Source organism: Pseudoalteromonas sp. Angola-7, assembly GCF_028599255.1.
Classification (GTDB): Bacteria; Pseudomonadota; Gammaproteobacteria; order Enterobacterales; family Alteromonadaceae; genus Pseudoalteromonas; species Pseudoalteromonas atlantica.
In genome coordinates, this window is the sequence record NZ_JAQREL010000005.1 from 173,015 (window position 1) to 230,685 (window position 57,671).

Consider the following 57,671-nt stretch of genomic DNA (forward strand, 5'->3'; position numbering starts at 1 on the left):
GGCTACGCTTAATAAAGTAAGTAAATTAGAAACGCCTGGCTTTTCAGTACGGTCAAAGTAAATACGCGCTTGCTCGTCTGAATCGGTTACTGCTTTTTTAAGCTTTTTCTCAATCTTTTTAGGCTCATCTAATAGCATGATGTAGCCATTAGGGTTTTCGTCAGACTTAGACATTTTTTTGAGCGGATCTTGAAGGCTCATTACGCGTGCGCCAAATTCGGGAATATATGGCTCTGGTACCTTAAATACGTCACCGTATAAATTATTAAAGCGTGTCGCTATATCACGCGTTAACTCTAAGTGCTGCTTTTGGTCATCCCCTACCGGTACTTGGTCAGCTTGATATAATAAAATATCCGCTGCTTGCAATACTGGGTACGAGAATAAACCGACGTTTACATTGTTAGCATGCTTAGATGACTTGTCTTTAAACTGAGTCATGCGGTTAAGCTCGCCCATTTGTGCGTAACAATTTAGCACCCATGCTAACTGCGCGTGTTCTGGCACTTGCGACTGTACAAATAAGGCCGATTTTTCAGGGTCTATGCCACATGCCGCATATAACGCTATACCATCTAATACACGAGAGCGAAGAAGTTCAGGCTCTTGGCGAACAGTAATCGCGTGTAAATCAACAAGCATAAAGAAACTTTCGTGGTCTTCCTGTAGCTTTAGCCACTGGTTAATAGCGCCAACATAGTTGCCTATTGTCATACCACCGGTTGGCTGAATGCCACTTAAAACTACTGGTTTACTCATGATTTTCCTTTACTGTTTAGTTAATTAAAAATTTTAACGCTGTGTTAGTGTTGGTATTATATCTAAGAAGTTATCGCATAGGTACTGTGGATTATAATCCTCAAGATTTTCGCCTTGGTTATAACCATAATCCACCGCTATTACATCAATTTTAGCGGCATGTGCTGCCAATATATCGCTTTTTGAATCGCCAATCATAATAGCCTTACTCGGCTCAACATTCAGCTTTTTACATGCATACAGTAAAGGCGCTGGTGAAGGCTTTTTAGCCATATCGTCTCCACACACTATCACTTCAAAGTGACTGGTAAGGGAAAGCTTATCAAGTAGTAGCTCGGTAAATAGGCGCGCCTTATTAGTAACAAGTGCTATTGGCATGCCCCGCAAAGCACTGAGCCCTGTTTCTACATGCTGATACAACACACTATACTTGCCCACTAGCTGCTCATAATGTTGGTAAAATAAGGCAATGGCTTTTGCACTAAGCGCTTCATCTAAATGTTCGCTAATTTGCATATCACCGCTGAGTGCACGCTTTACTAAGGTTTCGATGCCGTTGCCTATCCAGCTTTCAACCAAGCTTTGGCTAACAATAGGAAACGCTAAATCACTCAGTGTTAAGTTTACTGCTAGGTATAAATCGTAAACGCTATCAACAAGTGTGCCGTCAAGGTCGAACAAAGCTACATCATATTTCATTACTTTACGTTTCCTAACTGCTCACGCATTTGATCAATAACAACCTTGTAATCAGGCTCATTAAAAATAGCAGACCCTGCTACAAACATATCGGCACCAGCTTGCGCTGCTGCGGCTATGTTATCAACCTTAATACCACCATCTACTTCTAGGCGAATATCACGACCCGACTCAACTATACGCTGCTTTGCTTGAGCTAGTTTTTCAAGGGTGTGGGGAATAAAGCTTTGGCCGCCAAAGCCTGGGTTTACCGACATTAATAAAATAGTATCTAGCTTATCAATAACGTGATCAAGGTAGCTAAGGCTAGTGGCAGGGTTAAATACTAAGCCTGCTTTACAACCATGGTCTTTAATGAGCTGTATGGTGCGGTCTATATGCTCGCTGGCCTCAGGGTGAAAAGTAATTATTGATGCGCCGGCCTCTGCAAACAAAGGGATTATACTATCGACTGGTTTTACCATTAGGTGCACATCTATAGGTGCTGTTACACCGTAATCTCTAAGCGCTTTACACACCATAGGCCCAATAGTGAGATTAGGCACGTAGTGATTATCCATGACATCAAAATGTACTACATCAGCGCCTGCAGCGAGTACTTTATCCACATCTTCGCCTAATTTTGCAAAATCGGCTGACAAAATAGAAGGCGCAATTAAGTATTTTTGTTCAGGGTTTAACATAGTAATCCGTCAATCAGTAAAGTATGCCTTAATGTACCGTAAATGCTAAGGTTTCCCAAGTAATACACTGTAAATTAGGCATAACTAAAAATATCGATTTAAATATATAAGTATTTATTTATAAAAAGCTTTAGGGCGTGTTGAGCTTTAGTGGTTGAGTTTTAGGCAGCATGTTTAATTTTTGGTAAGGCCATGAGTAGGATACACAAGCCATGCTTACATGATACAAGTTATTAGTTTACGTAAGAGCAGTTATTGTGCCCACTCGATTACAACCCTCGGGTCGCGATTTAAAAACTCTTAGCTTGAGAACACACTTTAACTCGCAAGTTTCAACAGGCCTTAGCTATTACAGATAAATATTAGTTTGTTATTTATACAGCTTTTGTTATTATTAAAGGAGTAACTTAATTTTAGGCTAATATTATGCGTGCATTTAAAACAGGGATCTTAATTGCGTCGGCATTGTTATTTATTGGAGCATTTAGTTTTGCGCCAAGTTCTGAGCAAGATTTAAGCTTAGTTAGCAATTGTCAGCATCAGGCAAGTAGTAAAAACACTTCAAACACCTTAACGTGTGCGAAAGTAGAAGAAGACTCATCGTGGTTTTCGTGGCTAACAGGCGATAGCCGCAGTGCGCAGTTTCATTATTTAGATTTATTAGAGCTATTAACTAGCTCAGAAGACGCTAAGAATACGCCTTCAATAAAACCTCTATTTTAAATAATGCTGCACTTTATTAGCGCGTTGCAAAGTGTGCTAGCAGCATTTTTTGGTGTGCAATCAGAGCACAAACGCCAAGCCGACTTCCAACAACACTCCCCTCTTTTTATTATTGCTTTAGCTGTGCTGTTTTTTGTTATTTTTGTAGTGACAATTTACGCAGTGGTTGCTTGGGTGCTAAATACATAGCCATTAGTTCGTCGACCTTGTTGCGTGATCCACCTTTAGGGCTGATAGTACGTTTTACCTGAATTTTACCAAGTGTAGCTTGGCTATAAATTTTTCGCGTCCACACGGTATCGTGGTTAGATATAAGCACTGGGGTATTGTTTTCAAACGCAGCTTGCTCGGCTAAGTTTGCCAAGTTTGCTTGATCGTCTAAATTAAACCCGCCTTTAGCATAAGAGGTAAACGACGCTGTTTTACTTAACGGCACATAAGGCGGATCGCAATAAATAACCGCATTGTTTGGCACAAGCTTAAACACATCATCGTAGCTTAGGCAGGTAAATGTGGCTTTTTGTGCTTTTTCGGCAAAAAAGTACATTTCTTTTTCTGGAAAATAAGGCTTTTTATATTTACCAAATGGCACGTTAAAAATGCCTTTGAGATTATACCTACACAGCCCATTGTAACCATGGCGATTCATGTATAAAAAGAGCATTGCGCGCTCATATACATCATTGCTTTTATTAAACTGTACACGGTATTCGTAGTAAGCGTCTGGGTGGTTATTTAAATCAACAAATAGTTTTTTAGAGTCACTTATAAACTCATCAGGCGAGCGCTTGAGCTCTTTGTATAAGTTAATTAAATCAGCATTGATGTCATTGAGTAAATAGTGTTTAAAATTACTATTTAAAAATACCGAGCCTGCACCTACAAAAGGTTCTACCAAGGTTTCAGCGTGTTTGCTGGCTTGAGATAAACGTGCATTAATATCTTCAACTAGGCTGTATTTACCGCCAGCCCATTTAAGGAAGGCTCTACTCTTTTGTTGCATTGGTTCTTAACTTCAATCTGCTGTAGCGCGATTTTACACTAAAGTGAGTCAGTTTACTGATCAAGTCGTGCAATTTCTTGTTTTATTTTGCTGATTTTTTTATAAAAAGGCTTGTTCTTTCTAAGCGCACTCGACAAGGCAGACAACGCACTTTTAGCATCAGCGAGTGATGCATAACTGCCAATAGTAACCACCCACCACACTTTATTATTTCGCTTAGTTTGATATACCTTAGCGCGCTGGCTTAAATTATGTTGAATAATAAACTCACGGGTGATTTTTTCCTGTGTAACGGCTAGCAGCTGCACAGTTGTATTATTATCTGGCTGTGCTAAATACCAAGCGTTATCTGATACGTTATTTGAGGTTTTAGGCTGCGGGCTTTCTTTATCGTCACTTTCGATTGGCTCAATAGCCTCAGGAGTGTTTAAGCTTTGTGGTAACGCCTCACTTTGCTCACTTTGAGCGCTTTGTTGAGCCTCACGCGTTAGGCTTTGCATTATCGCCGGTACATCGTTTTTATGGGGCGCTACATTAGCTTGTGATTTATCGCTGACCGGCTCTAAAGGCAAATCCGCTTTTGATATATCAGAATTAGCATTACTGACTTCTTTATCCGCGCTTGGGATAGCGGTAATTTTAGAAGCAGGAATAGCGGTATCTATGTCCTGGCTTTGTTGATTTTGATAGTACGTTTGCCACCACTGGGTCATATCATTTTTATACAGCAAACCAATGATAAGTAGCATAATTATAATTAACAACGAGATTAAGTGTACTCGCCACGACACTTTATCTTTTTTTACAATATCAGCCACATGCTCCGTTGGTTGCCATGCTAATAATAAGCTGGGGTTGCCATTCGCTTCTTTTAAAAATGCGCTAAATACGGGGTCTTCATCGTACGGTAAATTAGGAAAATACCAGCTCATTAGCTGTTTAGATTCATGTGCAGATAAAGGCTCTAAGTAAATTTCAACGGCATTATTAATAGCTAGCTTTGATTGCGAAGCTAGCATGATATAAAGCGTTACAGGGCTGTTTTTGGCAAGTAACTCTAACTCTTGTAATAGCTCTTCAGATAGGTGCCTTGCATTATCGAGCACCCACAAACAGGCCTCACACGGTTGCTGCTGCAACAGGTGGTAAAAGTTTTCACTTAACGATAAATCGTGGTCAATCAGCGGAGAGTTAAAGCTTTGCTCTAATATATCACTCATCAGTGATACATCATTTACACTGGCACTTACTTGTACAAATGCTTTATTAAAACTGTTGTATTTGTCGGTGATGAAGGTTTCGAGCATATAACTTTTGCCTAGGCCAGAGGTGCCTAGTAATACAATTAAGTTTTGCCCGTATTCAAATTGCAGAGCGATTCTATCCACCAACGCCGCACGGCTTGGTAAAATTTGCGCCTGCATTATTGCTCGATTAACGCTCTAACTTGGTCGTCTGATACGTCATCTACCAATGCGCATTGACCAAATTGAGTAGGTAAAATAAAGCGGATAGTGCCTTTTTTATTTTTTTTGTCTTTACGCATATGCATTAAAAACTGCTCAGCAGTCATTTCACTTGGGATCTCAGTCGGTAAATTATAAAGCTTAAGTAGCGTTACAATTCTATCTACCTCAGTTTGCGATAAATCACCGCGTGTATGCGCTAATTTAGCAGCAAGTACCATTCCGGTAGCAACAGCCTCGCCATGTAGCCATACACCGTACCCCATTTGCGCTTCAATTGCATGCGCAAAGGTATGCCCTAAGTTGAGTAATGCACGAAGGCCATTTTCTTTTTCATCTTGCGCCACGATAAGCGCTTTAATTTCACAACATCTATAAATAATATGCTGCAAACTTGCTTCATCTAGTTGCTGTAGCTTTTCTACATTTTGCTCAATAAAAGCAAATAGCTCGGTATCGTAAATTAAACCATACTTAATAACTTCGGCCATACCCGCTGCAAATTCGCGCGCCGGTAAAGTGTGAAGTGAATTAGTATCAATAAAAACCGCTTGCGGCTGATAAAACGCCCCAATCATGTTTTTACCCAGTGGGTGATTAACCGCTGTTTTGCCCCCTACAGAGGAGTCAACTTGTGATAGTACCGTGGTCGGAATTTGAATAAACGGTACACCGCGCTGATAACATGCAGCAACAAAACCTGTTAAATCGCCAATAACGCCGCCACCTAGTGCAATTAAGCATGTGTCTCGGCCGCAATTATTTTGCAATAAAAAAGCAGATATTTTCTCAAACCATTCAAGCGACTTGTATTGCTCACCATCTGGAATGACAAAAGAAAGAGGGTCTAGATCAGCTAACGAATCAAGCAGTCCTTGTAAATATAAAGGCGCAACTGTGTCGTTAGTGATAATGATAGGCCGACAATCACCAATGTGGTGAACAAGGCGGCCATTATCTTGAAGTGCAGATTGACCAATAAAAATAGGATAACTTCGCTCGTCCAAATTAACAGTTAATTCAAGCATGCTTTGTTATTTCCTTTATTATTGGTTTTTAAAAATCTAATTTCTCGATGATTTGGTTAGCAACAACTTTAGCGCTTTGCTCATCGGTGCGTACAACAAAATCGGCAACTTCTTTGTATAGTGGCTCGCGTTCTTCTGCTAAGCGCTCTAGTACATTACGAGGTGCTTCTTCAGTTTGCAGTAATGGGCGACGCTTGTCGCGTTGCGTGCGTGCAACTTGCTTTTCTATAGGTGTCTCTAGGTATACAACGATACCACGAGCCGAAAGCTTGTTTCGAACTTCTTTACTCATTACTGAACCACCACCGGTTGCAAGTACAATACCTTGCATTTCGGTTAAGTCGCCAATAACAGACTCTTCACGAAGTCTAAAGCCTTCTTCACCCTCAAGATCAAACACCCAGGCAATATCTGCACCGGTACGGCGTTCGATTTCTTGATCAGAATCGACAAATTCAAGGTGTAATTGGTCAGCGATGTGACGACCAATCGTGCTTTTGCCAGCCCCCATGGGGCCAACTAGAAATATATTACGTTTCTCAGCCATATCTTTTAGTACAAACGAACTCTAAAATTTGAAATAAAACCCCGCCTAACGACCTGGCCCCAAAATTAAGGAGGGGATTATCTCAGTAATTGGCCGGGTATTTCAAGTCTATTACAATAAAAAGCCATATAACGAGCAATTATTATCAATAAACACTCGTTGACGAACATAAAACCACTAAATTTTAGTCTATTTGTATTTTCGGTGTCACGAAAATAAGTAATTCACGTTTCTCATTAAACTCGCTGGTGCTCTTAAATAAGCGTCCAACATATGGAATATCACCAAGTACAGGTACTTTATTTGTGGTATTAATTATTTGCTGCTGAAAAATACCACCCAGCACAACGGTTTGGCCGTTATCAACCAGCACTTGTGTTTCAATTTGTTGAGTGTCTATCGAAACCGCTTCACCTGTTCCGGTTTGAACCGTTTCGCCACGAGTATCTTGTGTAATAACTAAGTCTAAAATAACTTTGTTATCAGGCGTTATATGCGGTGTAACCTCAAGGCTCAATACCGCTTTTTTAAAGCTTACAGTAGTAGCACCACTTGAGGCTGATTCGGTATAGGGGATTTCAGTACCTTGCTCAATACGTGCTTTTTGCTGATTAGCTGCAGTAATGCGCGGGCTCGCAATAATCTCACCTTTATTTTCTTCTTCTAAAGCACTTAGCTCTAAATCAATTAAAGTGCCATTAGCCAACTTAGCTATGTGTAAACCAATACTTGCCGCAGGGTTAGTAATAGGTAGGTTTACATTAAGACGGTCTGATAAATCAGGAATAGTGCCATTTGAGATAGACTCAGCTCCTTCAAGCGAGCCAGAGATACCATCGCTATCTTGTTGATCACTAAATCCCCAACGCACGCCTAAATCTTCTGTGACGTTATCGCGCACTGTTACCATACGTGATTCAATAACAACCTGTTGCACTGGAATATCGAGTGTTTCAATCATACGGCGAATACTCTCAATGCTCTTCGCTGTATCTTTAATAAGTAATGTATTGGTACGCTGGTCAACCGATACACTGCCTCGGGCAGAAATGATGCTGTTAGTGTCGGTTTTCAGTAAATCCGCAAAATCTTCAGCTTTAGCGTAGTTTAAACGAATATACTCACTGTAAAGCGGCTCTAAATCCTCGACCTTTTGTTTTGCTAGTAAATCTTTAGCTTCACGTGCTGCGAGCTCTTCAGCTGGCGCAACCATCAATATAGAGCCATCCATACGCTTATCAAGGCCTTTAATACGCAGTACAACATCTAAAGCCTGATCCCATGGAACGCCATCTAAACGAAGTGTAATATTGCCAGTTACTGAGTCACTCGTTACTAAGTTAAACTCGTTATAACCCGCTATGATTTGCAGTACAGCTCTAACCGAAATATCTTGGAAGTTTAAGGTCATTGGACGACCTTGATATTCCTTGCCGCCATCTAAATAGGCATTTTGCGTTTCATCTTTTTCAATGGTTAACGTTAAAATGTTATCTATTTGCTGGTAGGTAAAGGTAAAAGCAGCATTAGGCTCAATAACTACACGGCTTAAGCTATCTTCTTTAAAGGTCTCAATGGTACTTACTACAGTACCAAAATCTAGCACATCTAATTCATACAGTAAGTCATCTAAAATATCTGTGTGATGAAACTCTGCAATTATTTTTCCACCACTTTCATGTACTTCTATTGCAGCTTGCGTGTCTTGTAAAAATACTAAAACTTTTGCTTCGCCTTTTTCACCACGGCGAAAATCAATAGATTGAATCCGATTAATATAAGCGCTTGAGGCATCATAACTATTGCTGCTTTCATCAGAAGCTTGCTCAGTAAGCGGGTTATCAGATACGCGCAACGTCACTAAGTTATTATTAACTTGTGTTTCGTATATTTTTAAACGCTCTAAATTTACCGTAACTTTTAAACCCTGCTCTGTTAGTACGCTGCTTACACTGTTAATACCTGCGTGATCGACCGGCACATTTTCAAGACCCTGTTCTAGTTCTGCACCATCAAATAGCATTTCTATACGCGCTGGTGTGTTGTGTACTTGAATTTTAGGTTGTTGTGTTAGCTCTTCGTCAAATACAAGTTGTAACTCTGTCTCGCCTTTTAGCAAGGGGTTATAACGTACATCATAAAGTAGCGGCGCTGCACTGGCTGTTTTTGCAACAAAAAGAGCCAATATGACAAATAACACCGTTTGAAAACGATGATGCCAAAGTACATCCTTATGCATGTGTGTTTTACCTTTTTTATTATTAATTTGCGCCATTATTTGCCGCCTCTAACATTTCCAATTTAGTCAGCCGCTCTTTCCAACAACCCGACCCATCAGGGATTAATTCAACTAGTTCTACATAATCACTACTTACAGACTTAACTTTACCGTCATACGTCCCTAAGTAATTATTTACCGTTACCCTATGCAGCGTTTCATCCGCTGCGGTGATCAGTGCCCACATTTGCCCGTTAGAGCCTAATGTACCTTTCATTGATAGGTTATCGAGCGGATACTTTTCTAGTGGCTCTCTCACTCTATCAGGGTCAGGGTGTAAACAATTTTTAATTTGCGTTAGCTTATTTTGAATAATTTCAGGTTGCGGAGCCACAAAAGGACTACGTAACTGCGATGCATTATATTCAAAATGTTCAAACTTCGTTAATTCAGGTATTTCCTCAACTTTAGGCGTGGTGCTGGCCTTAACTTGGTTAATAAATTCTTTTTGCTCCGACGTATCGTCGTTACAACCTGCCAACAATAAAACAGACAATGATAATAAAGGGACTAATCTCACTTTTTAACCCCTTCTTCATAACGATATGTTTTTGCTACCACACTGAATGTTAGTTGCTTTTCGCCAGATGATACAATCGAAAAGTCGTGTAAACTTACAATTCGTGGTAATTGGGCTACTTTTCCTACAAATTCACCAAATTCATGGTAAGTGCCTATTACTTCAATTTTAATTGGCAGCTCAGTATAAAACTCTTTTTCGACTTCAGGTAACCAGCCAATTTTCAAAAATGTTAAACCGCTAGTAGTACCTACATAAGATAAATCGTCTAACAGGCCTGGGGTTTCATTTGAGGTAGGTAATCGCTTTAGTAGTTGTGAAAACTTATCTTCCATTTCAACCATTTGCTGGCGGTATATATCAAGCTTACTGGCTACGGCATACTTTGTTCTGTAGGTACTGCGTAGCTCTACTTCTTTAGCTACCGCGCTGTGATAGCTGTCTATTTCATCAGATACCAATAGGCTGTAACTAAAAAACAACACTAAACCGGCTATAAATAAGCAACAAATAGCTTTTACCGCAACGGGCCACTCGCCAATATTGTCGAGCTCAATTTCATTCCAATCTATTTCATTTAAGGCTTTTAAATCAAGGTTCATCACTTACCTCACCAATTTCATCAAATGGTTTTACGTAAAACTCCATATTAAAATCACTGAGTAACCGTGATGTTTGATCGCCTGCCACAATGCCTTGCATGGTAGGTCTTTCTAATAAATATGAGCCTTGCACCTGACGCAGCATAGTAGATAAACGATTGTTTGATTCACTGCGTCCTAGCACATGTATTTGACTGCCGCGGCGCTCTAGCTTAGTTAAATACACGCCTTGAGGAACAATTTTAGCTACTTCATCCATAATTTGAGTACCTAAATTACGGCTGCTTTGTAGCTCTTCAATTAATCGCATACGTTGTTGTAAATTCTCTTTTCGCTTATCAAGATTTCTAATTTCACTGATTTTTTTATCAAGCATGCTTATTTCTGAGCTTAAATAATTATTTTTTAAATTTTGGCCATCTTTTAAACCCGCGTAAAAAGAGCTAAGTAAGTACATACTTGCAAAACAGCCAATAACAACCGCAACTAAAATTGTTATAAATTTCTTTTTTGATTCTTCACGCTGTAGCTCTCGCCACGGCAGTAGATTTATATGTGGCATGATGAAAAGCTCCTTAATGCCAAACCAGTAGCAATGGCAAACTGCGTTCTATTTCGCTGCATTACATTTCTGTCTACTTTTGGCGAAACTTCCATATTTGCAAATGGTTCAGCAATCACAGCATGAATACCGAGCTCTTCAATTAACAACCTATCTAAACCGTCAATCATCGATGTACCGCCGGTTAGCACAATATAATCTACTTGATCTTTACCTGTGGTTGTTAAAAACATTTGTACTGCACGGCGCACCTGTTGCAATAATGATGTTTGAAACGGTGCCAGCACTTCAAAAGTATAATTAGGGGGTAAGTCACCCGTTGTTTTGCCAATTTCAGCCTCATCAAAGCCTTTATTATAGTAAGACACAATGCTGTTAGTGTATTGGTCGCCGCCAAACACTTGGTCACGGGTATAAATTGTTTCACCTGCTTGAACAACACTAACCAACATTAAAACAGCGCCAATATCTACCACAGCAACACACTTATTAAAGGCGTCACTTGGTAATTGCTGATAATACACATCCATTGCTCTACTTAACGCATAGCTTTCAACATCAACCACTTTAGCGGTTAAGTTTGCCGCCTCAAGTGCGCCCACACGGGCTTCAACACTTTCTGTACGCGCAGCAGATAACAACACATTCATTTTACTCGGGTCGGCTTCGTTGGTAGAGAGCTTTTCAAAATCTAAACTCACTTCATCAAGGGGGTAAGGTATTAAGCTGTCAGCTTCTATTTCAATTTGCGACTCTAATTCAGCGTCACTTAATGAAACATCCATAAAAATAACTTTAGTGATAACGGTTTGCCCTGATACAGCCACTGCCGCTGATTTTAAAGATTTTGGTAGTTTTCTTTTTAATTTTGTAATTATGTTACCAATTGCTTCAATATCCTGAATAGAGCGCTCGCTCATTGCGCCTTTTGGCATAGGTTCAATTGCAAGTGCTTCTAGTCGAAATCCCGTTTCAATTTCACTTAAAAGCACTGCTTTGATAGAGTGCGATCCGATATCAATTCCGACCATCGCAGTGGATGGCTTTTGAAATAGTTGACTTAGCATGTTTGCAACTTGACCTTTGTTTTAATAATAAACAAGTTATAATTTTTTTAGTAAAAAATATTATTCATTTTTTAATCAATATATACTAGCAGTCTAAACTCGCAATTGGGAGTCCATTTAGGGAAATATAAGTGATTTTATTAAAACGAACATTACAATTTTTTATCATTTGCACGTTATTTGGTCTGATCACTTTAATCAGCCTTTATTATTACGTTAAACCTGATATCCCCAGTGTGCAAGTTTTAAAAGACGTGCAATTACAAACCCCTATGCAAGTCTTTACAAAAGATGGACTCTTAATTAATCAATTTGGTGAAAAACGCCGCATCCCCGTCACTATAGACGAAATCCCCCAGCCTTTAATTGATGCTTTTTTAGCAACAGAAGACAACCGTTTTTATGACCATATTGGTATAGACCCTATTGGTATTGTCCGCTCTGCTATTGTGTTAATTTCAACAGGTGAGAAAAAACAGGGCGCGAGTACCATTACTATGCAGCTTGCTCGTAACTTCTTTTTAACACGAGAAAAAGCGTATATTCGTAAAGTTAAAGAGATTTTTATAGCTCTACATATTGAAAGTGTATTAACAAAAGACGAAATTCTTGAGCTGTATCTTAATAAAATAGAACTAGGTAATCGTGCATTTGGTATTGGTGCTGCTGCTCAAGTTTACTATGGCAAAGAGCTAAAAGACCTCACTCTTGCACAAATGGCAATGATTGCCGGTTTACCTAAAGCCCCTTCGGCGCTTAACCCAATTCGTAACCCAATTAGAGCTAAAGCACGCCGTAATGTAGTGCTTGGTCGCTTGCTTACTGAAAACTATATTACGCAACAACAATACAACGACGCGGCTAACCAGCCTATCACTGCTTATTTTCACGGTGCCGAGATAGACCTTTACGCCCCTTATATCTCTGAGATGGTTCGTGCTGAGATGGTTGAGCGCTACGGTGTAGAAAAAGCATATAACTCTGGCTTTAAGATATTTACCTCTGTGGAGTCTAAAGTTCAAAAGGCTGCGCAAACAGCTTTAGTTAATAATTTACATAACTACGATATGCGTCATGGCTTTCGTGGGCCAGTAGACGTGTTATGGGATCCAGAAACACAGCCAGCCTTAAGTGAGCAGCAAATTATAGAAAAGCTAAAACCTGTTAAAGAAATAGCTGATTTGCATGCTGGCGTGGTGTTAAATGTGGCAGAGAAAACTGCTGACGTTATTTTAAAAAATGGCCAGCGCACCACACTTGATTGGGATAATTTAAAATGGGCGCGCAAATACATTACTCGCTACCGCCAAAGTTTTGCCCCTAAAGCCGCTACTGACATTCTTACCCCTGGCATGCAAATATGGCTGCGTAAAAATAACGACGACAGTTACCTACTAAGCCAAATACCAGAAGCTGCCAGTGCACTTGTTTCACTCGACCCACAAGATGGTCGTATTAAAGCTATAGTAGGCGGTTACAGTTTTGAGCAAAGCCAATACAACCGAGCGGTACAAGCTAAACGCCAAGTTGGCTCTAATATTAAACCCTTTATATATTCTGCTGCGCTCGAAAATGGCTATACATTGGCCTCTATTTTAAACGACGCGCCAATAAACCAGTGGGATAAAAGTTTAGGTGTAGCGTGGCGACCAAAAAACAGCCCAGCCGTTTATAATGGCCCTATACGTATTCGCCGTGCACTTGCGCAATCTAAAAACGTTATTTCTGTGCGCTTACTTCGCGGTGTAGGGTTACAACGCACCGCCGATCACTTGCTTAAGTTTGGTTTTAAAGATGCTGATATTAACCGCAGTGAATCGTTAGCATTAGGGAGTGCATCAATCACGCCATTAGAGCTTGCTCGCGGCATGAGCGCATTTGCTAATGGCGGTCACTTAATTGAACCTTACTTTATATCTGAAATTCAAGATGCCTATGGCAATGTACTATTTAAAGCAAACCCAGCTCTTGCTTGCGATGAAGACGAGCTATTACCCGTCTCTCAAGCAATGGATAGCTTCAACAACAACCTAGATACCGACACAACAGATGATACAGCCACGCAACCACGTTGTGCACCGCGTGTTATATCAAAGCAAAATGCTTTTTTAATTGCTGAGGCAATGCACAGCGCAGTATGGGGTGGCGGTAGCTGGACCCATAAAACAGGCTGGAGCGGAACTGGTTGGCGTGCGCAAGCATTAGATAGACGCGATCTATCGGGTAAAACAGGCACAACCAATGACTCTGTCGATACTTGGTTTAGCGGCTTTAACCGCAATGTAGTAACATCTGTATGGGTTGGTTTTGACAACCCAGGTAACTCGTTAGGACGCTCAACCTATAATAACAACCTAGATAGCAGTCAAATCTCTGGTGCTGAATCGGGCGCCAAAACGGCACAGCCTGCCTGGGTTGATTTTATGAAAGTGGCGCTTGAGGGCACACCAGAGGCGCCAATAGAGCCTCCTGAAGGACTAGTTTCAATTCGTATCGATTTAAAAACAGGTTTGTTAAGTCATAAAAACGACTACACCAGTCGCTTTGAATATTTTGAAAAAGGCACTGCACCTACAAAATATGTGCTGTCTCAGCCAACTGATATTTTTGAAGAAGATACAAAAACAGAAGAAGAGTTATTCTAAAAACAAAAACGGCAGCTTACACAAGCTGCCGTTTTACTATTAATATTTGCCTGCGCTATTTTAGGTTTTTAACTAACCAATATAAATCAGAGTGCACTCCCGCGGCGGTCACTTCTTTGCCTGCCCCAGGGCCTTGTATTACTAAGGCGTTTTCGTTGTACCACTGGCTATTAATAACAAAGATATTATCGCCAGGTGTTAAGTTAGCTAAGGCGTCCCCTTTAGGCGCGTAAGTTATACCTACCTTCGCCGATACTTTACCCTGCTCTAATGCCAATAAACCGGTATACCTAAGTACAGCATCTTGAGCATTTGCCGCATCGGCATGGTGTTTAATAAACGCATTTAGCTTATCTTTATTCGCTAAAAAGTCACCCCATGAACCTTGGGCTAACTCATCAGGCATTAATGCTTGTAAGCTTATATCATCTAAATCTAATTCAATGCCAAGCTCGCGCGCAAGTATCAGCAATTTACGTTGCATATCCCGGCCCGATAAATCCTCGCGAGGATCAGGCTCTGTAAAGCCCATTTTTTGCGCTTCAAGAACAAGGTCAGAAAATGCCACACTGCCATCGTACTTACTGCATAGCCACGAGAGTGTCCCCGAGAAAACACCTTCAATACGCGTAATTTTATCGCCACTATTTTGTAAATCGGCCAACGCAAAGTTAATCGGCAACCCTGCCCCAACACTGGTGTTGTAGCGCCAATGCAAATTACGCTCGCTAATACTTTGGCGCAGCGCGTTATACCAACTAGATGCAGCAGTGCCCGCGTACTTGTTAGCACTTATTAAATGGCAGTCTCGCTCTACAAAGTCGGTGTATAATTGGCTAAATTGCTCGCTTGCCGTTATATCAACAACAACTTTGTGCTCGTAATCAAGTTCGTTTAATGCACTTAATAAATCCGCCTGCTCATAAGCAACGGCATTATGCTGCCATTGTTTTTTCCACTGTCCGAGTGTAATACCCGAGGCATTAAATAGCATATGTTGCGAGCGAATTAACCCAACTAGCTTAATACTATAATCGCCCGACAAACGCTTAAATTGAGCATCTAGCTGGCTTAAAAATTCATCGCCTACATTACCTAAGCCAGCCACAACCAGAGCAACTTCTTGGCCTTTATTAATTAATTTTTCGTGCAATAAACTAAGTACATCGCTTTCTATTAACTGATCCGTTAACAGCAATGTATAGCCTGTATCTTGATGAATAAAACGAGGGTGAATACTTTGCTGATTTAAAACCTCAGCCGCTAATGTACTTAGCGTATAAACATCTTGCGTAGGCGCAACCACCGCGCAGCCATTTAAATTAGACTCGCTTATATTTGCTCGCCCAGCGAAATAACTCACTACTTGATGCGTTGCACCCGCGGGCACAACTAAGTATGTATCGCCGTTGTGTATAAAATGATGAAGGCTGTGCTGGATAAGCTGGCTAACATGCGCCACTTCACCCGCGTTAAGGCCTTCAACGAGCAGTAAATCAACGTTTTGTAATGTAGTAATAAAACGTTTTTGCTTAGCTTTGCCTTGTTTTACAATATCGGTAGGAGCAGTTTGCACATCAAAACTACTACGTACAGCCAGTTTAATATTACTGTTTTTTAAAGGCGAAAGCGTTTTAGCATGTAACACAGGGTTACCCAATCGAGCTAATAAGTTAGCTTGTTCACGGCACACCTTGTTGTACTTAATCGCCTTTTCAACTTTACGTGGGTCGGCACTAAATACCCCTGGCGTATCAGTCCAAATACATACATTTTGTGCGTCGCAATAATTGGCTAATAAGGTGGCGCTGTAATCACTGCCATTGCGCCCAAGCGTAACTGTTTTACCATCAGCACTTGCTGCGATAAACCCTGTTACTACGTTAATTTTATTTGCATCAATAACTTGCCTGCATTGCTGTTTGTTTTGCGCATGCAAAAGCTCCCCGCTTGTTACACTAAACAGCGCTCTAGCATCATGAGCACACGCTTGAATGTTTAATTGCGTTAAATAGGCTGCCAATAATCGCGCAGACCACAGCTCACCATGCGCCAGTAAGGCCGCCTCTTGCAACTGCTGCTTGCTGGCTTGCTCCGCTACATCACTTAGCTCTTGCGCTAACACAGCTAAAGCCGTGTGTTTAGCATCGGCTTTTAATAACTCTTCAATTAATGCCGTTTGGTGATTACTCAATTGCAGCAAAATATCAGCAACGGCTTGCTTATCTTGTTGTTGATAACTTTGCCACAGCGAAACCAATGTATCGGTGGTTTTACCCGCAGCAGATACAACCACGCAATCGCCAGGCTGTGTGTGGCCAATAATTATTTTTGCCACACTTTGATAGCGCTCGCCCGAGCTTAAGCTCGAGCCGCCAAATTTATGTACACTTTTTACCATACTCAATCACCACAAAGCTGGATGAGCAGCCTGCTGCTTTACATCACCATTGGCATTGCCTGCAGCTTTACCAACACGCCCTACATTTTTATTTTGCCCAGGTTTCACTAAGTTAAATACACGCTCAAAATCAGCAAGTAGGTCTTCTACATCTTCAATACCGACCGAAATACGAATTAGCGTATCGCCCACACCCGCCTCTAAACGTGCTTGAGCGTCCATACCTGCGTGAGTCATGGTCGCAGGATGACAAATTAAACTCTCAACCCCACCTAACGATTCTGCTAAGCTAAATTCTTTAAGGCTTGTTAAAAACGCCGCGGCATCATTCACATCGCCTTTAATATCAAAACTAACCATACCACCAAACCCAAGCTGTTGGGCTTTAGCAAGCGCATGTTGAGGATGCGATTCAAGGCCTGGGTAGTAAACTTGGCTAACATACTCAGAGCTTTCTAAGTATTTAGCAATTGCCAGGGCATTTTCTTGGTGCTGTTTTAAACGCACATTTAAAGTACGTAAACCACGTAACGTTAAATAGCTATCAAATGGTGCGCCGGTAATACCAATGTTATTGGCCCACCAAGCAAGCTCATCACCAAGCTCTTGTGTAGCAGCAACAACTGCACCGCCTACAACATCAGAATGGCCGTTTATATATTTAGTGGTTGAGTGCACAACAATATCTACGCCAAACTTAATTGGGTTTTGTAATGCCGGTGATAAAAAGGTGTTATCGGCGGCCACTAATGCACCGCACTGTTTTGCTATATCCGTCACGGCTTTAATATCCGTTAGGCGCAGCACAGGGTTACTTGGTGTTTCTATCCAAATTAATTTAGGTTTAATGGTTAAAATTTGTTTTAGGCTTTCTGGTTTAGTTAAATCAAGCACTTTAAGTTTAAGCAAGCCGCGCTTTTCTAACGACGTAAATAAACGGTAGCTGCCGCCATAACAATCGTGAGGAATAACCAATGTATCATCGTTATTTAATAACTGTGTGGCTAAGTGCACTGCTGCCATGCCCGTAGCAGTAATAATTCCGCGTGCGCCACCTTCAAGTTCTGCTAGAGTGTCAGCTAAAATATCGCGATTAGGATTACCACTGCGTCCATAGTCGTATGCGCGCTTAGTATCAAAATCGGCAAACGAATAAGTCGTCGATAAATAAATTGGCGGTACAACGGCGCCATGATGTTTATCGGCATCAACCCCATTTCGAACAGCAATGGTTGCTTTGTTTTTTTCGCTCATATTCGTCACCTGATTAATTTGGATGTTTAGACGTCTAAAAGAGTAAGTTATCCATTATAATAAGTCAAAGCTTTTAAAGCTCTAGATGGCTAAAAATAACAGACGCGTAAAACTTCAAGAAAGCTGTATTTACTATTACAGCCAGCTTATTAAGATAGATTGCTATCTATTATTTGACTATCTTTTTTAAAACGATAGAATTTCACGCATATTTACACGCTTTTTACGCCGTGTGAGAAATTAATAATCTGAGGCAACGATACATCTTATGGCTAAATGGAATGGTGAGTATATTCACCCATACGCAGAACACGGGAAAAAATCAGAGCAAGTTAAAAAGATCACCGTTTCGATCCCGCTAAATGTATTAAAAGTATTAACTGATGAGCGTACACGTCGTCAAATAAACAACCTGCGTCATGCAACAAATAGCGAGTTACTATGCGAAGCGTTTTTGCATGCCTTTACAGGCCAGCCATTACCTAATGATGATGACCTACGTAAAGATAACGCAGAAAAAGTACCTGAAGAAGTTAAAAAAATAATGCAAGAAATGGGTTTAGAAGTGCCTATTTTAGACGAAGAATAAAACGTCTTTTTAAACAAAAAAACCTCAGCATGCTGAGGTTTTTTTGTTTAAGCGCTATATATTACGCCATATAATTTTCCGGTAAGTCAATTTGTGCTACGCCCGATTCAACAGCAGCAATAGCAACCGCCTTGGCTATACGTGGTAATAAACGCGGGTCCATCGGTTTAGGAATAATGTAATCTGCACCAAATTCGAGCTTTTCTACACCCGCTGCTTTTAATACTTGCTCAGGCACTGGCTCTTTAGCAATACTACGAATAGCTTCAACAGCGGCTATTTTCATTTCATCGTTAATTGCGCTTGCACGTACATCAAGTGCACCACGGAAAATAAACGGGAAACATAAAACATTATTAACTTGGTTAGGGAAATCAGAACGCCCCGTTGCCATAATTAAGTCTTTACGAGCACTGTGCGCAAGCTCAGGTGCAATTTCAGGATCTGGGTTTGAACATGCAAACACCACTGGCTTATCGGCCATTAGTTTTAGATCTTCAGGTGCAAGTAAGTTAGGACCCGATACACCTACAAACACATCAGCATCAGCAATTACATCTTGTAGAGTACGTTTATCTGTATTGTTAGCAAAAAGCTGTTTGTATTCGTTTAAGTCATCGCGGCGAGTATGAATTACCCCTTTGCGGTCTAGCATATAAATATGTTCGCGCAGTGCACCACACTTAATTAACAGCTCCATACAAGCAACCGCTGCAGCGCCAGCACCTAAACATACAATAATGGCATCTTCTATTGATTTGCCCTGCACTTCTAAGGCGTTAAGCATACCTGCCGCAGTTACAATAGCGGTACCGTGTTGGTCATCATGAAAAACCGGAATACTGCAACGCTCAATAAGTGCTTTTTCAATTTCAAAACACTCTGGCGCTTTAATATCTTCTAAGTTAATGCCACCAAACGTATCGGCAATATTAGCCACTGTATTTATAAAGTCTTCGGTGGTGCGATGCTTAACTTCAATATCAATAGAATCTAGGCCAGCAAAACGTTTAAATAAAAGCGCTTTACCTTCCATAACAGGTTTAGAGGCTAATGGCCCTAAATTACCCAAACCTAAAATTGCCGTACCATTACTGATCACCGCAACCATATTACCTTTACCGGTATATTTATATGCATTGGCTGGGTCTGCTGCAATTTCGCGCACAGGCTCTGCAACACCAGGGCTGTATGCTAATGCTAAATCTTGCACCGTTTCGGCTGGTTTTGTTAGCTCAATGCTGATTTTGCCTGGAACGGGGTGAGAGTGGTAGTGTAATGCTTGTTCACGAAAATCTGACATAACGCGATGGTATCCTGCAATTTAAGTTAAGTGAGAGGGAGTATGGGGCTAAGATACTCTTATTATTTTTAAATTCCAAGCAATATCAGGTCTATCCTGTTATATGCTATATCCGTTAATTTTAAGTGATTTATCAGCAACTTCGCTAAAAGTTATCAATATTAAACAAATAAAAATTCATTCAAAAAGTGCTTTTTCAGGTTCATTTTGCCCTGCCAGTATTTTTGTAAAATAGCAGAATAGTAAAATAGTAAAATGCACCAATATGGCGCGTTTATCACCGTTAAAAACAAATATCGCCACGATAAGCACTTTTAGCAGCTTGGTTAAAAATTAACGTATAAAAAATATAGAGAAGAATTGTGAGTTTGTCTGCAAAGGTTTATGCATATTCAGAATAAGAACAGGAAATAGTTATGCACACGTAGTACGGCAACAATCGGTGATTTTTTAGTAAAAATGATGAATTTTAGGCACAAAAAAAGCACCCGAAGGTGCTTTTTTTACTAAACAGCAATAATTACTTCTTGCTGCTAAGTGCACCGAAGCGCTTGTTGAAGCGATCAACACGGCCGCCAGTGTCTAAAATCTTTTGCTTACCAGTGTAAAACGGGTGACACGCAGAACATACGTCTAAGTGAATGTCTTTACAAAGAGTAGAACGAGTTTCGAATTTGTTTCCGCATGAACATGTTGCAGAAATTGCTTCGTACTTAGGGTGAATACCTTCTTTCATAGGAACCTCTAGTTAAGGCCGCATCGCTCTCCAAACCCGAAGTCTGGCACCATACGTCGTTAAAACAAATTTATAGGCCGCGGATTTTATCCAACTAGCTTGCCCCGCACAAGCTTTAATTACGCTTTTTGCCAAAAAAGTAACCAACCAGCGCTACCACATCCATTTGTATGTAGGTTTTTAGCCTTATTTTTAGTACATTAAGCTATTACCCTTTATCACATGAGTTGTTATGCGTTTTGTTGAAGTTGCTATTAAAGTTCCGTTACCACGCACCTTTGATTATAAAATAGATGAACAACTCATCTCGCCCTCGGCGCCTATTATGCCAGGGATGCGTGTTTTAGTGCCTTTTGGCAATCAAAAGAAAGTAGCGGTTGTTCTTGCACTTAAAACGCATACCGACGTACCAGATAACAAAATTAAAGCGGTTACTGAGGTTATTGACCAAACCCCTATTTTATCATCACAGCATTTAGAACTGCTTAGCTTTACTGCACGCTATTATTGCTACCCGCTCGGCGAAACCATACACATTGCGCTGCCAGGTGCGCTTCGCCAAGGTGAAAACCCAGATAAAACCAGCATTAACATGGTTAGCCTTACCGAAAAAGGCGCAAAGGTTCCATCGTTAAAAGCGAAAACTCAGTTAAATTTACTAAAGCAACTCGCGCAATCGGGTAAGTCGTCGGTAACCGAGCTAAAAGCGCTCGGCTTTAGTAAAAAAACAATAGATGCCCTAATAGATAAAGAGCTTATAACCCAAAGCATTGAGCATGATAATCAATGGCAAAGCGTTGCGCCCACAGTCGGCACTAAGCCAGTACTTAATAAAGAGCAAGCCGTAGCGTGCACTACAATAAATCAAAGTGTTGGCTTTAAGAGCTTTTTATTAGAAGGTGTGACAGGCAGTGGTAAAACCGAAGTGTATTTACAATGCCTAGAAGAAGTCCTTAAACGTGGCGAGCAAGCCTTAGTATTGGTGCCTGAAATAGGCTTAACGCCACAAACTGTTAACCGATTTCGTCGTCGCTTTCCCGATACGCCAATTATGCTATGGCACTCTGCCCTAACCGATAACGAACGCTTGCAAACATGGCGTTTTTGCGAAAAAGGCAGCTGCGCAATTGTAATAGGTACCCGTTCGAGTATTTTTCTACCTTTTTTAAAGTTAGGAATGATAGTGGTTGATGAAGAGCATGACTCTTCATTTAAACAGCAGGATACCTTACGCTACCACGCACGCGATTTAGCCGCTTATCGGGCATTTCAGCACAAAATACCGCTTATTTTAGGCAGTGCCACCCCTGCGCTCGAAACACTGTACAAAGCTATAAACAACAAATACCAACTTTTAAGCCTTACAGAGCGCGCACAAACTGCGACCGATAATCAGTTTATGTTGCTCGATATGAAAGGCCAGCCTGACCAAGCGGGTATTGCACACGCAAGTCTTGCCACTATGCGCCAACATTTAAACCGTGGTAAGCAAGTTATGGTGTTTTTAAATCGTCGTGGCTTTTCTCCTACGCTAATTTGTCACGAATGCGGCTGGCTGAGTGAGTGTAATCGCTGCAGCACCAGCGCAACCTTTCATAAAGCCATTGGCCAAATGATTTGCCACCACTGTGGTGAGCAACACCCAGTACCTCACCAGTGTCCTGATTGCGGTAGCACACAAATTTTTCCAAACGGTAAAGGCACCGAACAAATTGAAGAATTTTTATCGAGTGAATTCCCCGATACACCCGTAACCCGCATCGACCGCGATTCAACCCGCCGTAAAGGGAGCCTAGAAAAAGCCTTAGAGGAGATAAACCAAGGCGGGGCGCGTATTTTAGTGGGCACACAAATGTTGGCTAAAGGTCATCATTTTGCCGATGTTAGCTTAGTGCTTATATTAGATGTAGATAGCGGCTTGTACTCGTGCGATTTTAGAGCCACAGAGCATTTAGCCCAGCTGGTAACTCAAGTTGCTGGGCGCGCGGGTCGCTCTGGTGAGCCAGGCCAAGTATTACTGCAAACTCACTTTCCTGAACACCCTTTATTACAAGACTTAGTAAATAATGGCTACCAAGATTTTGCCCGCTTTGCTTTAAGTGAGCGTGATGATGCCGACCTTCCACCCATTACTAATATGGCTATAGTTAGAGCACAAGGGCACAGTATTAAGCTCGTTGTCGATTTTTTGACGGATTTGGTTCCTGTTAACAGTGTATCTGGTATACAATTGCTCGGTCCAATTCCTGCCCCACTAGAAAGAGTGGCGGGTATGTACCGGTTTCAATTGCATATTCAAGCGCAAGACCGCAAAGTATTGCATCAGTATCTTGCGCAAATGGTCGACTATTTAAGCACCAGCAAACTTGCACAAAAAGTGCGCTGGAGTCTTGATGTTGACCCTATAGACATGATTTAGGTTAAAGCCAAATGGCACAGCACGATTATATTAATAAAAAACCAGCGGGTAGAAAAAACACCAAGCAAGCCCCTGCTAAAAAACCATTTCCTATACTTTTAGTTGTTATTACTGTTTTGCTTGTAGGCGGCTTTGCTTACGGCTTATGGTTTATTAAAAATAACGCCGACCCTGAGCTTGTTGAGCAGCAGGCGCACCCTAAAACAGCTGAAAAAGTAGAATTAGCTAAACCTCGCGCTCCTAAGTTCATTGAAGAAATTAAAGAGCACGAGATCCAAGTTGAAGTAAGAGAAATTGAGCAAAAAGGCCCCTATGTTATGCAGTGTGGGTCGTTTAGAACACACGCACAAGCCGAAACCCTCAAAGCTAAAATTGCCTTTGCGGGCTTAATTTCTGAAATTAAAAAGACCACAGGTACTAATGGTGTTTGGTATAAAGTGCGTTTAGGCCCTTATAAAACAAAGCGCCAAGCCGAAAGCGACAAAAACAAACTCAAACGAGTGCATGTTGTTAGCTGCGGAATTTGGGGCTGGACTTGAAATTAGTCCATTCACCCATATAACCTCATCATAATCGTTTTTTACAAGCTGCCCCCGCAGTTTGATGATGAGGAATAACATGACCACTATCGTAAGTGTACGCCGCGACAATAAAGTAGTAATTGGTGGCGACGGCCAAGTTTCACTTGGTAATACCGTAATGAAGGGCAACGCCCGTAAAGTTCGACGCCTTTATAATGGCAAAGTAATTGCTGGTTTTGCCGGCGGTACTGCTGATGCCTTTACCCTTTTCGAACGCTTTGAAAGCAAACTAGAAATGCACCAAGGTAACCTCACTAAAGCCGCTGTAGAAATGGCCAAAGACTGGCGTAGCGACAGAGCTTTACGCAAGCTTGAGGCACTCCTTGCGGTTGCAGATGAAACTGCTTCACTAATTATCACCGGCAATGGTGATGTAGTGCAGCCAGAAAACGATTTAATAGCCATTGGTAGCGGTGGTAACTTTGCTCAATCAGCAGCCACTGCCCTATTAGAAAACACCGATTTAAGCGCTCGCGATATCGTAGAAAAAAGCCTGACCATTGCTGGCAACATCTGTGTATTTACCAACAACTTCCAAACAATCGAAGAATTATAATAGGACCCATTATGTCTGCTATGACCCCAAGAGAAATTGTACACGAGTTAGATCAGCATATTATTGGTCAAGCTAATGCTAAAAAAGCCGTGGCTATTGCCCTGCGTAATCGCTGGCGCCGTATGCAACTAAACGATGACTTACGCAGCGAAGTAACCCCTAAAAACATTTTAATGATTGGCCCAACCGGTGTCGGTAAAACTGAAATTGCCCGCCGTTTAGCTAAACTCGCTAATGCGCCTTTTATTAAAGTAGAGGCGACTAAATTTACTGAAGTGGGTTATGTTGGTAAAGAAGTAGAGACTATCATTCGCGATTTAGTTGATGTATCAATTAAAATGACCCGCGAGCAACAAACTAAAAAGTTTAAACACCGCGCAGAAGAAGCAGCAGAAGAGCGTATTTTAGATGCACTTTTACCACCGGCTAAAGATCAATACGGTGAAACACAGCGCGATGACAACTCATCTACTCGTCAAACATTCCGTAAAAAATTACGCGAAGGTCAGCTTGATGATAAAGAAATAGAAATAGATCTAGCGCAAGCACAGCCAAATGTAGAGATTATGGCGCCTCCTGGTATGGAAGATATGACCAACCAGTTGCAAAGCATGTTCCAAAACATGGGTGGCGACAAACGTACTAAGCGTAAGTTAAAAATTAAAGAAGCCTTTAAGTTATTAACCGAAGAAGAAGCCGCTAAATTAGTTAACCCTGAAGAGCTAAAAGAGCAGGCTATTTTTGCAGTAGAGCAAAACGGCATTGTGTTTATTGATGAAATAGACAAAATTTGTAAGCGTGGCGATTCGTCAGGCCCTGATGTTAGCCGTGAAGGTGTACAACGCGACCTACTTCCACTAATTGAAGGCTCAACCGTTAATACTAAGCACGGTATGGTGAAAACCGACCACATGCTATTTATTGCATCAGGTGCGTTCCAAATGGCTAAACCATCAGACATGATCCCTGAGCTACAAGGTCGTTTACCTATTCGTGTAGAGCTTGAAGCACTAAGTGCTAATGACTTTAAACGAATTCTTACCGAGCCACATGCTTCACTTACTGAGCAGCAACGTGAATTGCTTAAAACTGAGCAAGTAAATGTTGAGTTTAGCGATGATGCAATAGAGCGCATTGCTAAAGCCGCTTGGCAGGTTAACGAGAAAACCGAAAACATTGGTGCTCGTCGCTTACATACGGTAATGGAAAAGCTAATGGAAGAAATTTCATACGATGCATCTGAACAAGCAGGCTCTACCCTTACTATTGATGCCGCTTATGTAGAAAAACATTTAGGCGCATTAGTTGAAGATGAAGATTTAAGCCGCTTTATTTTATAAGGTAGGCAAAAATACTATACTAAAAGCCTCCATATTGGGGGCTTTTTAATGGGATATATAAAATGAAACACGTAACAAAAGTGCATTATCATAGCGTGAGTAAAAACCTAGATGTTTACTTTGATGATGACAGTATGGCTGTATTTAGCTGCGAGTTTTTACGCGTTCACTCTCCCTCGGCCGAAGTGCAGGGGCATGGTGCAGAGCCAATGAGGTTGGTACTTAATAAACAGCATGTTGGTATAAAAAAGATTGTACCGGTGGGGCATTACGCACTGAGATTAGACTTTGATGATGGCCATAACAGCGGGCTATTTAGCTGGAGCTACTTTGAAACACTACAAGCGCAGCACGAAACCTTGTGGGCTAAATACCAAGCGCGTCTTGGCGAGCACGAAAAAAACAAAGATAGCGTACCAATAAAGTTTGTTCCCTAAACCTTATTGGCTTTTTAAACGCTACACTGTATTACACTTTAAACTTATCAATAGCCGCAAATAATACGCGCGCTTGTTCAGAGACTTCTTCACTGGTTTGCGCATTATTAACTGCATGCTCAGAGGCATCTTGGGCAATGTCTCTAATGCGTACTACATTTTTGTTCACCTCTGATGCCACCTGACTTTGCTCATCAATAGCAACGGCAATTTGAGTGCTCATTTCCATTATGGTTTGCACATCTTCGGTAATAGCGCCGAGTAAATCACCCGCTTTAATAGCTTGTGAAGCACTTTCATCACCTTGCGAGCGACATTGATGCATAATACTTACTACCTCTTGCGTGCGCTGCTGAAGCGTATTAATAATGCCTTCAATTTCACTGGTAGACTCTTGTGTACGTTGCGCAAGCGAGCGTACTTCATCCGCTACAACAGCAAAGCCTCGCCCTTGCTCACCAGCACGAGCGGCTTCTATCGCGGCATTCAATGCGAGTAAATTGGTTTGCTCTGCAATGCCTCTGATTACATCGAGCACTGAGCCTATGGTTTCACCGTCTTTTTCAAGTTGCGATACCACACTTGATGCGTTACCTAACGACGAAGATAAATCGCGTATCTGCTTAACCGTAGAGTCTACTTCATTTCGCCCTTGCTGCGCGCTTAAATTGGTTGACTCTGCTTTTTTAGCGGCAGCTTCGGTATTATGAGAAATATCTTGAATCGTTGCCTGCATTTGCGTAGCCGCAGTGGCAACCATATCCGCTTCGTGTAACTGCTCTTGCATGCCTGAACTTGTTGCAGAGGTACTTTCAGATAAGTGCTCTGTTGCCACATTTAACGTATTAAGCGCGGTATTCACTTCGTTTATGAGGTTTTTAAAATCGCCAATTAAACTATTAAAGTCCGACGTCATAATGGTAACTTCATCATTACCTGTTTGCTCTATCATTACGCTTAAGTCGTTATTACGGCGTATGTCGTTTATGGTGTGATATACCCGCTCAATAGGCACAATAATTGAGTGGCTAGTAAAGTACACCAGCGCCAACACTATAATGCCCGAAATAACAAATACAACGATGGCAATAAACTGCGCTTGGTCAACGCTTTTCTCTACTTCCAGCTTGGTTGACTCAACAATTTGACCAACAACCTGATTGCTTTTTTCTGCGTTAATACGCATAACGCCTAGTGCACCTGAGTCTAAATCGAGCCCTAACTGCGTTTGTGCCTTTACAAGATTTTGAAAAGCGCTTTGGTACGTATCTATTAAAGGGCTGATTTGCGACTTATAACTACTTTGTAAATCAGCTTGGGTAATTTTTTGTTTAAACGTACTAATAAGTTCGTTAAAGCGAGTTAAGTATTTTGCATCAAAGCGCAGCATAAAATCTTTCTCAGCGCGTCGCAGCTGTAGCATTGCCGATAAAAGCTCAAAGTTATCTTGCTCTTTTAATAGCACCTCAACTTCGTGCACTGCATTTCTGAGCTTGCCATATAACCCATCTTTAGGGTTTAAACCTATCTGTTGCTGTAACCTAACAACCTCTGAAAAATTGTTATTGTAGTTAGTAATAAGCGTATGAAAATGCTCAATTTGCGCTGTGGTAATGCCCTGCTGTTGCATTACCTCCTGCAGCTTTTTGATTTTAGTGCTTAGCTGTTTAAAATCCTTATCAAATGATGTAAGTGCTTCCTGCTGCTTGTAAAAAAGAAAGTTTTTTTCATGCTTTCTAAGCTCTAGTGCATGTACGTTGAGCTCTTCTGCAAGCTGAATTGTTTTATTCAGATTGAGTGTTACGCGTGACTCATAAATTATCACACACAACAAAATGACCATTGCCAGACCGACTACCACTGCATTAAGTTGCAAACGCCTTTTAATGGTTAAGTTTTGTAAAAAATTCATTGAAAACACCTATATTTAATATGCACTAATAGTGTAGTACGTTCTGGCGCTTTATATTGAACTTTTTATTAACTTTTTATACATATAACTCATGCTTTCAGATTAACATTCCCCCATAAATCTTTATGCAATGAGTGAGTGTCATGCCACTGTTTATTAAGTAGCCATTTAACCAAAGGGGCAGGATCACTGGGAAAATTAATTTGTTTGTTTTGCGGGGCACTATTCCAATCATCCAGCGCTTGCGGGTTTAAATAATTCATTACATGAGCCATTTTCATCGCCCGCAATGTTTGTGCATTTGCATCTTGTTCAAACTGACCATCGAGAGGTTTAAGTAATAATTTTTTCCCAAGCTTTAAGGCCTCACTTGCCAGCTCAAAGCCTGCATTACCAATTACGCCACTGGTATTTGCTAAGTCGTTTAAAAACCCCGCTCGTGAAGGAGTGCGCAAATGAATATGCCCGAGGGATTTATCCTGCGCATGCGGGTGGTAACAGTAAAACTCTTTTTCTGGGAAGTCCTTTAGATAATCAATAATGTTGTCGAGGTTCTCAAAGGGCAAATACACCAGCACTTTATTCATAACGGCGACAGGATTGCCATGGTCATGGTTTGCAATAAAGGGCGGTATAATATTATCTGCAAAGGGCTGCCAATGTACGCCTAAATAGGTGCTTGCTGGCGCGTAGTGCTTAATGAGAGATTTTCTAAATAAACCGCGGCCAAACATAGGCACACTATTAGATAAAAAAGCCGCTTGGTGACTAATACCAACTACAGGCACGCCTGCGCGCTTTGCAGCCCAAGCTGAAATAGGCTCAAAGTCATTTAAGACGAAATCGTATTTTTTTACATTAAATGATTTTATATCGTTAACTAACTTACACACTCGGGCATTTTTTAATGTTTGATAGCTTTTTACTTGGCCGTTTTTAGTGCTAAACGATAACCCCCGAAAGGTTTTGTAATCAGCAAATTCCTGCATATCAAAGTAGTCTTTTTCAGGGCGTCCTGAAAAAACGTAATCTACATCTATACCTAACTCTTTAAAACAACTTGCCATAACACGGGCGCGCGTAATGTGGCCATTACCTGTGCCTTGTATGCCGTATAATATCTTCATACAGGCACCACCAAAGCTAGCGCAAATAAACCACATGAACTGCCAATAACGGCGCCTATTATTATATCTGCCGGAAAATGTACGCCTAATACTACGCGAGAAACCGCCACCCCCGATGCCCAACTAAACCAAAGCCACGCATACTCTGCAAAAAAGTGACTCAATATTACCGCAACTAAAAATGCTGCTGCACTGTGTCCCGAAGGCAAACTAAATTTGTCACTAGGCACAATATACGCATTACTGACTAAGCAATCACAGGGGCGGATTCGGCCAAAGCTACGTTTTGCTAAAAAATAAATAGGCCTTTCAATTGCAAACCCCAGTAACACTGATATTGGCAATAACTGATGCTGCTCATTGGTACTTAGCCACCAAATAGCGCCACACATAAGTAAATATAAACCACCATTACCACTTTTAGATAAACCAAGTGCAGCCGTTTTCAGCCATTTGGGTGAATTATAATTAAACAGAGTTAAAAAGAGTTGTTCATCCATTTGAGCCATTTTTTTAAGCACGTTATTGTCGTTCATTATTTACCCTTATCTGCACAATATCTAACCATAGTTAAAGCTTAGTGGCAGAAAATAACAATTGAGTGACGCTTTTAAGACACTATTGTTGCCATTTCTAATTTCGGTATTTTTTGAATAAATTTACTGCTATTAAGTCGTTGTTATTGCATATAAGGAGGGTATACTGAGGGTAACTTATGTACCCTTTGAGGATAAAATAATGGATTACAGCACTTCTGACTTATGTGACTTTTTTGCCGATGTGGTTGACGTGCTTGAACCGATGTTCATCAACTTTGGTGGTCGACACACGTTTGGCGGCCGAATTAAAACGGTTAAATGTTTTGAAAATAATGAACTGATCCGTGAAATACTCTCACAAGACGGTACTGATCAAGTACTACTTATCGATGGTGGTGGCTCAACACGACGCGCCCTTATCGACATTGAACTTGCAGAGCTTGCGCTTGATAACAACTGGAACGGCATTATTGTATTTGGTGCTGTGCGTCATGTAGATGAGTTAGAAGAAATTGATTTAGGTATTCAAGCGATTGCATCAATTCCTGTGGCCGCCGACAGCGAAGGCGCTGGTGAAGATGGTATTGGCGTTAACTTTGCTGGTGTGTCGTTTTTTGATGATGATTTTATCTATGCAGATAGTACTGGCATTGTATTATCAGCAGAAGAACTTGAACTAGAAGTTATCGAAGAATAAAGTAACAAGCAGTGCTCAACAGAGCACTGCTTACGCCACCTGAATAATTTTTGCTGCTCAACACGGATTCAACACAGTGCACCCTACCTTAAAAGTGTATGATGAAAACGCCGTTAAACCCTACTGCTCCACACGCGTTAACGAAACAAAAACCTGGCAGTCTGTTGCCCTATTAGACACCCATGTAAATGTACAACAAGCCCTTAACGATGCAGCGCAATTTGGTATTCGCTACGTATTAATCGGTATATGTGAAGATATAGGCCCTCGCGCTAATTTAGGCAATGGCGGCTCACATCAAGCTTGGCCCGCTTTTTTACAATACTTTTTGAACCTACCAGTTAACCAGTTTAACGCGACCCAGCAGGTATTGCTGTTAGGCGAAATTGACGTTGATGATGTAATGGTGCAAGCGCAAGGCTTAAATAACCAGCATGCTGAAGAGCTGGCTCAACTACGTAAACTATGCGCATCAATAGATGAGCGAGTAGAGGCGGTAGTAACGCTTATATTTAATGCGGGCCTTGAGCCTATTATTATTGGTGGTGGGCACAATAATAGCTTTGGCATACTCAGTGCTTTAAGCAAACATAGTGGGGCTTCAGTTAACGCTATAAATTTTGATCCCCATGCAGATTTACGGCCTTGCGAAGGTCGCCACAGCGGCAATGGCTTTAGCTATGCCTTGAAGAAAAATGCATTGCAGCAATATCATATTATTGGCCTGCATGAGCAAAAAAATAACCAAGCCATTTTTGACTTAATCGCACAAAATCAATGTAGTTTTCACAGCTATCAAGCTATTAATATACGCCGAGAAATATCACTAACCGATGCCATACAGCACGCCTTAGCAGCGTTTAATAATGCGCCACTTGGTATTGAACTCGACTTAGACAGTATTTCATTTTTACCGGCCAGCGCGTATACATGCTGCGGCTTTAGCGTTAGTGATGCTGAGCATTATGTGTATTTAACAGCAAAACACAGCACAGCCCACTACCTACATTTGTGTGAAGCTGCACCGCTAAATCACCCAGCTGGGTTAACAGCAGGTATGCAAAGCTGTGGGCAAATTATTAGTGCATTAGTTAATGCCTACTTACATGCAAAAACGCGTTAATTGTAATTAGCTTAATTAACCGCTGTATTTTTAAGGCCGCCAAATTGCCTTACTGGCTTAGCTAAAAATGGTGAGTTAATTGAGCTTGCTATTGGCAGGTGTATAACTCACTTTTGCACGCTATACGCTCATAAGTGAGTAATTCTATCGCAGTGAATTGCTGAATTTCCCTTACAAAATAATTATTGCAGCTTGACAAAACTTATTGTGTTTGGTGAGCCTGCCACTGCTTTAGCCAACTCATTAAGCCAATGCTGCTTAACGGGTGGCCAAAATAATAACCTTGTGCTGCGTGCGCTTTTAAACTTTTTACAAACTTTAATTGGTCTAAGGTTTCAACGCCCTCAAAAATAACCTTGGTATTTTGTTGGTTATGCATTTCAACCATACCGCCTACTAGGCTGCGTATATTATTTTGATTGCTAAAATCTGCAGTAAGCGATGGCGCTACCTTAATGTATTCAACAGCTAGATTTGGCAGCTTAGAAAGAACAATGGGGTTATCGCCTAACCCATCAACGCATATTTTTAAGCCTATATTATTTAATCGGGCAATCATCGCACGGCCCTTATTATCTAAATCTGTGAATATATGCAGCGGGCATTCAACAATTAAATCTCCGTGCTGTAAGTTGTGCTCACTCACCACACTATCTACAAACTCAACAAACTCTTCGTTCAGCATTTCGGGGCCAAATAAGTTAATGCTCAGCGGAATAGCAATTCCCTCTATACGCAACGCCATGGCAAGCTCTGCGGCCCGCTCTATAACAAACTTAGCTAGTGGGTAAGCTAAACCCGCAATATGAATATCATCAATAAATCGGTGGGCAGATAAAATACCTTGTTGAGGGTGCTGCCAACGCAACAGAAGTTCTAAAAACTCAATTTGGCCGTCGTCATTGCGGATAATAGGCTGAAAATAAAGTTCAAGCTCGCTTACAAAATCAATATTAGCCAGCTCTTTTAAACGGGCTTGCTGCTCAAGTTGCTCAATCATCATTTGTTGATGGTACACAACCACTGCTTTTTTAGGCTGACTATCAAGGGCTAAGTATGCACACGATACTAAGTTATTAAAGTTAGCGTCTTGCTCATCGCAATTAACGTAACTCGCCCTTGCTTTTACCTCTACGGTACAGTTAGCGACGTTAAACGGCTTAAGTGTTGCGCCAATAATTTGCTCAATGATGTGCTCATGGCTATGTTTGTGCACGGCTAAGCTGCAAATAAAGGCAAAGTTAAGACCCCCTAAATGCGCCAACTTTTCTTGGCCACCTAAATCAATCACATTGTCGTTATTTAGTAAGTCTTTTATTCTGTTGGCCGATTGTGCCAACAACAAATCACCAAAATCTCTGCCTATGTGCTGATTAACTTGCTCAAACCCTTCTAAACGAACAATCACCAGTGCTGCTTCTAGCTGTTTTTCTTTACACCAGCTGTAATAGCCCTGGCGTAACTGCTGTTTATCTGCAAATGCAGCAAGAGGAGAGTCATCTTGGTACGGCTCAGGCTCATTAATGTTATGCGAATCTTCAACTTTGGGCTCTTCTTCCTCGCTCATTAGCCCTACAACCGCTAGCAGAATAATAGCCACCACCACCCAAAATAGGGGCACGTCCATGAGTAAATGCGCTGAAAACAACACCACAAATAGCAACCCTGAAACGGCGCTTGTGATAATCATGCTCCAACTATTACGCTCAAACGCTTGCCATAAATGAAAGCAAAAACCAAAAGCGAGCAATATTGCTAACCAAGCAGCACCGCTGCTTAAAATGGCTAAACCGACAGCGCCTGTACATAAGTAACTAAATTTAATACTGGTATTTTTAACCGCAAATAATGTAGCGACCATCGCCATTAACAGCGCGCCGCTAAAAAATATTGGAAAGTTACTGTCAGTCAAAATACTCAAGCTTACGCCACTCCATTAGCTATAAAATTTAATAAAAGCATGTTAAATATGGACAAAAATAATACAAACTAATTAATTCTACCCAAAATCCATAGATTTAACAGTTTATTTACGCCAAATTGGTAACTTAATTGTGCAGGGTGACTTATTTGCCAATGCGCAATATCAGCCCTTGCCCCAACCTTTAGCACGCCTCTGTCTTTTAAACCTAGTGCCTGCGCTGCATTGCGGGTTACTCCCGCAAGGGCCTGCTCAGGGGTGAGCCTAAATAAAGTACATGCCATGTTCATCATTAATTGCACAGAACATAAAGGCGAGGTTCCTGGGTTAAAGTCACTGGCAATAGCAATAGGCACATTGTATTTTTGCAGCAAATCGATGGGAGGAAGCTGTGTTTCTCGTAAAAAATAAAAAGCCCCAGGTAATAAAACAGCCACAGTGTCAGCCTCTGCCATGGCTTTTACGCCGTTTTCATCAAGGTACTCAATATGATCAGCTGAAAGGCCTTTATACTCAGCCACCAGCTGTGCGCCCTGCTGATTAGAAAGCTGCTCAGCATGGCATTTTACCGGCAAGTTATGTTTTGTAGCTGCATCAAACACTTGTTTTGTTTGTGCAAGACTAAAGCCTACATTTTCACAAAATACATCCACAGCATCGGCAAGGTTATTAGCCACTACCTGCTCAAGCATCTGCGTACATACTAAATCTATGTATTCATCTGCACGGCCTTTGTATTCAGGGGGTAGCGCATGTGCACCTAAAAACGTGGTTTTAATATCAATAGGATGATGCTCATTAAGCAAACGCGCCACTTCTAAAATTTTTATTTCGTTTTCAACATCAAGCCCGTATCCCGACTTTATCTCAGCAGTCGTTACGCCCTCGGCAAGTAAAGTGTTTAAGCGATCTTTTGCATCAACAAATAACTGCTCATGATCTGCCGCGCGAGTGGCCTTAACAGTACTGGCTATACCGCCACCTTGTGCAGCTATTTGTTCATAGCTTACACCTTGTAAGCGCTGCTCAAATTCCTCAGCTCGGGAGCCTGCAAATATTAAATGTGTATGGCAATCAATAAGCCCAGGCGTTAACCATTGCCCTTTAATACTTAATGTAGGGGTAGCAAAGGCATCAAAACTGGGTAAGTTTGATTGCTCACCTAACCATACAATTTCGCCGTTTTTAATCGCCAGTGCCGCATTTTCTATAGCCCCATAAGGTGCATCAATTGCGCTATCCATGGTTGCTATGTTGGCATCAGTCAATAATAAGTCGAGATCTTCCAAGGCGTAACCCGTTGTTTTATTTTGCATACTTAGCTCCCTAACGTGCTTAAAATACAGTCTAACAATACACCTTGTATATACAAGATAATTATGCCATCTTTATTAAATAGTTTATTTTAAGTACAGCTAATAATAGTAATGACCACACCTAAATTTGCACAAATAAAACAATTTATTGTCGATAAAATAAAAAATGGAGCATGGCAAGAAAACCAACGTGTCCCTTCAGAAAACGAGCTTAGCAACCAATTTTCTGTAAGCCGTATGACCGCACGACGTGCACTGAGCGAATTAACAGATGCCGGTATTTTAACGCGCAGCCAAGGGTTAGGTACGTTTGTAGCCAGTTTTAAATCGCAGTCGTCACTACTTGAAATTAAAAACATAGCCGATGAAGTAAAAGAACGTAACGGGCAATACAGCTGTAGTGTGCAAGTGCTTGAATCAATCAATGCGGTAGCACCCATAGCCATTGCGCTTGGCGTTGAAGTAGATAGCGTGGTGTATCGCAGTGTGCTTGTACACAATGAGAACGACAAACCACTGCAAGTAGAAGAGCGATTTGTAAACCCAGCTTTAGCCGCGGGTTATTTACAACAAGACTTTAGCGCCCTCACCCCGCATGAATACTTATCGAGCGTAGCGCCGCTCACACAAGCGCGCCACACAGTAGAAGCGGTTATGCCCAACTCGCAAATGTGCCAATGGCTTAACCTGTATAACGAAGAGCCCTGCTTACAGGTTATTCGTCGTACTTGGTCTACAAAAGGCATAGTGAGCTTTGCTCGCTTAGTATCACCGGGCAGTAAATACCGTTTGGGCGGGCACTTAACATTTAAAAAATAATAACAACGTAACGCTCAAGGGCGTTTTTTTGTAGCTGACCATCTTGTATATACAACAGGAGAAATTCATGAACAACCGGCTCGACACACACCGAGAAATCCGCGCGCCTCATGGCGATAAAATTAGCGCTAAAAGTTGGCAAACAGAAGCCGCTAAACGCATGTTAATGAACAATTTAGACCCTGATGTGGCAGAGCACCCTCACGCGTTAGTGGTATATGGCGGTATTGGCCGTGCGGCAAGAGACTGGCCAAGCTTTGATAAAATAATTGAAACCCTTGATAGGCTCGAAAACGACGAAACCCTGCTTGTGCAATCGGGTAAGCCCGTGGGCGTATTTAAAACCCACGAAAACGCGCCGCGCGTTCTCATTGCTAATTCTAACTTGGTGCCACATTGGGCAAATTGGGAGCACTTCAATGAGCTCGATAAAAAAGGCTTAATGATGTATGGGCAAATGACCGCGGGCTCTTGGATTTATATTGGCTCACAAGGCATAGTGCAAGGCACTTACGAAACCTTTGTAGCAATGGCAAAGCAACACTTTGGCGGTAATGCAAAAGGTAAATGGGTTTTAACAGCAGGCCTTGGCGGTATGGGAGGCGCACAACCACTCGCCGCGACGATGGCAGGCTTTAGCGCATTAGTTGTGGAATGCGACGAAACCCGTATCGATTTTCGAATTAAAACCGGCTACGTTGATGTAAAAGCCACGACACTTGAGCACGCGCTTGAGCTAGTTACCGATGCTTGCATTAAAGGCAAGGCGTTATCGGTAGGCTTATTAGGTAATGCTGCCGATATTTTTACTGCACTGGCAAACAGTAATATTACCCCTGATATAGTGACCGACCAAACCTCAGCGCACGACCCACTCAACGGCTACCTACCGCAAGGTTGGAACATGCAACACGCAGCAAAAATGCGTGAACAAAACCCACAGGCAGTGGTTAAAGCCGCTAAGCAATCTATGGCAGTGCAAGTAAACGCCATGCTAGCACTTCAAAAAGCCGGTGCTGCCACTACCGACTATGGCAATAACATTCGCCAAATGGCATTTGAAGAAGGCGTTACTAACGCGTTTGATTTTCCGGGCTTTGTGCCTGCTTATATCCGTCCGTTATTTTGTGAAGGAATTGGCCCATTTAGATGGGTTGCGCTTTCAGGCGACCCCGAAGACATTTATAAAACCGATGCAAAAGTGAAAGAGCTTATCCCAGAAGATACCCACTTACATAACTGGCTTGATATGGCGCGTGAGCGCATTCAATTTCAGGGTTTGCCAGCGCGTATATGCTGGGTTGGTTTAAAAAACCGAGCTCGCCTTGCACTGGCCTTTAACGACATGGTTAAAAATGGCGAGCTTAAAGCGCCGGTTGTAATTGGTCGTGATCATCTCGACTCTGGCTCTGTAGCAAGCCCCAACCGTGAAACCGAAAGTATGCAAGATGGCTCAGACGCCGTTTCTGATTGGCCGTTACTTAATGCTTTGCTTAATACTGCGGGTGGCGCAACGTGGGTGTCGCTGCACCATGGCGGCGGAGTGGGCATGGGCTTTAGCCAGCACGCAGGCGTGGTTATTGTTGCAGATGGTAGTGAACAAGCTGCGCAACGCATCGCTCGCGTGCTTTGGAACGACCCTGCTACCGGCGTTATGCGCCATGCTGATGCAGGCTACGACATTGCAAAAAATTGCGCGCAAGAGCACCACCTAGATCTCCCTATGCTAAACAAGGAATAGTCATGATTTCACACACTCTCACACCAGGGCAGTTAGATTTAAGCACCCTAAGAAAAATTAATGACTCAGCTGTCACACTTAACTTAGTCGATGGCGCCAGTACACAAATGGCGGCCAGCGCACAAACTGTTCAAAACGTAATAAACAAACGCCAAACGGTGTACGGTATTAACACCGGCTTTGGCTTATTAGCCAATACAAAAATAGCAGATGACGAGCTTGAGCTACTGCAGCGCAGTATTGTACTTTCGCATGCTGCCGGTATTGGGGAGTTCATGGACGACAGCACTGTAAGACTAATGATGACCTTAAAAGTGAACTCTTTGTCTCGGGGCTACTCAGGGATACGCCTAGAGGTGATCGCATTTTTTATGCAACTACTGTGCAGTGAAGTGTACCCGTGCGTGCCACAAAAAGGGTCTGTGGGTGCTTCGGGCGATTTAGCGCCTCTTGCTCATATGTGCCTTCCACTATTAGGTGAAGGCAAAATGCGCCACAAAGGTGAAATTATAAGTGCTGCTCAAGGGCTAAAAATTGCCAATCTTTCACCTCTTACATTAGGCGCAAAAGAAGGGCTGGCACTGTTAAATGGTACACAAGCCTCTACCGCGTTTGCGTTACAAGGGCTTTTCAAAGCAGAGGATTTATATGCACAAAGCTGTGTTATAGGCTCTATTAGCATAGAAGCCGCAATGGGTAGCCGTGCGCCCTTTGATGCACGCATTCACGAAATACGGGGGCAACGCGGCCAAATTGATACGGCCAGTGTATTTAGAGAGCTACTTAGTACTGAATCACAAATTAGCCAATCTCACGTAAACTGCGAAAAAGTGCAAGACCCTTACTGCCTTCGCTGCCAACCTCAGGTACTCGGCGCGTGTTTAACACAAATACGCCACGCCGCAGAGGTGTTGTTATGTGAATCAAACGGCGTTACCGATAACCCGCTGGTATTTGCCGATGTGGGCGATATTATATCCGGTGGTAACTTTCATGCAGAGCCCGTTGCCATGGCCGCTGATAACTTAGCCATTGCGATTGCCGAAATAGGCGCGCTGGCAGAGCGAAGAATCGCGCTACTTATTGATTCAAACCTCTCTACACTGCCACCTTTTTTAGTTGAAAACGGCGGAGTTAACTCAGGTTTTATGATTGCCCAAGTAACCGCAGCTGCGCTTGCCTCCGAGAACAAATCGCTTGCGCACCCCGCCTCGGTAGACAGCCTGCCAACATCAGCAAATCAAGAAGATCATGTCTCTATGGCAACCTTTGCAGCAAGGCGCTTAAAGGAAATGGCCAATAACACCCGCGGGGTATTAGCAATTGAATGGCTTGGAGCTGCTCAAGGGCTTGAGTTTAGAGCCCCACTTAAACCTTCACCACAAGTAGAAAAAGCAAAAGCTCTGCTGCGCGAGCATGTAAGTTACTACGATAAAGACCGTTACTTTGCCCCCGATATAGACGCAACCAATACGCTTTTAGCACAAGGGGCATTGTGCGACTTTATTCACCACAACCCACTACCATCGCATTTTAAATTCCATGCTGATAGCTAAAACCTAACGCTTCAATTGCTGAGCCAAGTACTTTGCGCTCAGCACTTTCATTACTGGTAAAGGTTGGCATTTCGCCGCCATGCTCTGCACACTTTTGTGCATAATAATTCGCTTTAGTTGGGTGCGATGGATTTACCACGTTATAAATATTTTGCCCCGAATTATAGTTTTCTATTACCGCAAAAATGGCGTTTATCACATCTTGTTGATGCACCATATTAACCACCTGCTGGCTCGATGAATTTAATTCTTTCCCAGCAACAAAGCGCCCCGGCTCGCGGTTAGGTCCTAATAACCCTGCTAAACGCAGAACTTTACCATCTTGCTCAAGCACCTTTTCTTCGCCATCGTATAGTTTTATTTGTCGCTCATTAGTACAACTTATTTCACTGCTTTCAGTGTAAACACCTGGCTCTTGGTCGTACACACCGGTAGATGAGCACAAAATAAAGCCCTTTGCATTTAATTGTTTAGAAAGTGAAAGTGCAGCGCTTAGTGTTTCTGGGTAGTTACTTTCACTGTGTCTGCTTCGTGGGGGGATTGCACACACCCAGTAAGCATCGTGTAAATCTATTTGGTGTATTAGTTGCCCATCAATCAGTACAAATTGACGCTGAAAATCCTCTGTATGCTCATCACTTCTATGCGTACCTTGTACCTGCCAACCCGCCTGTTTAGCTTGTAGGCACAAAGTATGACCCAACCAGCCTGCGCCTAATACTACTAATTTATTAGCTTTTGTTTCCATTTTTGCATAACCCTTCATTTTAAACGCATAATTAGTGCTTTTTATCTAACTTCATAGAGATTTAAAGTAAGATATGATTAGATACAACCTACTAAAAAACAATAATACGTGCACTTATGCTAAATAATTTATCATTACGGAAGAAAATATTATTATTGATTGGTGGCACCATCACCATTTTGCTAATTATTGCTTCAACATTTTTTGTAAATCACATCGCTAACCTTTCCAGAGTAAACATTGAGCGCGAAGCTCAAAGCTACCTACAAAGCGAACAACTTTCAATGCAAAGCTACTTTGCAAAGTATGGCAAGCTGGTTTCTACGTTTGTTAATAACCCGCATTTAGTTAATTTTTTTGAAAATTGGGATACTCGCGACCAGCCGATTAAAAACGCCCCCGGTTACAACGAAGTTAATCAAGACTTTGTACGCATTAGCTCAAATGACGAAAATGTACTGTCGGCGTTTTTCGCATCAGCAACCACCGGTGAATACTTTAAAGAAAACGAGCGTACCAGCCATTACAATGGCCAACCTTACTACGCCTATAAACGTGGTTGGTGGCAAGAAGCCCTGCAAATTAATAAACTTTACGTAGGCCCTATATCGGTCGATTTAACCACTGGGGTTGCCTCAGCAGTTGTACAACAGCCGGTATACAACGCACAGCGTAAACTTATTGGTATGGGCGGCGTTGATTTACAGCTTAATAAAATCAACGATATGGTTGAAGGTATTCGCTTTAACGGCCAAGGTTATGGCTTTTTACTCGATGGCAATCAAAAGGTTGTGCACTTTTCAAATGCTACCGGCCATAAGCTGTCTAACACCGACGAAGGCCCTAAAGGTAAAGAAGGGCTAGATGGCCTTGAAAGCCAGTTTAATAATACTTCAGGCTTTACAGAGCTTAATGCACAAATGCGTAATAACCTCGAAGGCAGCCAATTGGTGACCTTAAAAGGAGAAGAGTATTATGTGGTGTATCATCGCTTACAACTAGAGCAACCTTATCTAGATTGGTATGTAGGTATACTGATCCCAACCAGCATGATTGAAGCCCCCGTTAATGAGGCGGTTACCACCACAACCACCGCAGTGGTGATTATTTTAGTGATCATTTTAGCAATGATACTATGGGCAACCCACATGATCTCGCAGCCTATTACCACTTTAACTAATATAATGCGTGATATTGCATCGGGCGAAGGCGATTTAACCCAAAAGATTAATATTACCAGCCAGGATGAGGTCGGCCAGCTTGCCAATCACATGAATACATTCATTGATAAGCTGCGCGCCATGATGCTAGAAACAGCCGCACAAGCTGAGCAGTTAACCAATGCCGCAGCGCAACTTAAAAACGTATCTGCTCAAACCAACACCGAAATACAGCAAGAAAAACAACAAGTAGACAGCGTAAGTGCCGCCGTGACCGAAATGGCCAGCACTGTACTTGAAATATCGCGTAACGCACAGCATACCAACAGCGCCGCCGAAGAAGTACAAGCTATTACTGCCGAAGGGGCTGACCGCTCAACTCAAGCACAACGTGTGATGACCGAACTTGCGCTACACATAGGTGAAGCGTCTAAAGTGGTAGCAGGGCTTGAGCAAGAAAGTAATAACATTGGTGCATTGGTGGATGTAATTAACTCCATTGCCGATCAAACCAACTTACTTGCTCTAAATGCCGCCATTGAAGCTGCGCGTGCAGGTGAGCATGGCCGTGGTTTTGCGGTAGTTGCTGATGAAGTACGTTCACTGGCAAGCCGTACGCAAGAATCAACAGACGATATTCGTAATATGATTTCTCGCTTACAGCAAATTGCCCAACAAGCGTCGGTAATGATGCTACAAGGGCAAGAGCAAACTGAAGGCTCAGTATCGCAAACAAAAGAAGTGCTAAGTTCATTACAAAACATTGCTCAGTCGGTAACTAAAGTGCAAGACCAAAGCCACCAAATTGCCACTTCAACCGAGCAACAAACCGTTGTCGCAGAGGACATTAATACCAGCCTTGCAGCAATTAATGGCTTAGTAAACAGCACCGCTGATCACGCACATATTTTAGCAGATGAAGCGCGCGATTTAAGCGACCTTGCTGTTGCCTTAAACAAAACGGTTAATCAGTTTAAGCTTTAAATACATAGCGTAATAAGGTGGGTAACTAAGTATAAAATTAACCCACCTAGGGCGTGTTGAGCATTGTGGATTGAATGAATTTCAATCACCCAAGGCCCGCATGCCCTAGCACTCTTGTTTTTAAATTTTTTAACACCATATCTTCACAACTTGCTGCTATTTTTTAGCGTAATTAAATCAGTTAAAGTGGTTTTTACGCATCAGATCAAATTTTTCTGTTTTTAATACACATCTTTTAGTTGAGATAGTTTGTTGTTTGGCAGAGTCTGGTATAGTAGCACACGTATTAAACAGTGCTTTGAGGCTCTTTAATACAAAATTGCTAATTAATATGTTCTACAGGTTATGTAAAAGTACATATTAATTACCAATTGTAAAAAATGGGTTAGCCGACACTCGGTTAACAAAGAATACATTGTAACGGTTTTATCATGATATCTAATTTATTTACCAAGATTTTTGGTAGTCGCAATGACCGCACTATTAAAAACCTAAGAAAGACGGTCGCGCTAATTAATGCGCTAGAAACGCAATTAGAAGCGCTTTCTGATGAAGATTTAAGAGCTAAGACAGCTGAGTTTAGAGAACGTTACGATAACGGACAAAGCCTTGACGACATTCTACCAGAAGCATTTGCTGTGGTACGCGAAGCGTCAAAGCGTGTAAATGGCATGCGTCACTTTGACGTACAGCTATTAGGCGGCATGGTTTTACATCAAGGTCGTATTGCAGAAATGCGTACCGGTGAAGGTAAAACCCTAACAGCCACACTTCCAGCCTACTTAAATGGCTTAACAGGCAAAGGCGTGCACGTAATTACCGTGAACGACTACCTTGCTAAACGTGATGCTGAAACAAACCGCGAGTTATTTGAGTTCTTAGGCCTTACTGTGGGCTGTAACGTACCTGGCATGATGCCACAACAGAAAAAACAAGCTTACAGTGCCGATATTACTTACGGTACTAATAACGAGTTTGGTTTTGACTACCTACGTGACAACATGGCATTTAGCATTGATGAGCGCGTACAACGCCCACTGTTTTATGCAGTAGTGGATGAAGTGGATTCAATCTTAATTGATGAAGCGCGTACACCACTTATTATCTCAGGTCCGGCTGAAGATAGCTCTGAGCTATACATCGAAATCAACAAAATTGTGCCGCTTTTAGAGCTTCAAGAAAAAGAAGACGAAGAAGGCATTGAAGGCGATGGCGATTACACAATTGACGAAAAGTCTAAGCAAGTTCATTTAACTGAACGCGGCCAAATTAAAGTTGAAGACTTATTAACTGAACGTAACTTAATTGAAGAAGGCGACTCGCTTTACTCTGCAAGTAGCATTACCCTTTTAAGCCATGTATATGCAGCACTTCGCGCTCATAAGCTTTATCAAAAAGATGTTGATTACGTTGTTAAAGAAAACGAAGTCATTATTATCGATGAGCACACAGGGCGCTCAATGGAAGGTCGTCGTTGGTCTGAAGGTTTACACCAAGCTGTTGAAGCTAAAGAAGGTGTAAAAATTCAAAACGAAAACCAAACACTGGCTTCAATCACGTTCCAAAACTACTTCCGTTTATACGAAACCTTAGCCGGTATGACAGGTACAGCCGATACTGAGGCATTTGAGTTTCAATCTATTTACGGCCTAGACACGGTTGTTATGCCAACTAATAAGCCGATGATCCGTGATGATCGCGCCGACTTAGTTTACCTAACACAAGAAGAAAAATACGAAGCTATTTTAGCCGATATTAAAGATTGCCAAGAGCGCGGGCAGCCTGTGCTTGTAGGTACTATTTCGATTGAAAGCTCTGAGTATTTATCGCAGTTTTTACGCAAAGAAAAAATTAAGCACAACGTACTTAATGCTAAATTCCACGCGCAAGAAGCTGACATCGTATCGGATGCTGGTTTACCAGGTACTGTAACAATTGCAACCAACATGGCCGGTCGCGGTACCGATATTGTGCTTGGTGGTAACTGGAACAGCGAAGTTGAAAAACTAGAAAACCCAACAGATGAGCAAATTGCTGAAATTAAAGCGGCGTGGAAAATTCGTCACGATGCAGTAATTGACGCTGGCGGTTTACACATTATTGGTACTGAGCGTCATGAATCGCGCCGTATAGATAACCAATTACGTGGCCGTGCTGGTCGTCAGGGTGATGCCGGCTCTAGCCGTTTTTACTTATCGATGGATGATGCGCTAATGCGTATATTTGCCGGCGAGCGCATGACTAACATGATGCGTAAACTAGGCATGCAACGCGGCGAAGCCATTGAGCACCCTTGGGTTAACCGTGCAATTGAAAACGCTCAGCGTAAAGTAGAAGCACGTAACTTTGATGTACGTAAACAATTGCTTGAATACGATGATGTAGCAAACGATCAACGTCGTGTTGTTTACTCTCAACGTAACGAGCTGCTTGAAGAAGGCGATATTTCAGAAACCATTACAGCAATCCGTGGTGATGTACTTGCAGGTGTTATTGATCAATACATTGCACCACAAAGCCTTGCTGAAATGTGGGATATCCCAGGCCTTGAAGAGCGCTTAAAACAAGACTTCCTGATTGAGCTGCCTATCACGCAGTGGTTAGCTGATGACAATAAACTATACGAAGAAAAACTTCGTGAGCGTATTGAGCAAGCGGTTGAGCAAGCTTACAAGCAAAAAGAAGAGCAAGTTGGCGACTCTGTACTACGTCAGTTTGAAAAAGCGATTATGCTTCAAAGTCTTGATCAGCACTGGAAAGATCACCTTGCTGCAATGGATCATTTACGCCAAGGTATTCACTTACGTGGCTATGCACAAAAGAATCCTAAGCAAGAATACAAGCGCGAGTCGTTTGAGCTATTCACCGAAATGCTTGAAAACTTAAAAGTTGATGTAGTGGGCATTTTAAGTAAAGTACAAGTTCGTGCCGAAGAAGATGTTGAAAAAGTAGAAGAGCAACACCGTAAAAGTGAAAATGCCCCTCGCGAGTACCAACACGAAGAAGCTGAACATGTAGGCGGTGAAGCACCTCAAAGCGCAACTGTAATGGCAAGAACAGCGCCTAAAGTTGGCCGTAACGATCCGTGTCCGTGTGGCTCAGGACAAAAGTTTAAGCAATGTTGTGGTAAATTAAAGTAACGACGCATTGTATGTAATTAAAAAGCGACGCTAGCGTCGCTTTTTTTATGGAGAAAAAACATGACAACAAAAATTGTAAATGTAGCGGTAGGCGTAATAAAAAAAAATAACGCCATCTTTATCTGCAAGCGCGCTGATGAGCAACATCAAGGTGGCTTATGGGAATTTCCAGGCGGGAAAGTAGAAGCTGGCGAGAGCGTATTTGCTGCACTTAAGCGTGAGCTAAGTGAAGAAGTTGGCATTACCATTCACAGCTCTAGCCAACTGATGGTGATTGAACATGACTATGGCGATAAATGTGTAAAACTTGATATTCACGTTGTGAGTAACTTTAGCGGTGAAGCACATGGCGCCGAAGGGCAACCAAGTGAATGGGTCGCTATTAATGAGCTTAGTAACTATGAGTTCCCTGCTGCTAACGCCGAGATTATCGAAAAAATACAAGCGCGATACGCCTAAAGCACATGAATACAGCAATACAAAATAAATTAAGTGAGCTATTAGCGCTAAACCCTGAGCTTACTCAGGTGAGCTCTTTAGGCAGCGGACATATAAACACCACGTGGCTGTTAACTAATGCTGCGCAGCAATTTGTTGTTCAAAAGCTCAATACCCATGTATTTAAAAAACCAGCACAACTGGTTAATAACGCACAGTTAATTGAGCAGCACCTAAGCGCTAAACAACAAGCAAATACTTACCCGCTCGACATTGTTAAGCATATAAGTACTTGCCAAGGTGAATACCTTATTACAATTAACAACGCGTACTATCGCGTGCTTAATTTTATTAGCCAAAGTATTAGCGAAGATGTGGTTACAGAGCCCCATCACGCACAGCAAGCCGCATTTGCATTTGGCACCTTTACACGTGCCTTGCTCGATTTTGACGCATCAAGTCTCTACCCTGTTATTACTGACTTCCATAACTTAGCTATGCGCTTTGAGCAGCTTAATACAGCTATTAGCAACGCCACTAAAGAGCGGCTGCAGCAGTGTAAAAACGACATTGACTACTGCATTGCACAACAGCATTTGGTAAAAGAACTCGCTGACGTGACAGCCGATTTGCCCACCCGGGTGTGCCACAACGACACTAAAATAAATAATATGTTGTATTGCAGCAATACATATAAAGCAAAAGCAGTTATCGATTTAGATACGTGTATGGCAGGCTTTTTATTGTATGACTTTGGAGACATGGTGCGCACATTTTGCTGCGCTGAGGCAGAAGATTCGATTAATCTTGATAAAGTGGTTATTCGCAAAGAGGTATTTACAGCGCTTGTTAAAGGCTACCTTGCCCCCCTTAAATCGGCTATTAGCAACAAAGAGCAAGCAAGTTTGCTACTTGGCGCTAAAGTTATGCCGCTAATGCTCAGTGTGCGGTTTTTAACTGATTACTTAAATAACGACGTGTACTTTAAAACCACCCATGCAGAACATAATTTAGAACGTGCGCAAAACCAGCTGGCTTTGTATAAAAATATTTTAAGCAATCAAAGCTGGATGCATAAAACACTCATGCAGTAGCCCTAAATTAAGTATTATTGCGCATTGGTATTAGTACTCAGTATTTAAATATAAAAAAGCCAGTAAGCTAAACACTTACTGGCTTTTATTTATCAACCTAAATGCGGGGTAATTTATCTCTTAACCAGATTCAGGTTAACTAACAGGCTATCAATTACCAAATTTTTACGCGGTCTTCTGGTTTGATATACATTTTGTCGCCTTCTTTTACGTCAAACGCTTGGTAAAATTCAGGCATGTTCGACAAGATACCGATAACACGGTAGTGACTTGGTGAATGCGGGTCTGTCATTAAGCGGTTACGTAGCTCTTCATCGCGGTACTTACGACGCCAAATTTGTGACCAACCCATAAAGAAACGCTGATCGCCGGTGTAGCCATCAATAACAGGCGCTTTGTTCTCACCTAACGATAATTGATACGCCTTATAAGCCACCGTTAAACCACCTAGGTCGCCAATGTTTTCGCCAAGGGTAAGCTCACCGTTAACACCCGCATCTTCAAACGGTTTATATTCGTTGTATTGCGCTACTAACGCACCGGTACGCTCTTCAAACAGTTTAAGATCAGACTCACTCCACCAGTTACGTAAGTTACCGTCACCATCGTATTTAGCTCCTTGGTCGTCAAAACCGTGGCCTAGCTCATGGCCAATTACTGCGCCAATTGCACCGTAGTTTACAGCGTCATCGGCTTCTAAATTAAAGAACGGTGGCTGTAAAATAGCAGCTGGGAATACAATTTCGTTATTTACTGGATTGTAGTAAGCATTCACTGTTTGTGGCGTCATGTGCCACTCAGAGCGGTCCACTGGCTTGCCTAATTTAGCAATCATGTCGCTATAAGCCCACTGACTGTAACGTATGTAGTTACCCACTAATTCATCAGGGTTAATGCTCAGCTGTGAGTAGTCTTTCCACTTATCTGGGTAGCCAATTTTTGGGGTAAATTTGTTTAGCTTTTCTTGGGCTGCAAGCTTGGTTTCAGGGCTCATCCACTCAAGGTTTTCAATAGCAACGCCGTAACCTTTAATAACGTTATCTACCAGCTCTTCCATGCGTGCTTTTGCTTCAGGCGGGAAGTTATCTTTTACGTATACTTTTCCTAAAATTTCGCCAAGTACGCTGTTAGATGCATCAACCGCTTTTTTCCAAAGTGGCGCTTGCTCTTTTACGCCGCGTAATGTGGTGCTGTAAAAATCAAATTTAAGATCAACCAAGTCAGTGCTCAGTAACTGCGCGTAACCACTTACAAAATGAAACTTTAAGTAGTTTTTCCACGTTGCTAAATCTGTTTCTTTGTACACATCAGCAAACCCTTCTAAGTAGCTTGGCTGACGTACAATAATGTCTGAGGTATCTACCCCAGCACTTTTGAAAAACGCAGCTAAATCAAAGTCGCCTGTTAGCTTATTTGCCTCAGCTACGGTCATTTTATTGTATGACTTAGTTGCATCACGGCTTTGTACTCTACTCCATTGCGCCTCAGCTAAAGCGCTTTCAAATGCGATAACGCTTTTCGCGGCATCAGCGGCATTTTCAACGCCAGATTTAGCTAAAATATCGGTTATATATTGCTCGTAAGATGCGCGAATTTTAGTAAATTTTTCATCATCTTTTAAGTAATAGTCACGATCAGGTAAGCCAAGTCCAGATTGCGATAAGTACAGCGCGTATTCACTTGAATTTTTAGCGTCGTTATTTACAAACCAGCCAAATGGTAAGCTCGCACCTTGCTGTTGAATTTTAGCCATTAAAGGAGCAAGATCAGCTTTTGAATCTAGGCTATCAATGGTATTAAGTGAAGGTTGTAAAGGTGTAATACCTAACTCATCACGTGTATCTTTATCCATGTAGCTTTTGTAAAAAGCGCCAATTTTGTACTCATCGCTGCCTTTTTTAGCACTGCTATTATTAGCGGCACTTTCAAGCGCTGTTTTCATCGCTTTTTGCGACTCGTCGTATAACTGTGTAAACGAGCCGTAGTTCGACTTATCGCCAGGGATCTCTGTTTTAGCAAGCCACTGTCCATTCACATGGTAATAAAAGTCATCTTGTGCACGAACCGACTCATCCATATTGGCAAGGTTTACACCTAGCTCAAGCGTTTTTTCTGCAGGTGCTGTAACGGCAGCGGTGTCGGCCACTTGCGTTTCTTGTTGTTTTTCACCGCAACCTACTAGGCCCAGTGCAAGTGCGATACTTGCAGCGGTAATAGTTACTTTTTTCATAATTATTCCGTTTGTTAGTAAAGAATAAAATATCTATTTCATTAAACTATTGCATGCCAGAGAAAAAATAAAAGCGCCCTGCGATGCTTTCACTTAATGAAATTAATATTTAGGCGGTTAAAACAACACGCCGAATTTGTATGATAAACCCCATTAAAGAAACAATAAAATAGAATATGTAACAAAGTATTTTCTATGAGACGAGGTAACAAAATAGCCCTACCAACAACCATAATCGCGCTTTAGGGAGTTATTTTTTACCATGGCGAGCAAGGCGCTCTAGCTTTTCTTTCAGCGAAGGGGGCGCTGATGCGGCAATGGCATTAAGGTAATCTGAAGTTTGCTGGCTCATTTTTCTTGAATTGCCAGGTGCTTTACCTGCGGGGCCGGGTTTATCTGCAGTTGGGCTTAAGCGCGCTGTTGCTTGAGGGTTTGCAACAATTTTAATTTGTCCGAGCTCTGCCATGCCTGCCGCTCTAAAATGCGACTGCATATCCATTTTTAAATAATTAAGTTTAAGGGCAATTGCCGCCGATACAGCTTCAATCATCAACGTGCCATCGCGGTAATTACTCACACGGCATTTTTCAGCAAGCTGCTTTGGGCCTAAAAACTCTTTAAGCAACACCTGTTGCTTATCAAGCGCTTGGCTTTTACCTGCATAGGCCGATAAGCGATTATTAAGGCCTGCCATAATGTCAGTCAGGGGTTTTGGTGCGTACCTATCTTTAGCCATTCAACACCTCAAAAATTTAAATAAAGCACGTTTAAGCCAAGCGTTTAAATACTCGGCTTAAATATGTGCTTTTATATTATACCAATTCGTTTAATTACGTATTATTGCTAATTGCTATTAAGCGCCTGCTATTTGCATTTGCTCTATAAGTACTGAGCCGGTTTGAATGCCGCCTCTGCGCTCAATATCACCCCCTATGGCCGAAATACCTTTAAACATGTCTTTTAAATTTCCGGCAATGGTAATTTCACTAACAGGGTACTGAATTTCACCGTTTTCTACCCAAAAACCAGCTGCTCCACGCGAGTAGTCACCCGTAACGGTGTTTACGCCTTGCCCCATCAGCTCGGTAACTAATAAGCCTGTTCCCATGGTTTTTAATAAAGCCGATAAATCGTTGTGCGTTTGCTCAACTAACCAGTTATGAATACCGCCTGCATGGCCTGTTGGAGCCATATTTAGTTTACGCGCTGCATAACTTGCTAATAAGTACGTTTGCAGCTCACCGCCTTGAATAATATCACGGTCAATCGTTTTTACCCCTTCGCTATCAAAAGGCGACGACGCTAATCCTTTTAATATATGAGGACGCTCAGCAATATTAACGTTCTTACTAAATACCTGGGTGCCTAAGCTGTCGAGTAAAAAGCTCGATTTACGATAAAGCGCCCCGCCGCCAATTGCCGACACTAAATGGCCAAACAATGAATTGGCAATATCGGCTCTAAAAATAACAGGGACTTTCATAGTACCCAGCTTTTGGCTATTTAGTTTAGCCAGAGTTTCGGTGGCGGCTTCTAGGCCTACCGCAGCAGCGTCGTTAAGTCCGCCCTGATCGCGAGCAACAGTATAAGCAGAGTCGCGCTGCATGTGCTCGCCTTCTTTGCCTATTACCATCGTGCTAATGCTGTGGCGCGTACGTGGAAAACCAGCAATTAAACCATGGCTATTACCATACACACGTAAGCCTTGGTGCGATGAAAAACTTGCACCATCTGAATTAACAATACGCTCATCAGCATTTAAAGCGGCTTGCTCTGCAGCGTGACATAGCTCAATACCTTGCTCAGGGCTTACATCCCACGGATGATATAAATCAAGGTCCTTAGGGGCAAACTCGAGTAATTCTTTATCGGCAATACCATTAAAAGGGTCGTCTGAGGTAAATTTGGCAATATCAATGGCTTTTTCTACTACCGTGCGCAGTGTTTTTGGGTTTAGATCAGCAGTAGACGCCGAGCCTTTATTATTCCCTACATAAACACTGATACCTAAACCACCATCTTGGTTAAACTCTATGGTTTCTACTTCACCCATGCGTGTGCTTACCGATAAACCCGATGTACTAGACATCGCAGCTTCTGCGGCAGTGGCACCCAATTTTTTAGCATGCTCGAGCACTTCAGCTACGGCATCTTTTACTTGAGAGATTTGAGAATAAATTGGATCGTGTTGTTGGCTTTTCATAAATTAAGTCCTGAGCCTTAAGGCAATATTGCACGCATTTCTTATCTTTAAATGCTAACACACTCACTGCACCACATCAGCTAATATTAATCACTAAAAGAATCGCGTATAATGGCAAAAGTTATTTTTACTTAAGAGCACCCCATGGCGAAGAAAAAAGGCAAGCCTGCTGAAATTGAAGAAGAAATTATTTACGTATCAAAAAGTGAACTAAAGCGCGACGCGCAAGAGTTTCATCAGTTAGGTTCTGAAATTGCTAAAATGGGGAAAAAGCAACGCGAACGCTTACCACTCAATGACGATTTGAAAGCAGCCATGGTAGTTGCTGATAAAATCAGTAATAAGAGCGATGCGTACCGCCGCCACTTAAATTACATTGCTAAAACGCTACGCACAGTAGAAAACGTTGAAGAAATTAAAGCCATTATTGACGTAATGCTTAATAAAAATAACCAAGCTGAGGTTTTAATTAAAAAAATTGAGCAATTACGTACCGACTTAATTGAGCAAGGCGATGATTTAATTAACGAAACTATTGAGCAATACCCAACCCTTGAGCGCCAAAAAATGCGCCAATTGGTACGCAACGCCGCTAAAGAAGTTAAAGCTGAAAAGCCAGGCAAGGGCTATAAAGAATTGTTTCAATACTTAAAAGATGCCCACAACATAACGTATTAACAAAAAATACTATTTTAAAAAGGTGCTTAGGCACCTTTTTTGTTGTAGATCAAAACCCCTCCCTTAAAAGCTTTTTATACTCAACACCTCATTAATACATAAGGTGCGCGTGATGATAAAGCTTCCAAAATGGGATCAAACTCTTATAAATAAGTATAACGTGTCAGGGCCACGCTATACCTCCTACCCCACCGCTTTATCTTTAAGCGAGGGGTATCAGCAACAAGACCTTGTTAGCGCTATAAAATCATCCTCTAGTCGCTCACTTTCTTTGTATATTCATATCCCATTTTGCAGTGAGCTTTGCTATTACTGCGGATGTAACAAGGTGATCACACGCCATCAGTCTAAAGCCGATGTATATTTAGATTATCTAACAAAAGAAATAGCAGCGCATGCCCCTTTATTTAAACACTACACAGTGGAACAATTACATTTAGGGGGTGGTACGCCAACCTTTTTAACTGTAAAGCAAATGACGCGCTTAATTAACTTATTAGAGCAGCACTTTCACTTTACCCGCAACACTGAGCGAGGCATTGAAATAGACCCACGCTCCCTTGCTAAAGATATGCTTATACACTTACGGGTTTTAGGCTTTAACCGCGTATCCTTTGGTATTCAAGATTTTAACGATGAAGTACAACAAGCGGTTAACCGCACACAGCAAGTAGATACAGTTAAAGCACTGATAACCCAAGCCCGCGAGCTTGGTTTTAAGTCTATAAATGCAGATATGATTTATGGCCTACCTAAACAAACACCCCAAAGCTTTGAAAAAACAATAGCGCAATTAATTGCCCTAAGCCCAGACAGAGTTTCTGTATTTAATTACGCGCATTTACCAGAGCGCTTTGCTGCGCAACGTAAAATAAAAGAGGCTGACTTACCCAGTGCCCACGACAAGCTAACCATGTTTAAAAACACTTTGGCGCAAATGACCTTTGCAGGCTATCAGTTTATTGGTATGGATCATTTTGCAAAAGCCGACAACGAACTTGCAGTCGCGCAAAATAAAGGGCAGTTACATCGCAACTTTCAGGGCTATACCACTCACGGTAATTGCGACTTATTAGGTTTAGGGGTCTCGTCTATTTCGCAAATTGGCACGGCCATTTTACAAAACCAAAAAGTGCTTAAGCATTATTATCACGCAATTGAAACGCAAGCCGGCAGTGCTATACATAAAGGAATGCATTTAACGCACGATGATGTAATACGCGCGGAGGCTATTAAATCACTTATTTGCCAGTTTGAATTAGACACGCACGCATTTGCGAAAAAGCATTCTATACATTTTAATGAGTATTTTGCGGATGCGCTGTTGGCGCTAAAGCCTTTAATAGACGATGACATGGTGCATATAAACGATAAGGTAATACGCGTCACGCCTCGCGGAAATCTATTTATTCGTATTATATGTATGTGCTTTGATGCTCACTTACAAAAGCAAATAAGTAAAACCCGTTTCTCACGTGTGATTTAATTAGTGCTATAGCAATTCGCTTATCACGTTTGAGGTGGTAAAAACGTGTCGATAAGCAGGTATAAAAAAAGCAGACCTGAGTCTGCTTTTTGTATTTTCTATAGGGTTTAATTAAACACGATGTTTTCGCTGCCCGGCGCAGCTTTAAACTCAACAATGATTTTGTCGCAATCGGCTTTAATCTCATCACTAAAGTTTTCTTCAGCTCGCCAACGTGCTGTATCTTGCTTAAAAATCTCTTTTTTAGAGTATTTTTTGCGTGCATCGTGAGTCGGCATTTCTTTCACAACGTTATACATTTTATAAATGCCTGGGTACGCTAGCGTTAAATCTCGCTCATCTTCAAAAGCGTACTGAGACATTAAAACCCAAATTCGTAAACAGCCTTCAGAGTACTCACATTGCTCTTCAGCCATTGCACGAGCAATTAGATGAATGCTATCTGCAAGTTTAGCGTTACGCTTTAAGCGCGACTGCTTAAGCTTTTGCTGTTGCTCTGCTTGCTTTTGCGCAATTAACTTTTTTTGCGCGTTAAGCTTATAGAGCAACTGACCTGCATAAAATGCTAAGCCAGCAATAATAACAGCACCTACAAACAAGGCTACAATCACTGCGGTACTCATTAAGCGCCCTTACTATTTGTCGTCATCATCATCTAGCCACTCATTGGCTAAATCATCTGAAAGGTACTTATCGAAATCTGAGTTACCGTCGCTTTCGAAGTTATCTTCAAAATCATCTTCAAACTCGTCTTCGTCTTCATCTTCGATACCTAGTAACTTACAAAGTACTTGGTGGCGAGCAATACGGCTATTAAAGTACTTCGCATCTTTACCCGTCAGCATTTCACCTTGCTCATGGCGCTCAACGAGCTTAAGTAAACGCTCATCGTTTTCAAGCGCTTCTAGCTCTTGCTCAGGCGTAAGCTCTGGCTCTGTAACCTTTTTAAGCTCAACTGTTGGCTTTAAGTTACGCTTCATTTCTACTTGCGGCTGTGGTGCACTAGCCACTAAAGGCACGGCTTTTTTACTGCCGACGCGCTTATCTTTTGGCGCTGAGTTTGCTTTTTTAGTATCGCTATCTAATAGCTCAGGTGCATTACGAGAACCAGGCTTAGCGCCCTTTGGCTTTTTAACTCGTTGCTCTTTTAACGCACGCATTTCTTTAAGCTTATCTTGGCTTAAACGAACAGGGCCGTTTGAAGGAATTTTGCGTGATTTTTTCTTTCTACTCATATCTTGATCATCTCACTTAAGAGGTTTTGAGCGAGGCACATAACATGAGCATCGCAGTGCTGGCCTAGCCAGAAGAATTCGATTTGCGCATTAAAGCTTGGGTTGCTCGTTGAATTAGCGCATTAGCTTATTGCTAAACGGTGGGTATTGTAACAGGACAAATAAAAAGGCGGTAGAGAAAACATCTCTACCGCCTACTAATCTGAGCGCCATTATCTGGACACTTCTCCCTTCGACTTTTTTTAGTCTTTATTATTTTTATTATTATCAGTCCGTATTGTTATTATTTTAACCTTCCTTGTTACATTCCATTTTGTTTTTATTATTAAACTTCCTTGAGATTTTATTATTTACGGTCATCCTGACGCTTTCTTGTTATTTCCTTTTGTAGCACCTTCAATGTGCTATTCAGTCGTGTCGCGCCATTTTCCTTTAGCATAATCCATGTTGTTATTGTTGTTTTGCGACAGTGGTTAATTTACCCGTTAATATTTTTGTTACAACTGGTTTATATAATTTTTCTTACATAGAGCACATATAAAAAACAAAAAACTTATAATAAACATGAACTTAACTGTAAAAGTATTTTTAAAATAAGCTATTTCTTACAAAGCGGCATGGCAAATGTCTCACAAACTAAAGGGTGATATCGTTAAAATGTGGACACAAAAAAAGCAGCGTAAGCTGCTTTTTAATCATATTACATAGTATTACACTAGCTAATACTAGATAAATACGACTTTAGTGTAAGCCACCTAAGTATTGAGATAGTACTTCAATATCTTTGTCAGTTAGCTTTTTCGCTATATCTTGCATCATACCGTTATGGTCGTTTTTACGGGTTCCATCACGAAACTTCTCTAGCTGAGCTTTAATGTACTCTGGGTGCTGAAAAGAAATTTTAGGAAACTTAGCAAGAGACGAACCATTGCCTCGCGGACCATGACACGCCGCACAAGCTGGAATACCACGTTCAGCATCGCCTGCTTTGTAAAGCATTTGACCAACTTCAACCACGTCTTTAGGGGTGGCGCCTTCAGTCATGTTCAATGAAGAAAAATAAGCAGATAGGTCTTTCATGTCTTGTTCGCTAAGTGGCATAGCCATCGCGCTCATTACAGGATCCATACGGCCTTCTTTACCGCCTGAAGTCATACCTAATTTTAAATCCTTAAGTTGTTTAAGGATGTAATCTGGGTGCTGGCCTGCAAGTTTAGGGTAAATATTAACCGGTGCATTACCGTCTGGGCCGTGACAAGCCGCACACGTTGCTGATTTTTCTTTACCTGCGTTTACATCGCCATCAAATGCTGTTGCGTTGCTTGCTGACAACGCACCAAGCAATATTGTTAAAGATAGTGCTATTTTTTTCATGGTGAATTCTCTGTTTCCGACCCTGTATCATCTACAATATGGATGTTGTAATTCATGTATTCTACACGATAAAAAATTCTCTGGCACGTTTTCTACTCATATTAAGCTTATAATTTATAGGGTTTTGACCTAGATTAACCTTTAAGCAGCTTTAATAGTGCCATTTATAGAGTTTTTAGGTGTTTAAATACGCTTTTTAATACATCCTTTATAGTATAAAATACGCGCCCTGAGTGAATTTAGCTCAATAAGATTAACTTTTACGTTTTTAGGAGAGCCTGTGCTCAAATCTCGTATCAAATATAATACTGCGTCTTTTGTAACAAGCGCGCCAGACATCACTAAATTACCTGCTGATACGGGAATTGAAGTCGCGTTTGCGGGTCGCTCTAATGCAGGTAAGTCAAGTGCTCTTAATGCACTGACAGATCAAAAACTTGCTCGTACCAGTAAAACGCCAGGTCGTACGCAGTTAATCAACACCTTTGAGTTAGGTGAAGTAGACGATATGCGCTTAATCGACTTACCCGGTTATGGTTTTGCTAAAGTACCTATTGAAATGAAAAAGAAGTGGCAAAAGTCACTAGGTGAGTACCTACAAAAACGTCAAAGTTTAAAAGGTATTGTTATATTAATGGATATTCGCCACCCATTAAAAGATTTAGACAAAGATCTAATTAACTGGGCTATTGGCAGCGAAATCCCGGTATTGGCGCTTTTAACTAAAGCCGATAAGCTCAAGCAAGGTGCGCGTAAAGCACAAGTACTGCAAGTACGCCGCGAATTAAGTGAACTAGACGGTGACATCACTGTACACGCTTTTTCATCACTTAAGGGAACAGGTTTACCAGAAGTCGCTAAAAAGCTAGATGAGTGGTATTTAGGGCCAATTGTGGCTGTTGCACCGCAAAGTGATGAAGACAGCTCAGACGCTTAAAAATAAGCACCTACGAAAGATAAAATTTTCCCCCTGCTGATTTTATAAAATAGCCGCGCTCATCAGCGTCGGCTATTTCAGCCCACTGATAAAACACACTCCGTGATACCCGCGCGCTACACCCATAAGGTAATTGCAAATAAGGCACCGCTGCATTTTTATAGTTTTTTATATAAAGAGGCTGCTCAGCACTGATTAACCATTGCCGTGCTAAATTATCTACACAACGCATAACCTGCCCTTGCGCTGTGCTTTCAATATGCCAGCTTACGATAACGAAAGGCGCATCTTGCACCTCTATCGCTATTTTTTCGATGGGTGTTTTTAAATAAAACTGCTCACCTTCTTTGCATAAAACACTGGCAAACAGTTTTACCATCGCGGGGCGAGTAATTTCGCTGCCATCGTAAAACCACTGCCCTTGCTCGTTAATCATAATCGGCAGCTCACCACACTGGGCAGGCTGCCAACTATCAAACGGTTTGCTAGGCTCGCTTAATTGCTTACTAAGCGCCGTTAACGAGATCACTGTTTTTTAAGTGTTAGCGCAAAAGTAACTGGTACGGCTGTAGCAACTCCAGGTAAACCAGCTAATTGCTGTAGCTTTTTAACGCCTTCAGTCACACCAAAATCTTGGCTATTTACAATCACAGGCGTAAACGACGACACGCTTAAATCGCCATTTTCGGCACTGCTAACAAGTACATTTATTTTTAATGGCTTTTTATTACCATGAAAATCAAGCTGCGCATCAACCTCTTTTAATACATGCTGGCCCGGTTTTTTAATATTACTTAATTGCTTTTTTAAATCCGCAGTTAAAACTGCATGAGGAAATTTAGTCGCTTCAAATACAAATTGAGTTAAACGTTCATTGCGAATAGGGATCAGTGTTTCTGCAGAGGTTAAGTCTATATTTACACTAAAAGCACCACTGTCTGAAAGTGTTCCTTCTAGGTTAGTAAAATGATGTGCCTCAGCAATCGAGTCTTTTTTGATAGAAACAAAACTTAAT

At 41.7% G+C, this 57,671-nt stretch carries 51 protein-coding genes (2 of these 51 running past the window's edge); 21 read left to right on the forward strand and 30 right to left on the reverse strand.

Annotation, left to right across the window (positions count from 1 at the left end; genetic code table 11):
- The 3 genes in view from trpS to rpe are tightly spaced (at most 33 nt apart) and all read right to left on the reverse strand, a layout consistent with a single transcriptional unit that may run on beyond the window.
- Window positions 1–759, reverse strand: the 5' portion of a protein-coding gene (trpS, locus tag PSH50_RS09560; RefSeq protein ID WP_273586632.1) for a tryptophan--tRNA ligase. 246 nt of this gene lie to the left of the window's left edge; the window shows 759 of its 1,005 coding nt (coding positions 1–759); the start codon lies at window positions 757–759; its stop codon lies off the left edge, out of view.
- A gap of 33 nt (window positions 760–792) precedes the next feature.
- Window positions 793–1,458 carry a phosphoglycolate phosphatase gene (locus tag PSH50_RS09565; RefSeq protein WP_273586631.1) on the reverse strand — a complete coding sequence of 222 codons (666 nt, stop codon included), beginning with the start codon at window positions 1,456–1,458 and terminating at the stop codon, window positions 793–795.
- Entirely contained in the window at window positions 1,458–2,141 is a 684-nt protein-coding gene (rpe, locus tag PSH50_RS09570; protein WP_054982922.1) for a ribulose-phosphate 3-epimerase, read from the reverse strand. The genes PSH50_RS09565 and rpe overlap by 1 nt, the downstream gene beginning before the upstream one ends.
- Before the next feature lie 426 nt (window positions 2,142–2,567).
- On the opposite strand from rpe, the gene PSH50_RS09575 reads away from it, so the two are divergent.
- Window positions 2,568–2,864, forward strand: coding sequence for a hypothetical protein (locus PSH50_RS09575; RefSeq protein ID WP_064386247.1), 297 nt, complete (start codon window positions 2,568–2,570; stop codon window positions 2,862–2,864).
- Between the two features lie 3 nt (window positions 2,865–2,867).
- Window positions 2,868–3,053 carry a DUF2970 domain-containing protein gene (locus tag PSH50_RS09580; RefSeq protein ID WP_024032525.1) on the forward strand — a complete coding sequence of 62 codons (186 nt, stop codon included), beginning with the start codon at window positions 2,868–2,870 and terminating at the stop codon, window positions 3,051–3,053.
- Here the strand turns inward: PSH50_RS09580 and PSH50_RS09585 are convergent.
- The 9 genes from PSH50_RS09585 to PSH50_RS09625 form a co-directional block, all read right to left on the reverse strand.
- Window positions 3,001–3,867 (reverse strand): Dam family site-specific DNA-(adenine-N6)-methyltransferase, encoded by an 867-nt coding sequence (locus PSH50_RS09585; protein ID WP_004589353.1) that lies wholly within the window; start codon window positions 3,865–3,867, stop codon window positions 3,001–3,003. The genes PSH50_RS09580 and PSH50_RS09585 overlap by 53 nt on opposite strands.
- Before the next feature lie 53 nt (window positions 3,868–3,920).
- Window positions 3,921–5,291 carry an AAA family ATPase gene (locus PSH50_RS09590; RefSeq protein ID WP_273586630.1) on the reverse strand — a complete coding sequence of 457 codons (1,371 nt, stop codon included), beginning with the start codon at window positions 5,289–5,291 and terminating at the stop codon, window positions 3,921–3,923.
- Complete coding sequence (gene aroB, locus PSH50_RS09595; protein WP_024032528.1) at window positions 5,291–6,361, reverse strand: 3-dehydroquinate synthase; 1,071 nt, start codon at window positions 6,359–6,361, stop codon at window positions 5,291–5,293. The genes PSH50_RS09590 and aroB overlap by 1 nt, the downstream gene beginning before the upstream one ends.
- A 28-nt stretch (window positions 6,362–6,389) precedes the next feature.
- Complete coding sequence (gene aroK / locus PSH50_RS09600; protein ID WP_004589350.1) at window positions 6,390–6,908, reverse strand: shikimate kinase AroK; 519 nt, start codon at window positions 6,906–6,908, stop codon at window positions 6,390–6,392.
- Window positions 6,909–7,092: 184 nt separating this feature from the next.
- Window positions 7,093–9,183, reverse strand: coding sequence for a type IV pilus secretin PilQ (locus PSH50_RS09605; protein ID WP_273586629.1), 2,091 nt, complete (start codon window positions 9,181–9,183; stop codon window positions 7,093–7,095).
- Window positions 9,170–9,706, reverse strand: coding sequence for a pilus assembly protein PilP (locus PSH50_RS09610; protein WP_273609599.1), 537 nt, complete (start codon window positions 9,704–9,706; stop codon window positions 9,170–9,172). Before PSH50_RS09610 ends, PSH50_RS09605 begins: the two co-directional genes overlap by 14 nt.
- Window positions 9,703–10,308, reverse strand: coding sequence for a type 4a pilus biogenesis protein PilO (locus PSH50_RS09615; RefSeq protein ID WP_004589347.1), 606 nt, complete (start codon window positions 10,306–10,308; stop codon window positions 9,703–9,705). Before PSH50_RS09615 ends, PSH50_RS09610 begins: the two co-directional genes overlap by 4 nt.
- Window positions 10,298–10,870: a PilN domain-containing protein gene (locus tag PSH50_RS09620; protein ID WP_024032531.1), complete on the reverse strand. Its 573-nt coding sequence runs from the start codon at window positions 10,868–10,870 to the stop codon at window positions 10,298–10,300. The genes PSH50_RS09615 and PSH50_RS09620 overlap by 11 nt, the downstream gene beginning before the upstream one ends.
- Window positions 10,858–11,937: a pilus assembly protein PilM gene (locus PSH50_RS09625; RefSeq protein ID WP_273609600.1), complete on the reverse strand. Its 1,080-nt coding sequence runs from the start codon at window positions 11,935–11,937 to the stop codon at window positions 10,858–10,860. Before PSH50_RS09625 ends, PSH50_RS09620 begins: the two co-directional genes overlap by 13 nt.
- 131 nt (window positions 11,938–12,068) lie before the next feature.
- On the opposite strand from PSH50_RS09625, the gene PSH50_RS09630 reads away from it, so the two are divergent.
- Window positions 12,069–14,582: a penicillin-binding protein 1A gene (locus PSH50_RS09630; protein ID WP_273586626.1), complete on the forward strand. Its 2,514-nt coding sequence runs from the start codon at window positions 12,069–12,071 to the stop codon at window positions 14,580–14,582.
- Between the two features lie 55 nt (window positions 14,583–14,637).
- Here PSH50_RS09630 and metL read toward each other — a convergent pair whose 3' ends face one another.
- Window positions 14,638–16,983: a bifunctional aspartate kinase/homoserine dehydrogenase II gene (gene metL, locus PSH50_RS09635; RefSeq protein WP_273586625.1), complete on the reverse strand. Its 2,346-nt coding sequence runs from the start codon at window positions 16,981–16,983 to the stop codon at window positions 14,638–14,640.
- 6 nt (window positions 16,984–16,989) lie between these two features.
- Window positions 16,990–18,237, reverse strand: a complete 1,248-nt coding sequence (metB, locus tag PSH50_RS09640; protein WP_273586624.1) for a cystathionine gamma-synthase — start codon at window positions 18,235–18,237, stop codon at window positions 16,990–16,992.
- A 268-nt stretch (window positions 18,238–18,505) separates the two neighbouring features.
- On the opposite strand from metB, the gene metJ reads away from it, so the two are divergent.
- Entirely contained in the window at window positions 18,506–18,826 is a 321-nt protein-coding gene (gene metJ, locus PSH50_RS09645) for a met regulon transcriptional regulator MetJ (protein ID WP_004589341.1), read from the forward strand.
- 61 nt (window positions 18,827–18,887) lie between these two features.
- On the opposite strand, the gene PSH50_RS09650 is transcribed toward metJ, so the two are convergent.
- Window positions 18,888–20,129: a malic enzyme-like NAD(P)-binding protein gene (locus PSH50_RS09650; protein ID WP_029771819.1), complete on the reverse strand. Its 1,242-nt coding sequence runs from the start codon at window positions 20,127–20,129 to the stop codon at window positions 18,888–18,890.
- Between the two features lie 520 nt (window positions 20,130–20,649).
- On the reverse strand, window positions 20,650–20,865 hold the full coding sequence (rpmE, locus tag PSH50_RS09655) for a 50S ribosomal protein L31 (protein WP_004589339.1): 216 nt from the start codon (window positions 20,863–20,865) through the stop codon (window positions 20,650–20,652).
- A 232-nt stretch (window positions 20,866–21,097) separates the two neighbouring features.
- Between rpmE and priA the strand changes: the two genes are divergently transcribed.
- The 5 genes from priA to PSH50_RS09680 all read left to right on the forward strand — a co-directional run bounded on the left by priA (window position 21,098) and on the right by PSH50_RS09680 (window position 26,198).
- Window positions 21,098–23,284, forward strand: a complete 2,187-nt coding sequence (gene priA / locus PSH50_RS09660; RefSeq protein WP_273586623.1) for a primosomal protein N' — start codon at window positions 21,098–21,100, stop codon at window positions 23,282–23,284.
- An 11-nt stretch (window positions 23,285–23,295) separates the two neighbouring features.
- The gene (locus PSH50_RS09665) at window positions 23,296–23,823 is read left to right on the forward strand and encodes an SPOR domain-containing protein (protein WP_273586622.1); all 528 of its coding nucleotides are present in this window, start codon (window positions 23,296–23,298) and stop codon (window positions 23,821–23,823) included.
- A gap of 79 nt (window positions 23,824–23,902) precedes the next feature.
- On the forward strand, window positions 23,903–24,421 hold the full coding sequence (gene hslV / locus PSH50_RS09670; RefSeq protein WP_004589336.1) for an ATP-dependent protease subunit HslV: 519 nt from the start codon (window positions 23,903–23,905) through the stop codon (window positions 24,419–24,421).
- 11 nt (window positions 24,422–24,432) lie between these two features.
- Window positions 24,433–25,761 (forward strand): HslU--HslV peptidase ATPase subunit, encoded by a 1,329-nt coding sequence (gene hslU, locus PSH50_RS09675; RefSeq protein ID WP_121636881.1) that lies wholly within the window; start codon window positions 24,433–24,435, stop codon window positions 25,759–25,761.
- Window positions 25,762–25,823: 62 nt separating this feature from the next.
- The gene (locus tag PSH50_RS09680; RefSeq protein WP_273586621.1) at window positions 25,824–26,198 is read left to right on the forward strand and encodes a gamma-butyrobetaine hydroxylase-like domain-containing protein; all 375 of its coding nucleotides are present in this window, start codon (window positions 25,824–25,826) and stop codon (window positions 26,196–26,198) included.
- Between the two features lie 31 nt (window positions 26,199–26,229).
- Here the strand turns inward: PSH50_RS09680 and PSH50_RS09685 are convergent, their stop codons facing one another.
- From PSH50_RS09685 to PSH50_RS09695, 3 genes are all read right to left on the reverse strand, one after another.
- Complete coding sequence (locus PSH50_RS09685) at window positions 26,230–28,110, reverse strand: methyl-accepting chemotaxis protein (protein ID WP_273586620.1); 1,881 nt, start codon at window positions 28,108–28,110, stop codon at window positions 26,230–26,232.
- An 89-nt stretch (window positions 28,111–28,199) separates the two neighbouring features.
- Entirely contained in the window at window positions 28,200–29,237 is a 1,038-nt protein-coding gene (locus PSH50_RS09690) for an MJ1255/VC2487 family glycosyltransferase (protein WP_273586619.1), read from the reverse strand.
- A complete protein-coding gene (locus PSH50_RS09695) occupies window positions 29,234–29,773 on the reverse strand; it encodes a phosphatase PAP2 family protein (RefSeq protein ID WP_024031314.1) in 540 nt (179 codons plus the stop codon). Before PSH50_RS09695 ends, PSH50_RS09690 begins: the two co-directional genes overlap by 4 nt.
- Before the next feature lie 202 nt (window positions 29,774–29,975).
- On the opposite strand from PSH50_RS09695, the gene rraA reads away from it, so the two are divergent.
- Both rraA and PSH50_RS09705 read left to right on the forward strand, forming a co-directional pair.
- Complete coding sequence (rraA, locus tag PSH50_RS09700; protein ID WP_004589330.1) at window positions 29,976–30,473, forward strand: ribonuclease E activity regulator RraA; 498 nt, start codon at window positions 29,976–29,978, stop codon at window positions 30,471–30,473.
- 76 nt (window positions 30,474–30,549) lie between these two features.
- On the forward strand, window positions 30,550–31,596 hold the full coding sequence (locus PSH50_RS09705; protein ID WP_273586618.1) for a formimidoylglutamase: 1,047 nt from the start codon (window positions 30,550–30,552) through the stop codon (window positions 31,594–31,596).
- 202 nt (window positions 31,597–31,798) lie between these two features.
- Here the strand turns inward: PSH50_RS09705 and PSH50_RS09710 are convergent, their stop codons facing one another.
- Both PSH50_RS09710 and hutI read right to left on the reverse strand, forming a co-directional pair.
- On the reverse strand, window positions 31,799–33,463 hold the full coding sequence (locus PSH50_RS09710) for a GGDEF domain-containing phosphodiesterase (RefSeq protein ID WP_273609605.1): 1,665 nt from the start codon (window positions 33,461–33,463) through the stop codon (window positions 31,799–31,801).
- Between the two features lie 122 nt (window positions 33,464–33,585).
- Window positions 33,586–34,833 carry an imidazolonepropionase gene (gene hutI / locus PSH50_RS09715; RefSeq protein ID WP_273586617.1) on the reverse strand — a complete coding sequence of 416 codons (1,248 nt, stop codon included), beginning with the start codon at window positions 34,831–34,833 and terminating at the stop codon, window positions 33,586–33,588.
- A gap of 111 nt (window positions 34,834–34,944) precedes the next feature.
- On the opposite strand from hutI, the gene hutC reads away from it, so the two are divergent.
- The 3 genes from hutC (at window position 34,945) to hutH (ending at window position 38,949) form a co-directional block, all read left to right on the forward strand.
- Window positions 34,945–35,652, forward strand: coding sequence for a histidine utilization repressor (gene hutC / locus PSH50_RS09720; RefSeq protein WP_273586616.1), 708 nt, complete (start codon window positions 34,945–34,947; stop codon window positions 35,650–35,652).
- 67 nt (window positions 35,653–35,719) lie between these two features.
- A complete protein-coding gene (hutU, locus tag PSH50_RS09725) occupies window positions 35,720–37,393 on the forward strand; it encodes a urocanate hydratase (protein ID WP_273586615.1) in 1,674 nt (557 codons plus the stop codon).
- 2 nt (window positions 37,394–37,395) lie between these two features.
- Entirely contained in the window at window positions 37,396–38,949 is a 1,554-nt protein-coding gene (gene hutH / locus PSH50_RS09730; protein ID WP_273586614.1) for a histidine ammonia-lyase, read from the forward strand.
- Here hutH and PSH50_RS09735 read toward each other — a convergent pair.
- A complete protein-coding gene (locus PSH50_RS09735) occupies window positions 38,927–39,697 on the reverse strand; it encodes an NADP-binding protein (protein ID WP_273586613.1) in 771 nt (256 codons plus the stop codon). The two genes, hutH and PSH50_RS09735, sit on opposite strands and share 23 nt — an antisense overlap.
- Before the next feature lie 116 nt (window positions 39,698–39,813).
- Between PSH50_RS09735 and PSH50_RS09740 the strand changes: the two genes are divergently transcribed.
- The 4 genes from PSH50_RS09740 to PSH50_RS09755 all read left to right on the forward strand — a co-directional run bounded on the left by PSH50_RS09740 (window position 39,814) and on the right by PSH50_RS09755 (window position 46,513).
- Entirely contained in the window at window positions 39,814–41,841 is a 2,028-nt protein-coding gene (locus PSH50_RS09740; RefSeq protein ID WP_029773386.1) for a methyl-accepting chemotaxis protein, read from the forward strand.
- Between the two features lie 431 nt (window positions 41,842–42,272).
- On the forward strand, window positions 42,273–44,981 hold the full coding sequence (gene secA / locus PSH50_RS09745) for a preprotein translocase subunit SecA (protein ID WP_273586612.1): 2,709 nt from the start codon (window positions 42,273–42,275) through the stop codon (window positions 44,979–44,981).
- 60 nt (window positions 44,982–45,041) lie between these two features.
- The gene (mutT, locus tag PSH50_RS09750; RefSeq protein ID WP_004589320.1) at window positions 45,042–45,440 is read left to right on the forward strand and encodes an 8-oxo-dGTP diphosphatase MutT; all 399 of its coding nucleotides are present in this window, start codon (window positions 45,042–45,044) and stop codon (window positions 45,438–45,440) included.
- A 5-nt stretch (window positions 45,441–45,445) separates the two neighbouring features.
- Entirely contained in the window at window positions 45,446–46,513 is a 1,068-nt protein-coding gene (locus tag PSH50_RS09755) for a phosphotransferase enzyme family protein (RefSeq protein ID WP_273586611.1), read from the forward strand.
- A gap of 154 nt (window positions 46,514–46,667) precedes the next feature.
- Here the strand turns inward: PSH50_RS09755 and PSH50_RS09760 are convergent, their stop codons facing one another.
- The 3 genes from PSH50_RS09760 to pmbA form a co-directional block, all read right to left on the reverse strand.
- Window positions 46,668–48,743, reverse strand: a complete 2,076-nt coding sequence (locus PSH50_RS09760; RefSeq protein ID WP_273586610.1) for a M13 family metallopeptidase — start codon at window positions 48,741–48,743, stop codon at window positions 46,668–46,670.
- Window positions 48,744–48,993: 250 nt separating this feature from the next.
- Window positions 48,994–49,479 (reverse strand): DUF721 domain-containing protein, encoded by a 486-nt coding sequence (locus PSH50_RS09765; protein ID WP_273609601.1) that lies wholly within the window; start codon window positions 49,477–49,479, stop codon window positions 48,994–48,996.
- A 117-nt stretch (window positions 49,480–49,596) separates the two neighbouring features.
- Entirely contained in the window at window positions 49,597–50,946 is a 1,350-nt protein-coding gene (gene pmbA / locus PSH50_RS09770; protein ID WP_273586608.1) for a metalloprotease PmbA, read from the reverse strand.
- Window positions 50,947–51,090: 144 nt separating this feature from the next.
- Here pmbA and yjgA point away from each other — a divergent pair, with 144 nt between their 5' ends.
- Entirely contained in the window at window positions 51,091–51,624 is a 534-nt protein-coding gene (gene yjgA, locus PSH50_RS09775; protein ID WP_004589315.1) for a ribosome biogenesis factor YjgA, read from the forward strand.
- A gap of 112 nt (window positions 51,625–51,736) precedes the next feature.
- Window positions 51,737–53,110 carry an oxygen-independent coproporphyrinogen III oxidase gene (gene hemN, locus PSH50_RS09780; RefSeq protein ID WP_248452220.1) on the forward strand — a complete coding sequence of 458 codons (1,374 nt, stop codon included), beginning with the start codon at window positions 51,737–51,739 and terminating at the stop codon, window positions 53,108–53,110.
- Window positions 53,111–53,217: 107 nt separating this feature from the next.
- Here the strand turns inward: hemN and PSH50_RS09785 are convergent, their stop codons facing one another.
- The 3 genes from PSH50_RS09785 to PSH50_RS09795 all read right to left on the reverse strand — a co-directional run bounded on the left by PSH50_RS09785 (window position 53,218) and on the right by PSH50_RS09795 (window position 55,719).
- Window positions 53,218–53,733, reverse strand: coding sequence for a DUF2489 domain-containing protein (locus PSH50_RS09785; RefSeq protein ID WP_004589313.1), 516 nt, complete (start codon window positions 53,731–53,733; stop codon window positions 53,218–53,220).
- Between the two features lie 12 nt (window positions 53,734–53,745).
- Window positions 53,746–54,345 (reverse strand): Der GTPase-activating protein YihI, encoded by a 600-nt coding sequence (gene yihI / locus PSH50_RS09790; RefSeq protein WP_004589312.1) that lies wholly within the window; start codon window positions 54,343–54,345, stop codon window positions 53,746–53,748.
- Between the two features lie 741 nt (window positions 54,346–55,086).
- Window positions 55,087–55,719: a cytochrome c gene (locus PSH50_RS09795; protein ID WP_004589311.1), complete on the reverse strand. Its 633-nt coding sequence runs from the start codon at window positions 55,717–55,719 to the stop codon at window positions 55,087–55,089.
- A 280-nt stretch (window positions 55,720–55,999) separates the two neighbouring features.
- Here PSH50_RS09795 and yihA point away from each other — a divergent pair, with 280 nt between their 5' ends.
- Window positions 56,000–56,656 carry a ribosome biogenesis GTP-binding protein YihA/YsxC gene (gene yihA, locus PSH50_RS09800; protein WP_054982948.1) on the forward strand — a complete coding sequence of 219 codons (657 nt, stop codon included), beginning with the start codon at window positions 56,000–56,002 and terminating at the stop codon, window positions 56,654–56,656.
- A gap of 10 nt (window positions 56,657–56,666) precedes the next feature.
- On the opposite strand, the gene PSH50_RS09805 is transcribed toward yihA, so the two are convergent.
- Both PSH50_RS09805 and PSH50_RS09810 read right to left on the reverse strand, forming a co-directional pair.
- Window positions 56,667–57,185 (reverse strand): DUF1285 domain-containing protein, encoded by a 519-nt coding sequence (locus PSH50_RS09805; RefSeq protein WP_273586607.1) that lies wholly within the window; start codon window positions 57,183–57,185, stop codon window positions 56,667–56,669.
- Window positions 57,182–57,671 carry the 3' portion of a YceI family protein gene (locus tag PSH50_RS09810; RefSeq protein ID WP_029773395.1) on the reverse strand. 98 nt of this gene lie beyond the right edge of the window, so the window shows 490 of its 588 coding nt (coding positions 99–588); its start codon lies beyond the right edge, outside the window; the stop codon is at window positions 57,182–57,184. Before PSH50_RS09810 ends, PSH50_RS09805 begins: the two co-directional genes overlap by 4 nt.

Excerpts from the sequence above, each read along its gene's own strand:
- PSH50_RS09735 (WP_273586613.1), bottom strand. The coding sequence starts at position 39,697 with ATGGAAACAAAAGCTAATAAATTAGTAGTATTAGGCGCAGGCTGGTTG.
- PSH50_RS09605 (WP_273586629.1), bottom strand. The coding sequence starts at position 9,183 with ATGGCGCAAATTAATAATAAAAAAGGTAAAACACACATGCATAAGGAT.
- aroB (WP_024032528.1), bottom strand. The coding sequence starts at position 6,361 with ATGCTTGAATTAACTGTTAATTTGGACGAGCGAAGTTATCCTATTTTT.
- PSH50_RS09565 (WP_273586631.1), bottom strand. The coding sequence starts at position 1,458 with ATGAAATATGATGTAGCTTTGTTCGACCTTGACGGCACACTTGTTGAT.
- PSH50_RS09680 (WP_273586621.1), top strand. The coding sequence starts at position 25,824 with ATGAAACACGTAACAAAAGTGCATTATCATAGCGTGAGTAAAAACCTA.
- PSH50_RS09690 (WP_273586619.1), bottom strand. The coding sequence starts at position 29,237 with ATGAAGATATTATACGGCATACAAGGCACAGGTAATGGCCACATTACG.
- yjgA (WP_004589315.1), top strand. The coding sequence starts at position 51,091 with ATGGCGAAGAAAAAAGGCAAGCCTGCTGAAATTGAAGAAGAAATTATT.
- hemN (WP_248452220.1), top strand. The coding sequence starts at position 51,737 with ATGATAAAGCTTCCAAAATGGGATCAAACTCTTATAAATAAGTATAAC.
- rpe (WP_054982922.1), bottom strand. The coding sequence starts at position 2,141 with ATGTTAAACCCTGAACAAAAATACTTAATTGCGCCTTCTATTTTGTCA.
- PSH50_RS09625 (WP_273609600.1), bottom strand. The coding sequence starts at position 11,937 with ATGCTAAGTCAACTATTTCAAAAGCCATCCACTGCGATGGTCGGAATT.
- yihI (WP_004589312.1), bottom strand. The coding sequence starts at position 54,345 with ATGAGTAGAAAGAAAAAATCACGCAAAATTCCTTCAAACGGCCCTGTT.
- PSH50_RS09710 (WP_273609605.1), bottom strand. The coding sequence starts at position 33,463 with ATGGCGATGGTCGCTACATTATTTGCGGTTAAAAATACCAGTATTAAA.
- hutI (WP_273586617.1), bottom strand. The coding sequence starts at position 34,833 with ATGCAAAATAAAACAACGGGTTACGCCTTGGAAGATCTCGACTTATTA.
- PSH50_RS09785 (WP_004589313.1), bottom strand. The coding sequence starts at position 53,733 with ATGAGTACCGCAGTGATTGTAGCCTTGTTTGTAGGTGCTGTTATTATT.
- hslV (WP_004589336.1), top strand. The coding sequence starts at position 23,903 with ATGACCACTATCGTAAGTGTACGCCGCGACAATAAAGTAGTAATTGGT.
- PSH50_RS09590 (WP_273586630.1), bottom strand. The coding sequence starts at position 5,291 with ATGCAGGCGCAAATTTTACCAAGCCGTGCGGCGTTGGTGGATAGAATC.
- PSH50_RS09665 (WP_273586622.1), top strand. The coding sequence starts at position 23,296 with ATGGCACAGCACGATTATATTAATAAAAAACCAGCGGGTAGAAAAAAC.
- PSH50_RS09650 (WP_029771819.1), bottom strand. The coding sequence starts at position 20,129 with ATGTCAGATTTTCGTGAACAAGCATTACACTACCACTCTCACCCCGTT.
- PSH50_RS09795 (WP_004589311.1), bottom strand. The coding sequence starts at position 55,719 with ATGAAAAAAATAGCACTATCTTTAACAATATTGCTTGGTGCGTTGTCA.
- hutH (WP_273586614.1), top strand. The coding sequence starts at position 37,396 with ATGATTTCACACACTCTCACACCAGGGCAGTTAGATTTAAGCACCCTA.
- hslU (WP_121636881.1), top strand. The coding sequence starts at position 24,433 with ATGTCTGCTATGACCCCAAGAGAAATTGTACACGAGTTAGATCAGCAT.
- hutU (WP_273586615.1), top strand. The coding sequence starts at position 35,720 with ATGAACAACCGGCTCGACACACACCGAGAAATCCGCGCGCCTCATGGC.
- priA (WP_273586623.1), top strand. The coding sequence starts at position 21,098 with ATGCGTTTTGTTGAAGTTGCTATTAAAGTTCCGTTACCACGCACCTTT.
- secA (WP_273586612.1), top strand. The coding sequence starts at position 42,273 with ATGATATCTAATTTATTTACCAAGATTTTTGGTAGTCGCAATGACCGC.
- mutT (WP_004589320.1), top strand. The coding sequence starts at position 45,042 with ATGACAACAAAAATTGTAAATGTAGCGGTAGGCGTAATAAAAAAAAAT.
- PSH50_RS09755 (WP_273586611.1), top strand. The coding sequence starts at position 45,446 with ATGAATACAGCAATACAAAATAAATTAAGTGAGCTATTAGCGCTAAAC.
- PSH50_RS09695 (WP_024031314.1), bottom strand. The coding sequence starts at position 29,773 with ATGAACGACAATAACGTGCTTAAAAAAATGGCTCAAATGGATGAACAA.
- PSH50_RS09575 (WP_064386247.1), top strand. The coding sequence starts at position 2,568 with ATGCGTGCATTTAAAACAGGGATCTTAATTGCGTCGGCATTGTTATTT.
- aroK (WP_004589350.1), bottom strand. The coding sequence starts at position 6,908 with ATGGCTGAGAAACGTAATATATTTCTAGTTGGCCCCATGGGGGCTGGC.
- PSH50_RS09585 (WP_004589353.1), bottom strand. The coding sequence starts at position 3,867 with ATGCAACAAAAGAGTAGAGCCTTCCTTAAATGGGCTGGCGGTAAATAC.
- PSH50_RS09765 (WP_273609601.1), bottom strand. The coding sequence starts at position 49,479 with ATGGCTAAAGATAGGTACGCACCAAAACCCCTGACTGACATTATGGCA.
- metL (WP_273586625.1), bottom strand. The coding sequence starts at position 16,983 with ATGGTAAAAAGTGTACATAAATTTGGCGGCTCGAGCTTAAGCTCGGGC.
- PSH50_RS09580 (WP_024032525.1), top strand. The coding sequence starts at position 2,868 with ATGCTGCACTTTATTAGCGCGTTGCAAAGTGTGCTAGCAGCATTTTTT.
- PSH50_RS09620 (WP_024032531.1), bottom strand. The coding sequence starts at position 10,870 with ATGCCACATATAAATCTACTGCCGTGGCGAGAGCTACAGCGTGAAGAA.
- PSH50_RS09740 (WP_029773386.1), top strand. The coding sequence starts at position 39,814 with ATGCTAAATAATTTATCATTACGGAAGAAAATATTATTATTGATTGGT.
- hutC (WP_273586616.1), top strand. The coding sequence starts at position 34,945 with ATGACCACACCTAAATTTGCACAAATAAAACAATTTATTGTCGATAAA.
- rpmE (WP_004589339.1), bottom strand. The coding sequence starts at position 20,865 with ATGAAAGAAGGTATTCACCCTAAGTACGAAGCAATTTCTGCAACATGT.
- metJ (WP_004589341.1), top strand. The coding sequence starts at position 18,506 with ATGGCTAAATGGAATGGTGAGTATATTCACCCATACGCAGAACACGGG.
- pmbA (WP_273586608.1), bottom strand. The coding sequence starts at position 50,946 with ATGAAAAGCCAACAACACGATCCAATTTATTCTCAAATCTCTCAAGTA.
- metB (WP_273586624.1), bottom strand. The coding sequence starts at position 18,237 with ATGAGCGAAAAAAACAAAGCAACCATTGCTGTTCGAAATGGGGTTGAT.
- PSH50_RS09685 (WP_273586620.1), bottom strand. The coding sequence starts at position 28,110 with ATGAATTTTTTACAAAACTTAACCATTAAAAGGCGTTTGCAACTTAAT.
- PSH50_RS09760 (WP_273586610.1), bottom strand. The coding sequence starts at position 48,743 with ATGAAAAAAGTAACTATTACCGCTGCAAGTATCGCACTTGCACTGGGC.
- PSH50_RS09615 (WP_004589347.1), bottom strand. The coding sequence starts at position 10,308 with ATGAACCTTGATTTAAAAGCCTTAAATGAAATAGATTGGAATGAAATT.
- rraA (WP_004589330.1), top strand. The coding sequence starts at position 29,976 with ATGGATTACAGCACTTCTGACTTATGTGACTTTTTTGCCGATGTGGTT.